The organism is Idiomarina sp. Sol25, assembly GCF_033052775.1.
In the GTDB taxonomy this organism is placed as follows: Bacteria; Pseudomonadota; Gammaproteobacteria; order Enterobacterales; family Alteromonadaceae; genus Idiomarina.
In genome coordinates this window covers 1-57671 of sequence record NZ_JAUPEW010000007.1, presented here as the reverse complement: position 1 = coordinate 57671, position 57671 = coordinate 1, and the positions used below count along the sequence as shown (strand labels likewise).

The 57671-nt window shown below is 47.4% G+C and carries 56 protein-coding genes (1 of these 56 running past the window's edge); 26 read left to right on the top strand and 30 right to left on the bottom strand.

The features are described 5' to 3' along the window. The 5 genes from Q5L94_RS10640 to Q5L94_RS10620 all read right to left on the bottom strand — a co-directional run. A protein-coding gene (locus Q5L94_RS10640; protein WP_317498383.1) for a ParB/RepB/Spo0J family partition protein crosses the window boundary here: on the bottom strand, positions 1 to 75 show its beginning. Its footprint begins 801 nt before the window's first position; 75 of the gene's 876 nt are visible here — the first part of the coding sequence; its start codon is at positions 73 to 75; the stop codon falls past the left edge of the window. Between the two features lie 19 nt (positions 76 to 94). Beyond that, on the bottom strand, positions 95 to 886 hold the full coding sequence (locus Q5L94_RS10635; RefSeq protein ID WP_317498382.1) for a ParA family protein: 792 nt from the start codon (positions 884 to 886) through the stop codon (positions 95 to 97). A 48-nt stretch (positions 887 to 934) separates the two neighbouring features. Beyond that, the gene (gene rsmG, locus Q5L94_RS10630; protein ID WP_317498381.1) at positions 935 to 1555 is read right to left on the bottom strand and encodes a 16S rRNA (guanine(527)-N(7))-methyltransferase RsmG; all 621 of its coding nucleotides are present in this window, start codon (positions 1553 to 1555) and stop codon (positions 935 to 937) included. A gap of 9 nt (positions 1556 to 1564) precedes the next feature. Beyond that, positions 1565 to 3460 (bottom strand): tRNA uridine-5-carboxymethylaminomethyl(34) synthesis enzyme MnmG, encoded by a 1896-nt coding sequence (gene mnmG, locus Q5L94_RS10625; protein ID WP_317498380.1) that lies wholly within the window; start codon positions 3458 to 3460, stop codon positions 1565 to 1567. Positions 3461 to 3853: 393 nt separating this feature from the next. Continuing rightward, positions 3854 to 4303: a flavodoxin domain-containing protein gene (locus tag Q5L94_RS10620; protein ID WP_317498379.1), complete on the bottom strand. Its 450-nt coding sequence runs from the start codon at positions 4301 to 4303 to the stop codon at positions 3854 to 3856. 58 nt (positions 4304 to 4361) lie between these two features. On the opposite strand from Q5L94_RS10620, the gene Q5L94_RS10615 reads away from it, so the two are divergent. Then, entirely contained in the window at positions 4362 to 4856 is a 495-nt protein-coding gene (locus Q5L94_RS10615; RefSeq protein ID WP_317498378.1) for a beta-lactamase hydrolase domain-containing protein, read from the top strand. 47 nt (positions 4857 to 4903) lie between these two features. On the opposite strand, the gene gloA is transcribed toward Q5L94_RS10615, so the two are convergent. Continuing rightward, complete coding sequence (gene gloA / locus Q5L94_RS10610; RefSeq protein ID WP_317498377.1) at positions 4904 to 5458, bottom strand: lactoylglutathione lyase; 555 nt, start codon at positions 5456 to 5458, stop codon at positions 4904 to 4906. A gap of 76 nt (positions 5459 to 5534) precedes the next feature. On the opposite strand from gloA, the gene Q5L94_RS10605 reads away from it, so the two are divergent. Beyond that, positions 5535 to 5780: a GIY-YIG nuclease family protein gene (locus tag Q5L94_RS10605; protein WP_317498376.1), complete on the top strand. Its 246-nt coding sequence runs from the start codon at positions 5535 to 5537 to the stop codon at positions 5778 to 5780. Here the strand turns inward: Q5L94_RS10605 and Q5L94_RS10600 are convergent. The 7 genes from Q5L94_RS10600 to rpmH all read right to left on the bottom strand — a co-directional run bounded on the left by Q5L94_RS10600 (position 5769) and on the right by rpmH (position 12359). Beyond that, on the bottom strand, positions 5769 to 7448 hold the full coding sequence (locus Q5L94_RS10600; RefSeq protein WP_317498375.1) for an FUSC family protein: 1680 nt from the start codon (positions 7446 to 7448) through the stop codon (positions 5769 to 5771). The two genes, Q5L94_RS10605 and Q5L94_RS10600, sit on opposite strands and share 12 nt — an antisense overlap. A gap of 361 nt (positions 7449 to 7809) precedes the next feature. Continuing rightward, positions 7810 to 8181, bottom strand: coding sequence for a hypothetical protein (locus Q5L94_RS10595; RefSeq protein ID WP_317498374.1), 372 nt, complete (start codon positions 8179 to 8181; stop codon positions 7810 to 7812). 320 nt (positions 8182 to 8501) lie between these two features. Beyond that, positions 8502 to 9878, bottom strand: a complete 1377-nt coding sequence (mnmE, locus tag Q5L94_RS10590) for a tRNA uridine-5-carboxymethylaminomethyl(34) synthesis GTPase MnmE (RefSeq protein WP_317498373.1) — start codon at positions 9876 to 9878, stop codon at positions 8502 to 8504. A 55-nt stretch (positions 9879 to 9933) separates the two neighbouring features. Continuing rightward, a complete protein-coding gene (yidC, locus tag Q5L94_RS10585) occupies positions 9934 to 11595 on the bottom strand; it encodes a membrane protein insertase YidC (protein ID WP_317498372.1) in 1662 nt (553 codons plus the stop codon). Then, positions 11592 to 11903 (bottom strand): membrane protein insertion efficiency factor YidD, encoded by a 312-nt coding sequence (yidD, locus tag Q5L94_RS10580; protein ID WP_011235861.1) that lies wholly within the window; start codon positions 11901 to 11903, stop codon positions 11592 to 11594. The genes yidC and yidD overlap by 4 nt, the downstream gene beginning before the upstream one ends. After that, positions 11855 to 12232 carry a ribonuclease P protein component gene (gene rnpA / locus Q5L94_RS10575; RefSeq protein WP_317498371.1) on the bottom strand — a complete coding sequence of 126 codons (378 nt, stop codon included), beginning with the start codon at positions 12230 to 12232 and terminating at the stop codon, positions 11855 to 11857. The genes yidD and rnpA overlap by 49 nt, the downstream gene beginning before the upstream one ends. Then, positions 12225 to 12359 carry a 50S ribosomal protein L34 gene (gene rpmH / locus Q5L94_RS10570; RefSeq protein WP_011235863.1) on the bottom strand — a complete coding sequence of 45 codons (135 nt, stop codon included), beginning with the start codon at positions 12357 to 12359 and terminating at the stop codon, positions 12225 to 12227. Before rpmH ends, rnpA begins: the two co-directional genes overlap by 8 nt. 405 nt (positions 12360 to 12764) lie before the next feature. Between rpmH and dnaA the strand changes: the two genes are divergently transcribed. The 4 genes from dnaA to gyrB are packed head-to-tail and all read left to right on the top strand — an operon-like array spanning position 12765 to position 18775. Beyond that, the gene (gene dnaA / locus Q5L94_RS10565; RefSeq protein WP_317498370.1) at positions 12765 to 14129 is read left to right on the top strand and encodes a chromosomal replication initiator protein DnaA; all 1365 of its coding nucleotides are present in this window, start codon (positions 12765 to 12767) and stop codon (positions 14127 to 14129) included. 31 nt (positions 14130 to 14160) lie between these two features. Further along, positions 14161 to 15264, top strand: coding sequence for a DNA polymerase III subunit beta (gene dnaN, locus Q5L94_RS10560; protein WP_317498369.1), 1104 nt, complete (start codon positions 14161 to 14163; stop codon positions 15262 to 15264). A 13-nt stretch (positions 15265 to 15277) separates the two neighbouring features. Further along, positions 15278 to 16342, top strand: coding sequence for a DNA replication/repair protein RecF (gene recF / locus Q5L94_RS10555; protein WP_317498368.1), 1065 nt, complete (start codon positions 15278 to 15280; stop codon positions 16340 to 16342). Between the two features lie 15 nt (positions 16343 to 16357). Continuing rightward, positions 16358 to 18775 (top strand): DNA topoisomerase (ATP-hydrolyzing) subunit B, encoded by a 2418-nt coding sequence (gene gyrB / locus Q5L94_RS10550; RefSeq protein WP_317498367.1) that lies wholly within the window; start codon positions 16358 to 16360, stop codon positions 18773 to 18775. Positions 18776 to 18864: 89 nt separating this feature from the next. Here gyrB and glyS read toward each other — a convergent pair whose 3' ends face one another. Together glyS and glyQ are read right to left on the bottom strand one after the other, a co-directional pair. Next, positions 18865 to 20931, bottom strand: a complete 2067-nt coding sequence (gene glyS, locus Q5L94_RS10545) for a glycine--tRNA ligase subunit beta (protein WP_317498366.1) — start codon at positions 20929 to 20931, stop codon at positions 18865 to 18867. Between the two features lie 12 nt (positions 20932 to 20943). Next, positions 20944 to 21864, bottom strand: a complete 921-nt coding sequence (glyQ, locus tag Q5L94_RS10540; protein WP_317498365.1) for a glycine--tRNA ligase subunit alpha — start codon at positions 21862 to 21864, stop codon at positions 20944 to 20946. Between the two features lie 93 nt (positions 21865 to 21957). Between glyQ and Q5L94_RS10535 the strand changes: the two genes are divergently transcribed. After that, on the top strand, positions 21958 to 22557 hold the full coding sequence (locus Q5L94_RS10535; protein ID WP_317498364.1) for a DNA-3-methyladenine glycosylase I: 600 nt from the start codon (positions 21958 to 21960) through the stop codon (positions 22555 to 22557). A 16-nt stretch (positions 22558 to 22573) separates the two neighbouring features. Further along, positions 22574 to 23065, top strand: a complete 492-nt coding sequence (locus tag Q5L94_RS10530) for a GNAT family N-acetyltransferase (RefSeq protein WP_317498448.1) — start codon at positions 22574 to 22576, stop codon at positions 23063 to 23065. 18 nt (positions 23066 to 23083) lie between these two features. Here the strand turns inward: Q5L94_RS10530 and tusA are convergent, their stop codons facing one another. From tusA to fadB, 3 genes are all read right to left on the bottom strand, one after another. After that, positions 23084 to 23323 (bottom strand): sulfurtransferase TusA, encoded by a 240-nt coding sequence (tusA, locus tag Q5L94_RS10525; RefSeq protein WP_317498363.1) that lies wholly within the window; start codon positions 23321 to 23323, stop codon positions 23084 to 23086. Between the two features lie 267 nt (positions 23324 to 23590). Next, positions 23591 to 24754: an acetyl-CoA C-acyltransferase FadA gene (gene fadA, locus Q5L94_RS10520; protein WP_317498362.1), complete on the bottom strand. Its 1164-nt coding sequence runs from the start codon at positions 24752 to 24754 to the stop codon at positions 23591 to 23593. 20 nt (positions 24755 to 24774) lie between these two features. After that, positions 24775 to 26931, bottom strand: a complete 2157-nt coding sequence (fadB, locus tag Q5L94_RS10515) for a fatty acid oxidation complex subunit alpha FadB (RefSeq protein WP_317498361.1) — start codon at positions 26929 to 26931, stop codon at positions 24775 to 24777. A gap of 135 nt (positions 26932 to 27066) precedes the next feature. Here fadB and Q5L94_RS10510 point away from each other — a divergent pair, with 135 nt between their 5' ends. The 3 genes from Q5L94_RS10510 to Q5L94_RS10500 are packed head-to-tail and all read left to right on the top strand — an operon-like array spanning position 27067 to position 30996. Continuing rightward, on the top strand, positions 27067 to 29016 hold the full coding sequence (locus Q5L94_RS10510; protein ID WP_317498360.1) for a transglycosylase SLT domain-containing protein: 1950 nt from the start codon (positions 27067 to 27069) through the stop codon (positions 29014 to 29016). 11 nt (positions 29017 to 29027) lie between these two features. Beyond that, positions 29028 to 30386 (top strand): Xaa-Pro dipeptidase, encoded by a 1359-nt coding sequence (gene pepQ, locus Q5L94_RS10505; protein ID WP_317498359.1) that lies wholly within the window; start codon positions 29028 to 29030, stop codon positions 30384 to 30386. Beyond that, complete coding sequence (locus Q5L94_RS10500; protein WP_317498358.1) at positions 30379 to 30996, top strand: YigZ family protein; 618 nt, start codon at positions 30379 to 30381, stop codon at positions 30994 to 30996. Before pepQ ends, Q5L94_RS10500 begins: the two co-directional genes overlap by 8 nt. Here Q5L94_RS10500 and trkA read toward each other — a convergent pair. The 4 genes from trkA to def are packed head-to-tail and all read right to left on the bottom strand — an operon-like array spanning position 30993 to position 35165. Then, on the bottom strand, positions 30993 to 32369 hold the full coding sequence (gene trkA, locus Q5L94_RS10495; RefSeq protein WP_011233279.1) for a Trk system potassium transporter TrkA: 1377 nt from the start codon (positions 32367 to 32369) through the stop codon (positions 30993 to 30995). The genes Q5L94_RS10500 and trkA overlap by 4 nt on opposite strands. Beyond that, positions 32366 to 33694 carry a 16S rRNA (cytosine(967)-C(5))-methyltransferase RsmB gene (rsmB, locus tag Q5L94_RS10490; RefSeq protein ID WP_317498357.1) on the bottom strand — a complete coding sequence of 443 codons (1329 nt, stop codon included), beginning with the start codon at positions 33692 to 33694 and terminating at the stop codon, positions 32366 to 32368. The genes trkA and rsmB overlap by 4 nt, the downstream gene beginning before the upstream one ends. Then, positions 33691 to 34641 (bottom strand): methionyl-tRNA formyltransferase, encoded by a 951-nt coding sequence (gene fmt, locus Q5L94_RS10485; RefSeq protein ID WP_317498356.1) that lies wholly within the window; start codon positions 34639 to 34641, stop codon positions 33691 to 33693. Before fmt ends, rsmB begins: the two co-directional genes overlap by 4 nt. Beyond that, complete coding sequence (def, locus tag Q5L94_RS10480; RefSeq protein ID WP_317498355.1) at positions 34641 to 35165, bottom strand: peptide deformylase; 525 nt, start codon at positions 35163 to 35165, stop codon at positions 34641 to 34643. The genes fmt and def overlap by 1 nt, the downstream gene beginning before the upstream one ends. A 62-nt stretch (positions 35166 to 35227) precedes the next feature. On the opposite strand from def, the gene dprA reads away from it, so the two are divergent. The 7 genes from dprA to polA all read left to right on the top strand — a co-directional run bounded on the left by dprA (position 35228) and on the right by polA (position 42750). Continuing rightward, entirely contained in the window at positions 35228 to 36265 is a 1038-nt protein-coding gene (dprA, locus tag Q5L94_RS10475; protein WP_317498354.1) for a DNA-processing protein DprA, read from the top strand. 3 nt (positions 36266 to 36268) lie between these two features. Then, positions 36269 to 36742 carry a DUF494 family protein gene (locus Q5L94_RS10470; RefSeq protein ID WP_011233284.1) on the top strand — a complete coding sequence of 158 codons (474 nt, stop codon included), beginning with the start codon at positions 36269 to 36271 and terminating at the stop codon, positions 36740 to 36742. Next, entirely contained in the window at positions 36742 to 37254 is a 513-nt protein-coding gene (locus Q5L94_RS10465) for a type I DNA topoisomerase (RefSeq protein ID WP_317498353.1), read from the top strand. The genes Q5L94_RS10470 and Q5L94_RS10465 overlap by 1 nt, the downstream gene beginning before the upstream one ends. 27 nt (positions 37255 to 37281) lie before the next feature. Beyond that, positions 37282 to 37842, top strand: coding sequence for an L-threonylcarbamoyladenylate synthase (locus Q5L94_RS10460; RefSeq protein ID WP_317498352.1), 561 nt, complete (start codon positions 37282 to 37284; stop codon positions 37840 to 37842). Further along, positions 37835 to 38749 (top strand): oxygen-dependent coproporphyrinogen oxidase, encoded by a 915-nt coding sequence (gene hemF, locus Q5L94_RS10455; RefSeq protein WP_317498351.1) that lies wholly within the window; start codon positions 37835 to 37837, stop codon positions 38747 to 38749. The genes Q5L94_RS10460 and hemF overlap by 8 nt, the downstream gene beginning before the upstream one ends. Continuing rightward, on the top strand, positions 38746 to 39585 hold the full coding sequence (gene aroE / locus Q5L94_RS10450) for a shikimate dehydrogenase (protein ID WP_317498350.1): 840 nt from the start codon (positions 38746 to 38748) through the stop codon (positions 39583 to 39585). Before hemF ends, aroE begins: the two co-directional genes overlap by 4 nt. A 399-nt stretch (positions 39586 to 39984) precedes the next feature. Then, positions 39985 to 42750, top strand: a complete 2766-nt coding sequence (gene polA, locus Q5L94_RS10445; RefSeq protein ID WP_317498349.1) for a DNA polymerase I — start codon at positions 39985 to 39987, stop codon at positions 42748 to 42750. A 127-nt stretch (positions 42751 to 42877) separates the two neighbouring features. On the opposite strand, the gene Q5L94_RS10440 is transcribed toward polA, so the two are convergent. After that, complete coding sequence (locus Q5L94_RS10440; RefSeq protein ID WP_317498348.1) at positions 42878 to 43789, bottom strand: DMT family transporter; 912 nt, start codon at positions 43787 to 43789, stop codon at positions 42878 to 42880. Then, the gene (gene yihA, locus Q5L94_RS10435) at positions 43776 to 44396 is read right to left on the bottom strand and encodes a ribosome biogenesis GTP-binding protein YihA/YsxC (RefSeq protein ID WP_011233291.1); all 621 of its coding nucleotides are present in this window, start codon (positions 44394 to 44396) and stop codon (positions 43776 to 43778) included. Before yihA ends, Q5L94_RS10440 begins: the two co-directional genes overlap by 14 nt. Before the next feature lie 195 nt (positions 44397 to 44591). On the opposite strand from yihA, the gene Q5L94_RS10430 reads away from it, so the two are divergent. From Q5L94_RS10430 to cysE, 4 genes are all read left to right on the top strand, one after another. Next, positions 44592 to 45218 (top strand): c-type cytochrome, encoded by a 627-nt coding sequence (locus Q5L94_RS10430; protein ID WP_317498347.1) that lies wholly within the window; start codon positions 44592 to 44594, stop codon positions 45216 to 45218. A gap of 608 nt (positions 45219 to 45826) precedes the next feature. Then, positions 45827 to 46240, top strand: a complete 414-nt coding sequence (locus tag Q5L94_RS10425; protein ID WP_317498346.1) for a GTPase-activating protein — start codon at positions 45827 to 45829, stop codon at positions 46238 to 46240. Further along, positions 46240 to 46698 (top strand): DUF2489 domain-containing protein, encoded by a 459-nt coding sequence (locus Q5L94_RS10420; RefSeq protein WP_317498345.1) that lies wholly within the window; start codon positions 46240 to 46242, stop codon positions 46696 to 46698. The genes Q5L94_RS10425 and Q5L94_RS10420 overlap by 1 nt, the downstream gene beginning before the upstream one ends. Positions 46699 to 46707: 9 nt before the next feature. Beyond that, positions 46708 to 47535: a serine O-acetyltransferase gene (cysE, locus tag Q5L94_RS10415; RefSeq protein WP_317498344.1), complete on the top strand. Its 828-nt coding sequence runs from the start codon at positions 46708 to 46710 to the stop codon at positions 47533 to 47535. Here the strand turns inward: cysE and Q5L94_RS10410 are convergent. From Q5L94_RS10410 to Q5L94_RS10400, 3 genes are all read right to left on the bottom strand, one after another. Beyond that, on the bottom strand, positions 47532 to 49103 hold the full coding sequence (locus Q5L94_RS10410) for a PAS domain-containing methyl-accepting chemotaxis protein (RefSeq protein ID WP_317498343.1): 1572 nt from the start codon (positions 49101 to 49103) through the stop codon (positions 47532 to 47534). The genes cysE and Q5L94_RS10410 overlap by 4 nt on opposite strands. Before the next feature lie 168 nt (positions 49104 to 49271). Then, the gene (locus Q5L94_RS10405) at positions 49272 to 49478 is read right to left on the bottom strand and encodes a cold-shock protein (RefSeq protein WP_011233297.1); all 207 of its coding nucleotides are present in this window, start codon (positions 49476 to 49478) and stop codon (positions 49272 to 49274) included. 183 nt (positions 49479 to 49661) lie between these two features. Further along, positions 49662 to 50207 carry a hydrolase gene (locus tag Q5L94_RS10400; RefSeq protein ID WP_317498342.1) on the bottom strand — a complete coding sequence of 182 codons (546 nt, stop codon included), beginning with the start codon at positions 50205 to 50207 and terminating at the stop codon, positions 49662 to 49664. Between the two features lie 199 nt (positions 50208 to 50406). On the opposite strand from Q5L94_RS10400, the gene purE reads away from it, so the two are divergent. Continuing rightward, complete coding sequence (gene purE / locus Q5L94_RS10395; protein ID WP_011233299.1) at positions 50407 to 50898, top strand: 5-(carboxyamino)imidazole ribonucleotide mutase; 492 nt, start codon at positions 50407 to 50409, stop codon at positions 50896 to 50898. Next, positions 50895 to 51983 (top strand): ATP-grasp domain-containing protein, encoded by a 1089-nt coding sequence (locus Q5L94_RS10390; protein ID WP_317498341.1) that lies wholly within the window; start codon positions 50895 to 50897, stop codon positions 51981 to 51983. The genes purE and Q5L94_RS10390 overlap by 4 nt, the downstream gene beginning before the upstream one ends. 36 nt (positions 51984 to 52019) lie before the next feature. Here Q5L94_RS10390 and Q5L94_RS10385 read toward each other — a convergent pair whose 3' ends face one another. Genes Q5L94_RS10385 through Q5L94_RS10375 form a run of 3 tightly spaced genes read right to left on the bottom strand, consistent with a single transcriptional unit; the run spans position 52020 to position 55527 of the window. Further along, on the bottom strand, positions 52020 to 52670 hold the full coding sequence (locus Q5L94_RS10385; RefSeq protein WP_317498340.1) for an alpha/beta hydrolase: 651 nt from the start codon (positions 52668 to 52670) through the stop codon (positions 52020 to 52022). Then, positions 52670 to 53491 (bottom strand): prephenate dehydratase, encoded by an 822-nt coding sequence (locus tag Q5L94_RS10380; RefSeq protein ID WP_317498339.1) that lies wholly within the window; start codon positions 53489 to 53491, stop codon positions 52670 to 52672. The genes Q5L94_RS10385 and Q5L94_RS10380 overlap by 1 nt, the downstream gene beginning before the upstream one ends. Beyond that, positions 53488 to 55527, bottom strand: a complete 2040-nt coding sequence (locus Q5L94_RS10375; RefSeq protein ID WP_317498338.1) for a S9 family peptidase — start codon at positions 55525 to 55527, stop codon at positions 53488 to 53490. Before Q5L94_RS10375 ends, Q5L94_RS10380 begins: the two co-directional genes overlap by 4 nt. Before the next feature lie 139 nt (positions 55528 to 55666). Between Q5L94_RS10375 and alr the strand changes: the two genes are divergently transcribed. Beyond that, entirely contained in the window at positions 55667 to 56758 is a 1092-nt protein-coding gene (gene alr / locus Q5L94_RS10370; protein WP_317498337.1) for an alanine racemase, read from the top strand. A gap of 131 nt (positions 56759 to 56889) precedes the next feature. Continuing rightward, a partial coding sequence (locus Q5L94_RS10365; RefSeq protein ID WP_317498336.1) for a cytochrome ubiquinol oxidase subunit I occupies positions 56890 to 57671 on the top strand: 782 nt, incomplete at its 3' end.

The window sequence follows — 57671 nt, the reverse complement described above, 5'->3', positions numbered from 1 at the left end:
ACGGTCAGAGTTCTGCTGATTACTGGTCAGTAAGGCATCCAGACCGCGACCTAAACCTCGTTTTTTTGCCGACATGATTCGCTTTATTCCCTTGTTATGATTCTTTTGCTACTTCTTTACGATTTTCAGAACGTCGGATAAGTTCACCCGCTAAAGCTAAATAGGCCTTTGACCCGGTGGATGACTTGTCGTAGTACATAGCCGGCGCACCAAATGAAGGCGCTTCGGCTAAACGGACGTTGCGTGGAATAACGGTCCGGTAAACTTTTTCACCAAAGTGGTTTTTAAGCTGTTCTGAAACATCGTTAGCCAGACGATTACGCGGATCGTACATAGTCCGCAAAATACCTTCAATTTCCAGCCCGGGGTTCACCACATCGGCCAGCTGACGAATGGTTTCCATTAATGCCGTAAGGCCTTCCAGTGCATAATACTCGCACTGCATAGGCACAAGAATAGAATCAGCGGCAGCCATGCCATTAACGGTCAGCATATTCAGCGATGGCGGACAATCAATAAAAATATAATCGTAGCTGTCCTGAACGGCTTTAAGCGCATTACGCAAACGCAGTTCGCGCGCAAAGACTTCCATTAATTTAATTTCAGCAGCCGTAGCATCAGCATTAGCTGCAATTAAATGGTATTTCCCGTTGGTATCTTTTACGGCAACGTCGCCGACTGGCTTTTCTTCAATCAGCAGTTCGTAAACGGTATTTTCAACATCGTACTTATCAACGCCACTACCCATAGTCGCGTTACCCTGTGGGTCCAGATCAATCAACAACACTTTGCGACGAGTAGCAGCCATGGACGCAGCTAAGTTAACTGCTGTGGTTGTTTTTCCTACTCCGCCTTTTTGATTCGCAATAGCAATGGTTCTAGCCACGGGTTTTATAACCTCTTGTTGTTGTCGGATAGTCGACTGTCGGTTGTTTTATGACCGTTTGCTTATAATGACGATATGCCGGCTCGCGTCAATGCCGGGAACATTAATTTGATCAATACTTTCAATTTTATATTGCTCGGGCAACTGCTCCAGTTCGTCTTGCGGATACAGCCCTTTCAACGCATAAAACCGACCGTTTTCAGCCGGTAAATGTTCACACCACGAAAGCATATCATTAAGCGAGGCAAAGGCTCTACTGATTACACCATCAAACTGCTTTTCATCCTGATAGTCTTCCACCCGCGCCTGCACAGCCGTGACATTGTTCAGTTTTAGCTCATGACAAACCTGACGAATAAAACGGATGCGCTTGCCTAAGCTATCCAACAAAACAAATTCTTTATCCGGTTCCGCTATGGCTAAGGGTAAACCCGGTAGCCCTGGTCCTGTACCGACATCGATGAAGCGCTGCCCGTGTAAATACTTACGAACAGCCAGGCTATCCATAATATGTCGGGTCAGCATATCCTTCGGGTTTCTCACGCTGGTCAGGTTATAGGCTTTATTCCACTTATCCAGTAAGCCTACTAACGCCAGTTGTTGCTCAATCTGTGCTTCTGACAGGTTTATTTGTGCCTGATCTAATAATCCCTTTAACTGCTCTTTCACATCATTTCCTTAAGCACTTTTACGCAATAAACCCTGTTTTTTCAGATGAACCAGAAGCATAGAAATAGCCGCAGGTGTGATACCAGAAATACGCGCTGCTTTACCCACTGTTTCTGGCTGATGGTCATTTAACTTTGCAATCACTTCGTTCGATAAGCCTTTAATTTTAGCGTAATCGAAAGGCGAGGGCAGCAAAGTATTTTCATGGCGCTGTTGTTTAGCTATTTCTTCCTGCTGACGCGTTATATAGCCCGCGTATTTAATTTGTATCTCAACCTGTTCTGCCGCTAAAGGATCGTCTAACCCCGGTGAAAAAAAGTCTGTTAAGGCTAAATCTTTGTAATGAATTTCCGGGCGACGTAATAGTTCTTCGCCACTGACTTCTTTGGTGACAGGGCTTTTTACCAGCGCGTTAATTTGCTCCACCGAGGCATGATCTTTATGCACCCAAGTGGTTTGTAAGCGTTGTTTTTCCTGCTCAACCGATTCAATTTTTTTATTAAATGCAGCCCAGCGTTCATCATCGACTAAACCAAGATTACGGCCAATTTCTGTTAATCGCATATCGGCGTTATCTTCACGCAGCAACAGGCGATATTCGGCGCGCGAAGTGAACATACGGTAGGGTTCCTGAGTACCCAGAGTCGATAAGTCATCGATCAACACGCCCATGTAGGCTTGATCGCGTCGTGGAGCCCAGGATTCTCTGTCCTGTGCCTGCAGCGCGGCATTTAAACCAGCAATAAGACCCTGCGCACCGGCTTCTTCATAGCCTGTTGTGCCGTTAATCTGGCCAGCAAAGAATAAGCCGTTAATCACTTTGGTTTCCAGAGATTGTTTCAGATCTCTTGGATCAAAGTAATCGTACTCGATCGCATAACCCGGGCGTGTGATATGCGCATTATCAAACCCTTTAATTGACTGAACCAGGCGCTGCTGAACATCAAAAGGCAAGCTGGTTGAGATGCCATTAGGATAGATTTCAAAGGTATCTAGGCCCTCTGGTTCAACAAAAATTTGATGCGAGCCTTTGTCAGCAAAACGGACAATTTTATCTTCAATTGATGGGCAGTAGCGTGGTCCAACGCCTTCAATCACACCAGAATACATGGGTGAACGATCAAGCCCTGAACGAATAATCTCGTGGGTATTTTCGTTGGTATGTGTGATGTAACACGGAATTTGTTTTGGGTGATCAGAACGAGAACCCATGTAAGAAAATACCGGAGTCGGATTATCACCCGGCTGTTCCTGCATAACGGAAAAGTCGACGCTGTGGCTGGCTATACGTGGTGGTGTACCGGTTTTTAAGCGTTCAACTCGTAATGGCAATGCACGTAAGCGTTTAGCTAACGCGTTTGATGGAGGATCGCCTGCGCGACCGCCCTGGTAGTTATCCATACCAATATGAATTTGTCCCCCGAGGAATGTTCCTACGGTTAGCACCACGGTTTTTGCCGTAAATTTAAGACCCATTTGGGTAACAACGCCAGTAACGCGATCGTTCTCGACGATCAGATCATCACAACCTTGTTGGAATATTGACAGATTCGGCTGAGTTTCCAGTGCGTAGCGGATCGCTTGTTTGTAGAGCTGTCGGTCAGCCTGAGCTCTGGTTGCGCGCACTGCAGGACCTTTGGATGAATTCAGTGTTCTGAATTGAATTCCGGCTTTGTCAGCAGCTTTGGCCATAACGCCGCCAAGTGCATCGATCTCTTTTACTAAATGACCTTTTCCTATTCCCCCAATGGCCGGGTTACAGGACATTTGCCCTAAAGTATCAATATTATGCGTAAGCAATAGGGTTTTAACACCTAAACGAGCGGCGGCTAACGCAGCTTCTGTTCCGGCGTGTCCTCCACCGACAACAATAACGTCAAAGTGTTGTTGGCTCTGTTGTGACATGCAAAGTGACCTTTGTTTGAAGAATAGGAAGTTAGCAGATTATTTTAACGCGATTTCACTTAAATCTAAATGGTTAAGTTTCGTTCAGTGCTGTTAAAGATCTTAAAGAAGATCAGTAAAGGATCTTATTTAGATCTTTTATTACTATTACTACTAGTGAGCGGATTTCTGTGAATAGATCGCTGAAGCCCTTTTTTTATGTATTCTAGAGCAAGATCACTCTTTGTAGATAAGTGGCCTTGAACTGGGATCATAGATCGTGGATAAGTAGGGTAGTTATACACAGATCAGTTTATCCCCAGTGTTATACCCACTTCACTGACAGTGCTTAAGTGATCTTATTCCAACCTTAGTCACAAGCTGAAATCCTTGTGCACAAGCCTGTGGGTATGATCACAGAGCCTTTACAGCATCAGCGATCGCGGGGAGCCAGTTTAATGTCTTCTCTTCTGGATCGTCTTCCAGCATGTCGATTTCTAAACGATCGGTCATTTGTGTCCCGCCTAATTCCTGTAAGCGTTTATCGCAATGTCGACCTGCTTCGCAGAAGGTGTCATAACAGGACTCACCAACAGCCACTACGGCATAGTTCAGTCCGGCTAAATCCGGGCTTTGGGGATCGTTTATTTCGTCGTAGAAATCCAGCATGGAGTCGGCATAATCGCCCGCACCATGGCTGGCAAGAAAAATTAACCAGGGTTGATCGCTGGGCAGTTTCTCGAACTCCGGTTCGTAATGCAGCTCGGTTTCAATGCCCTGCTGATTTAACTTTTCGCTGACAGTATCGGCTAAAAACTCGGTATTTCCGGAGGTTGTCCCCACTAAAAGATGTAAAACAGTCATAAAATTTTAAACTCATTTGCTACTATTAAAAACACTCGAATCATACAGGAGAACCCAAATGGTAAAAGCTCTGGTTAAGGTATTAGTCGCTTTTAGTGTAGCAATAGTTTCAACGAATGTTTTTGCTGGCATTGAGTCACCGAAACAGGTGTCAGATAAGTTATGGGTGATGGGCACGCCATCGAAAGAGCTATTGGCTGACTTTTCAGATGAAGGTGGTGAGGTCGTTATCAATCTGCTCTCACAAAAAGAAATGACCGACAGTGAGGAAGCCGCGGTGGTAACCCGTAATGGTATGGCGTATTACCATGTTCCGGTCAATGGAGCCGATGGAGTAACGCTTGCTAACGCACGCCTGGTCGATCGTATTTTACTAAAGAACAGCGATAAAACCGTGCTGATTCATTGTGCTTCCAGTAACCGGGTTGGTGCGTTAATGGCATTACGTGCCGGTTGGCTAGATGGTATGTCGGTAGAAAACGCGTTAGAGGTTGGACGGGAGCATGGAATGACATCTCTGGAAGATAAAGTGAAGTCGATGCTTTCAGAGTAGTAAAGAATAAGGCCAGCTCATGCGGATGAACTGGCCTTTTGCCGTCGTTATTTTAAATGCTCTTTCAGCAATTCCGGTTGGCGTTCTGGCGTGAATATTTCAATCCAGTAGCCATCCGGATCTTTGATAAAGGCAATGCCTTTCATTTTTCCGTCGCTCGGGCGTTTTTGAAATTCTACGCCCATTTTTTCGAAGCGCTCACAAGCGGCATCAATATCCGGTACGGCAAAGCCAATGTGACCAAAACCTTTGGGCTCTTCATTGCCACTGTGGTATGACACCGAGTCGTCGTTCTCGTCGCCCCAGTTGTGAGTCAGTTCCAGCATGGCCGGCCGACCAAAGGTTTGTTCGATACGTTTGTCGTTATCGGTTGACCAGTCTTTACGTTGTTCCGGCGACATGGCAGCCATGAAATACAGCGTAAACTCCATTTCCGGAAAGTCGAAACGCTTAACCAGCGTCATACCCAGAACGTCACTGTAAAATTTTAAGGTGCGTTCAGGGTCTTTAATGCGAAACATGGTCTGGTTGAACACAAAGTCGTGTGTTGCGGGGTCGTGTTGTTCAGACAGACCCTTGGCTTCATCAAAATGTCTGCTCATAATGTCATCCTTAGTCGGTTCATTGAGTAACTGTTGTTACACTATGTATTGGGTTTAGCAGGAGAGAGTTCAAGCCGTGAGCTGGTCGGTTTATCTAATTAAATGTGCAGACAATACGTTTTATACCGGTGTCACAACGGACATTGAACGGCGTGTGACCGAGCATAATACGGACGATAAAAAAGGCGCTAAGTACACACGATCTCGTCGTCCTGTGGTGCTTGTCTGGAGTGAAAAACATCCGAACAGAGCGAAAGCATGCCAGCGTGAATATGAAATAAAACGGTGGCCGCGCGCTAGAAAGGCAAAGTTAGCCGGTTGAATTTAGTCGCTTTTGGCCGGTTAAAAGATGCCCGAGAATGGCGTCTTTGTCTTTCATTCCCAGTTTGTCGCTAATTTGGGTGAGCTTGATTACGCGATGGTAGAAACGTGCTTTACGTCGGTTGTACTGGCTTTCGGTGAGTTTTGTTTTATTCAGCTGGTCAATTTCTTCGGTCAGAGTTTGCAGTAAGCTTTGATAACGTGCCTTTAAATTGGTTGGATAAATAAGCCGATAAGCAACTAACGAAAGCAAGGGAGCAGCAACCACGGCCAGAGCAATACTCGCTGAATGACCAAGGTGGAACGAATAACCGATAGAGGGCTGCATTAACAGTAAAAAGACCAGGTTGAAGTCCATACTGCCATTCGCCGTTTTTTGATGAGCCATAGGAAAACCCGCCAGCAAAATAACCGGCATTAGAGCAACCAGCATCCATAAGATGGAATCCTGATATTGCCAGACCGTTGCCTGTATAAGTACTGCTGTCAGCGCGCCGGCACACTGCCCGAAAAACACATATCTCATGGTTAATGCCGGATTGTCTGCCGTGGAGAATAGCGTCAACATAACTGAAGCACCCAGCATTAAATAAGCGAATTGAAATAATCCGGTATACCACCAGCTTGCGCCAATGAGCCCCATAATAACTAAAGTGCGTATGGCGGCCTGGCGTGCACCCAACCAGTCGCGATGCAAAATGGTTTTGCTGAGTAAGGTGGAAGTGGCTGTTTTGCCTGAATCACGAAAAGATAACCGGTCGTTGGTAGCTTCAACAAATTCATTAAAGCGTTTTTTCAATGCGGCGTTTTTAATGGATTCTAGAGCATTTTTTAGAGGTTCTACAATTTCGGAACGTTTAGCGGAAGCATTTAATTTATTTGATGCCTCCAGTAAGTAATCGCTTACTTTTTGGTTTTTTTCTGGCTCCTGAATATTCAGTTCAGCCAGAAAACCCAATTGGCTGTTAATAACCACGCGTAACGTTTTAGCCGATTCGTGAGCACTAACAGAGCCGGTACCGTGATCGAGTAACTGAGCTTCCAGTGCTGCCAGTTTTGATAACTTGTCGGCAAGGTTCAAATCGTTATCTTTGGGTTCGGCGAAGTAACGACTAATATCGTGCAAGTTAACCGCGGTTTGTCGACGCAGCTGGTTAATTAAGCTTTGTTCCGCCCGTTTATAAGTAAAAGCCCAGCCAATAACGAGTGATGTCATAATGCCGACAAAAACCGTGAGTAGACGGTCAATCCCGAGAGGCATGAGTGCGTCTGGGCTTTGTGTTAGCAACACCACCATGGATGCCGAATACCCGGCAAGTATGGTGCCGTAAGAAATGAGCCCGTGCAGTAAATTACCCGTGTAAACACAAAGCGATACCCACAGAGTTAAGCCGGCCACCAGCCAAATGATCTCGCCACCGGCAGTAACCACCAGCACCATACCGAACATAGTCCCTAAAAGAGTGCCTAACGCCCGGTATGCGGCTTTTTCTATAAGAAGACCACGAGTTGGCTGGGAAACAGCCCAAACCGTCATAGCAGACCATTGAGGATGCTCTAGGCCCATAGCCCAGGCAATAATAAGAGATAAGCAGGCAGCAACGCCGGTTCGAAAGCCAAACCGCAGGCGAACGTAGTCAAACCCCCATTGCGCTAACTTGTCTTTCACTGGTATCCCTTACCTTATGGAAACTTGGTTATTATTATATTGCCGTTGATTATAATGGATCGGATTCTGGATGGCTTGCCAGTAATATTTCGGAATTTGACGGTTGATGTTATTGCAAAAGTAGGCGAGCGTAAAATTACAATAGTAATGCCGCTAAGTGATTCATTGAAAAGGTGGTATTGAAGCACTGAAACGCCAGGAAATACTAAACATCAGGCGTAGAAATTGAAAGTGCAGAGGTGAAATATTCAATAGCGCATCCATAACTCAGGCCAGTAGAAAGTGACCCTAAAAGTGAATACTGAGTATGGACTGTTACTGTTTTATTGGTGAGTCTGCAGAACTGGATGCTCACATTAATTTAAGATTTTGTTGAAACGTATTCACCGGAGGGATCGTCCAGATAAGATTGAAGATCTCCAGAATGGCTATAACTCAAGCGGGTTTTATCTTTCTTAGTTTCCTCAAGCTCTTCAAGAGAAAGTGGCTGACCTAATTTCCCATCTTCTAATTTTAGGCTTTTTCCTAAACTATCCAATTGCTCCCTAGCTTTGGGGAGGTGGTGTTCTTTAATATCCTTAACTGCCTGAGCATATCGTTCTCTCATTTCAGGTGTTTGACCGTTCTGTGCGTAGTCAGCGAATTTCGTTATCGCCTTTTCCAATGACGACACATTACCCACCTCACGATTGTAGGCGAAAAATAAATCCATGGTTGAATGGCTAATGTTCATGCGCTTTGTACCCATAACTTTATCGATTCACATAGACTAAGAGTAATTGTAGATATCAAAGTAGCAAGTATATTTAATGTTAAATTTAAAAAATAGTTATACGAACCGCTAATTGCGAGTCAGGATGAGATAAGCTCAGGGTTTCTTATAGTTATGGACTATTTTTGCGTTACACCAGTTTGCGAACTCGCCTTTAGTTTCAAGTGCGGCAGACACAGACAGTACTTCCGGCTCGGTGCAAATGCGGAGAATCAGATGTAGGCAATTGATCTTTTGCGGCCTGCTCGTCGGTATTTTCAGACTCGTATTGAGGTACTGATCTATTTACCAATACAAAACGAACCAAAAATCTGGCCAAGGAGGTCATCAGAAGTGAATTCGCCGGTAATTTCATTGAGGTGCTGCTGAGTTAGGCGCAGTTCTTCGGCCAGTATTTCACCTGCCATATTGGCTTCTAACTGTTCCTGACCTTGCAGTAGATGTACTTTCGCTTTTGCCAGAGCCTCTAAATGGCGGCGTCTTGCCATGAAACTGCCTTCGGAGGTTGCACTGTAACCAACACAATGTTTTAGGTGTTCTCTAAGCAATTCAATGCCGTGTCCGGTTTTGGCGGAAAGATGAATAACCGGAATGTTGTTGTGTTCATCTATACCCGTGGGCTCTTCCGATAAATCGACTTTATTGCGAATAACGGTGTAGGGCATATCTTCTGGTAGCTGAGCGAAAAACTCTGGCCAAATATCGTCGGGATGAATGGCAGAGGTTTCCTGACTGTCGACCATAAACAGCACGCGGTCAGCCTGGCGTATTTCATCCCAGGCGCGTTCAATACCTATTTTCTCAACGTGGTCGGGGCTTTCGCGTAAACCTGCGGTATCGATAATATGCAGTGGCATGCCATCTATTTGAATGTGCTCACGTAGAACATCGCGGGTGGTTCCGGCTATTTCCGTCACAATAGCTGACTCACGACCCGCCAGCGCATTAAGCAAGCTGGACTTACCCGCGTTAGGGCGTCCGGCAATAACAATGCGCATGCCCTCGCGCATCAGCGTGCCTTGTTTGGCTTTCTGTTCTATGTGGAACAGCTGGTCGATAATTTCAGCTAAATCGCCAGAGACCTTACCATCGGAAAGAAAATCGATTTCTTCGTCAGGAAAGTCGATGGCCGCCTCAACGTATATTCTCAGGTGAATAACGGCGTCTACCAACTGATCAATTTTGTGAGAAAACTCACCTTTAAGGCTTTGTAGGGCGGCTTTTGCGGCTTGCTCTGAATTAGTATCAATTAAGTCGGCAATGGCCTCGGCCTGGGTGAGATCGAGCTTGTCGTTTAAGAATGCACGTTCGCTAAATTCACCGGGACGAGCAGGGCGAATGCCGGGAATTTCCAGAATGGCCTTAATGATCATATCGATAATAACCGGCCCGCCGTGGCCTTGCAGTTCTAAGACATCTTCGCCGGTAAAGGAGTTAGGGCCAGGGAAATAAAGCGCAATGCCTTCGTCCAACAGTTGTTCCTGTAAGTCGTAAAACGGCAGGTACTCTGCTTTACGAGGTTTGGGGCAGTGACCTAACAGCTTTTCCGCAACCTCTTTACAGGCTTTTCCGCTCACGCGAACAATACCAACACCACCGCGTCCGGGAGGCGTTGCCTGAGCTACTATGGTGTCGTCAAAATCTGTTTCAGTTTGCATTTTTTCTGCTCCCAAAAGGACTAAAGCCCGGCATTAGCCGGGCCTTAATGCTGGATTACTTCTTGTTTCGAACGTTAATCCCTTTCTTCTCTAAACCACGGTAAATGATCAGCATTTGCGCAATGGTAATCAAGTTACTGACCAGCCAGTACAGTACCAGACCCGATGGGAACCACAGGAAGAATACGGTAAAGATAACCGGCATATACTGGAACAGTTTCTGTTGCATCGGGTCAGCTGTCGGTGTCGGCTGCAGTCGTTGCATCAGGAACATACTAGCACCCATTAAAATAGGCAGGATGTAGTATGGGTCTTTGGTTGATAGATCCTGTATCCAGAACACAAAAGCAGAATGACGCAGTTCGACACTTTCCAGCAGAACCCAGTACAGAGCCAGGAAGATTGGAAGCTGTAACAGCATAGGCAGACAGCCGCCCAGAGGATTCACTTTCTCCTCTTTGTAGAGCTTCATCATGGCGCCTGACATCTTCTGTCGGTCGTCACCATAACGCTCACGCAGAGCCGTCATTTTTGGCTGTAACATGCGCATCTTAGCCATTGAAACGTATTGTGCCTTAGTTAGCGGGAACAATAGCGCTTTAACAATAACGGTGGTCAGAATAATAGCCAGACCCCAGTTAATAACAATGCTTTGTAAAAACTGCAGCAGTTTGAATATCGGTTGGGCTAACCACCAAAGAAAACCATAATCAACGGTTAAGTCCAGATACTCGACGACTTCAGCCATAGCGTCCTGGTCTTTCGGACCTAAATAAAGCTGTGACTCTATGGTTTCAGAACTGCCGGCCTGAACTTCTGTCATTGGGTAAATAACGCCAATAATAGCCTGGCTGTTATTCGCAACGCGGGAAAATAGACGATTCTGTTGACCTTGCTCCGGTACCCATGCTGAAACAAAGTAATGTTCAAGCATACTGACCCAACCGGTTTGTGAGGTGACATTCAGTTTTTTATCCTGCATGTCGTCAAAGTCGTACTTTTCGAATTTGTCGTCATCGTGGGAGTAAGCTGCACCGAAGTAGGTGGGCATCATCATATTGCCGCTTTCACCAGAACCTACGGAGCGTTTTAGCTGGCCGTAAAACTGGGTGTTCAACGTGTTGTCGGTGTTATTTTGCACTTCAAAACGGACGTCGACATTGTATTTGCCCGGAGTGAAAGTGAATATTTTACGATAAACAGCGCCGTTCTCAGCCGTATAGGTTAAAGGAACTTCAATAACCTCGCTTGTAGACTCGTAACTTTCTTGTTCGTAATTATAAGAAGGGCGACCTTCTTTGCCGTCGATTCCGTCTGGACCAATTAGACCTGACTGAGCGACGTAGACGTTGTTTGAACTGTTTTGCAGAAGTTGAAAGCGTTCTTCGGAGCCCTGAGTTTTGGCAAACTTCAGTAAGTGAGTCGAAACAACATCACCACCTCGGGTATCTATCTCAACATCTAGCACGTCGGTGCGGACACGAATTGTGGTTTCAGACCGCTGGTTTACAACCGGCTGATCACTTTCCGGAACGTCTGCCGAAACGGATGAATTGCCTGAGGGCACATCACTGTTTTCAGAATTATTGCTCGATTGTGTTGAGGTAACGTTTTCGGGTGCTTTTGTTCCGGGTGCGGTTTCCACCATCCAATTCTGGTATAGGAAGAAAGACACCACCAAAAAGGCAATAAATAATATCGTGCGTGGCGAATTCATAGTGATTTCGTCTCTGTTGGCTGATTTAGTAAAGATTCGGATTCGCTGTTATTTTCTGGTTTGGCGTCTTGCTTAGCGAGTGGAACCGGGTCGTAGCCGCCCTCATGAGCGGGGTGACATTTACTGATTCGTACCGCAGCAAGGCCAATGCCACGAATTGTACCGTGTTTTTGTATGGCCTCACAGGCATAATGTGAGCAAGATGGATAAAAACGACAACGCGGGCCCAGCAGTGGACTGATAAACCACTGATAAACCTTTATGAACGCGATTGGTATTGTTCGCAACGCTTTGCTAATTTTCGCCATAAATAATTCAACGTATCCCGTAATGCGGCGTTATCCTGCTCGACAATACCCTGCTTAGCAATAATTACAATGTCAAAAGCGGGAATTTTATGTTGCCTTAAACGGAAGGTTTCACGTATTTGTCGTTTTATGCGGTTTCGGTCAACTGCGCGCTTAGCTCGCTTTTTGCTGACAGTAACGCCAATACGTGGATGCCCTAACTCATTGGGAGTTGCCAACATAGTGACATGAGCAGTAACGGCTTTTACAGGAGGGTTTGAGAATACGGTCTGGAAATGAGAGGGAGTTAACAGACGTAACTCCCTTTCGTATGAGATACTTTTATGCACTCAGTACTTTACGACCACGTGCACGGCGACGAGCCAGTACTTTGCGGCCATTTTTTGTTGCCATGCGAGCACGGAAACCGTGTGAACGCTTGCGCTTTAATACGCTTGGTTGAAATGTTCTTTTCATAACTAATATTCCATCGGTCAGTTTGCTATGTCCCACGCTGGCCGAATAAGTTGAAACCAAACGTGAACGGAATTTTTTAGAGCGCGGATCTTACCGATCTTTTCTTGTTAAGTCAATGACCAGAGGCTTTTTTAGGCAATAAATCCTAAAATAATATCATCCACAATCTTTTAAGATAATAACATTAATAATGTGGATAAATTAACAGTTATTCACTATTTGATTTGTTTTCTGGTTTCAGGGGAATATGGACTTTTAAGCAATTTATGCGCCAGTTCCGGTATTGTCGACTATTTTTTAACTCCTTTATTGACGGCGTTTTCAGGCAGTTTATGCTAGCGAATATGAGCTGAGTGAAGTACAATCTCTGGTTATGTTTATAGAGAAACGATCCAGGAGAAGAGTGTGAATAATTCGCTTTGGCAACAATGTGCAGAGCGACTGCAATCGGAGTTACCGTTACAGCAGTTCAACACGTGGATCAGACCCCTACAGGCCAAGCTTAATGGCGAAACATTAACCTTGTTTGCTCCGAATATTTATTCGGTGGATTGGGTGCGTGATAAATACCTTAAAACCATTAATACCTATTTAGAAGCTTTGTGTGACGACAAAGTACCTAACGTGGTTTTAAAAGTTGGGGAAGCGTCACCAGCACAACGTGATAGCGGCTCACCGCAACGCGCGGCGGCAACCCGTAGAAAAACACCTAACTTCTCATCAGGTAACACCGATGTAGAAGTGCCTTTCGAAAGCAATATTCACCCGGAATATACCTTTGATAACTTTGTTGAGGGTAAGTCAAACCAGTTGGCGCGTGCGGCGGCTATTCAGGTCGCCGAGAATCCCGGTGGCGTTTATAACCCGCTGTTCGTTTATGGTGGTACGGGCCTGGGTAAAACTCACCTGTTGCATGCGGTTGGTAATGGCATTATGGCGCATAAAAAGGACGCCAAGGTGTTTTACATTCGGGCCGAACGCTTTGTGCAGGACATGGTGAACTCCATACGTAACAGTTCGACTAACGAGTTTAAGCGTTACTATCGTTCTGTCGATGCGTTATTGATTGATGACATTCACTTCTTTGCAAATAAAAAAGGTTCGCAGGAGGAGTTTTTCCATACCTTTAATGCTTTGTTGGAAGGTAATCAGCAAATTATTATGACCAGCGATCTCTACCCCAAGGAAATAGATGGAGTGGAAGATCGACTGAAGTCACGTTTTGGTTGGGGCCTTACAATTGCCATTGAGCCCCCGGAATTAGAAACCCGGGTGGCTATTTTAATGCGAAAGGCTGACGAACGTGGTTTGCATATGCCTCACGAAGTCGCTTTTTTCATAGCTAAACGGTTGCGTTCAAATGTCCGTGAGCTGGAAGGCGCATTGAACCGGGTTATCGCGAACGTTCAACTCACTGGCCGGCCTATAACTATCGATTTTGTACGCGAAGCTCTGCGTGACTTAATTGCTGCCCAGGAAAAATTAGTGACTATTGATAATATTCAGAAGACGGTAGCGGAATATTACAATATTAAGTTAGCCGATATTTTATCAAAACGTCGTAGCCGTTCTGTGGCGCGTCCACGGCAGTTAGCAATGGCGTTAGCGAAGGAATTAACCAATCATAGCTTACCGGAAATAGGCGACGCATTCGGCGGTCGTGATCACACGACTGTTTTGCATGCTTGTCGGAAGATACAAGAATTAAAAGATGCGCAGCACGACATTAAAGAAGATTATCGAAATTTAATTCGCACATTGTCGTCATAAACGTATGTCGTTATAAACAGGGGACTCAGTCATGAAATTTTCAATTAACCGCGATGCTTTTTTAAAGCCGCTGCAGGTTGTAAGTGGCGCTGTTGAACGGCGGCATACCTTACCTATTTTGTCGAATTTGTTGCTCCAGGTCGATAACGGCCAGCTTAAACTAACCGGAACAGACCTTGAGGTTGAGCTAGTTTCAGCTGTGCCGCTTGAGTCAGCCGATATGGATGCGGCTGTTACGGTTCCAGCTAAGAAGTTGTTGGATATTGTGCGAAGTTTGCCCGAGGGCTCGACCATCGAGTTTACCTCGCGGGAAGACAGTGCCACAGTCAAGTCTGGTCGCAGTAAATTTAAATTAAGCACCTTATCTTCAGATGACTTTCCAAATATCGACGACTGGAAAAGCGATATCCACCTGGTAACTGAGCAGGCGGTATTAAAAGATTTAATGTTGAAAACACATTTCTCTATGGCGAATCAGGACGTGCGTTATTATCTAAATGGCATGTTGTTCGAAACGGATAACGGCATGTTGCGTTCCGTCGCGACCGATGGCCACCGTCTAGCCATGAGCACTTGTGCTATAGATCAGCCTGGTTTGGCTCAACGACAGGTTATTGTTCCGCGTAAAGGTGTTGTCGAATTACTTCGATTGTTAGGTGACGATGATCAGGAAGTGTCAGTGTCGATAGGAAATAACCATATTCGGGTGGAAACACCAGAGCTTGTTTTTACAAGTAAACTGGTAGATGGTCGTTTCCCTGATTACCGTCGTGTCTTACCGAGTGGTGGAGACAAAGTTATTGTTGCCCATCGCGATGCGTTGCGTCAGTCTTTTGGACGTGCATCCATTCTTTCTAACGAGAAGTTTCGCGGTGTTCGCTTGAACTTGAGTAGTGGTGAACTTTGTATTACGGCAACGAACCCCGAGCAGGAACAAGCGGAAGAAGTGATAGAAGTGGATTATCAAGGTGATGATCTGGAAATTGGCTTCAACGTTAGCTATTTACTAGATGTCTTAAATAACATCGATGACGAACAAGTTTCTTTTACTTTGTCTGACTCAAACAGTAGTGCTTTAATTGAACCTCAGCACGACGAGTCTTGCTGTTACGTTATTATGCCCATGCGTTTGTAACCCTGCCTCATAAATGTTCATTGAGACGTTGAATTTAAGCCACTTCCGAAACTTTTCAGAAGTGGCTCTATCTCCCAGCCCCAAAATTAATGTGATAACCGGCGATAATGGTTCCGGCAAAACCAGCTTGCTCGAAGCTATTTATTTGCTTGGCTTTGGGCGTTCTTTTCGGCCGGGCGGTTTCCGTCAGTTGATCAAAGAAGGGAGCCAGGGCTTTACCGTATTTTGCCGTTCCCAAGATTACGCTATAGGTGTAAGACGCAGTACCAATGGGGAGCAGTCGCTTAGATTGAATGGCGTTAACGTTCAGCGAATGTCCGATGTTGCGCGTTTGGTACCGGTACAACTCTTAACGCCTGAGTCCGTCGATATTTTGTTGGAAGGTCCAGGACAGAGAAGGCAGTTTATAGATTGGGGCGTGTTCCACGTGGAACACTCATTTTATTCTGACTGGGTCGCGTACTCTCAACTCTTAAAACAAAGAAACAGTTTACTCAAGCAGCGCTCGCTTCCTGTGAGAGAAGATCGATATTGGAAAGAGCAGTTAGCCTTTTACGGTGAGCGCATTAGTAAAAGTCGCGAAAAATACCTAGAAGAACTGAATGATTATATACAAGAACTAGCGAAATCTTTTCTCTCCGATGTTACAATGGAGGTTCGATTAAAATCGGGCTGGGATACTAGCCAAAGCTTATTTGACGCCTTAGAAAGCCATACAGAGAAAGATAAGAAATACGGCTTCACCTCAGTTGGGGCACATAAGGCAGATATAAAAGTGATAGCGGATGGGGTAGAAGTAAAACATCGCCTGTCTCGCGGACAATTAAAAACCGCGATAACCGCTTTAAAGTTAGCGCAAGGGAAGCATTACCAAAAAATAAAAAGGCAACCCTGCATTTATTTAGTCGATGATTTAACGTCAGAGCTTGATTCAAGAAACCAAGCGTTACTCTGTCGTGAGTTAGAAAATCTAGACGCACAAGTGTTTATCACCGCAATTACTGGAAAGCAGTTGTCGGATAAATTTCAAAAATCACCCCGAATGTTCCACGTGGAACATGGGGTAATAAACGAATGATATCGAGATAATACTATGGAAGAAAATAATTACGGTTCATCGAGTATCAAGGTTCTTAAAGGGTTGGATGCGGTTCGTAAACGCCCGGGTATGTACATTGGTGACACGGATGATGGAACTGGTCTGCACCACATGGTTTTTGAAGTTGTCGATAACTCTATTGACGAGGCCTTAGCGGGTCACTGTTCAGAAATTATGGTTATCATTCACTCTGACGGTTCTGTCAGCGTGAAAGATGATGGTCGTGGAATTCCAGTTGATATACATGAAGAAGAGGGTGTTTCTGCTGCTCAGGTTATTATGACCGTACTGCACGCCGGCGGTAAGTTCGACGATAACTCCTATAAAGTCTCCGGTGGTTTGCACGGGGTTGGAATCTCTGTTGTAAATGCGCTATCTGAACAACTGCAGTTGACCATTCGCAGGCAGGGTAAAGTTTATGAGCAAACCTACCACATGGGCGAACCTGACAGCGATGTAACACCTGTTGGCGATACGGATACAACGGGTACTGAATTACGTTTTTGGCCGAGCCACGAAACTTTTACCAATACTGAATTCCACTACGATATTTTGGCTAAGCGCTTGCGCGAACTATCGTTTCTGAATTCAGGTGTTGGTATTCGTTTGCGCGATGAGCGTGACGACCGCGAAGATTTATTTAAATACGAAGGCGGTATTGCTGCCTTTGTTAATTATTTGAATAAGAATAAAACGCCAATTCACCAAAAAGCTTTCTACTTCACAATACAAAGAGAAGACGGTATTGGTGTTGAAGTCAGTATGCAGTGGAATGACTCATTCCAGGAAAACATCTATTGCTTTACCAATAACATTCCTCAGCGAGACGGTGGTACACACTTAGCCGGCTTCCGTGCCGCTTTGACGCGTACATTGAACACCTACATGGAAAAAGAGGGTTATAATAAAAAATCCAAAACCTCTGCAACAGGTGACGACGCGCGTGAAGGTCTAACTGCCATTATTTCTGTTAAAGTTCCTGATCCTAAGTTTTCGTCTCAAACAAAAGACAAACTGGTTTCTTCAGAAGTGAAATCGGCTGTTGAGCAGACAATGAACGAGCAGTTAGCGGATTATTTATTAGAAAACCCGGGTGAAGCGAAACTTATCATCAATAAAATTATTGATGCAGCAAGAGCTCGCGAAGCCGCTCGTAAAGCACGTGAAATGACACGCCGTAAAGGTGCTCTGGATATTGCGGGCTTACCTGGAAAATTAGCCGATTGTCAGGAAAAAGATCCGGCGTTGTCTGAACTTTACATAGTGGAGGGTGACTCTGCAGGCGGCTCCGCTAAACAGGGTCGTAACCGTAAAAACCAAGCCATTCTGCCACTTAAAGGTAAAATTCTTAACGTAGAAAAGGCGCGTTTTGACAAAATGCTGTCTTCCGTCGAGGTTGGTACATTAATTACTGCCATGGGCTGTGGTATTGGGCGTGATGAGTACAACCCGGATAAAACACGTTATCACCGTATTATTATTATGACGGATGCGGATGTTGATGGGTCACACATTCGTACCTTGTTGCTGACGTTCTTCTATCGTCAAATGCCTGAAATTATCGAACGCGGATATATCTATATTGCTCAGCCTCCTTTATATAAAGTGAAAAAAGGTAAGCAAGAAGTTTACATAAAAGATGACCCCGCATTGATCCGCTACCTTACCAGCTTGGCTCTGGATAAAGCATCGCTGCACGTTAATGAAACTGCACCAGGTATTTCTGGTGAGAAGCTCGAAACTTTGGTTAACGGGTATCAGATGGCTCAGGAAAATATTAAGCGGTTGAGTCGCCGTATGCCAGAACGCTTCTTACAGCGTTTGTTTTATGCGCCTCGTTTAACAGACGAGCGTCTGAAAGATAAAGATTACATGGAGAAGTGGGTTAAAACATTGAATGATGACCTAACCGCCCGTGAAATTAATTCGGCAACTTATACCGTTTCTCTTCACGAAGATACGGAACGTAAGATTTGGTTACCGTCTACGACGATTCGTCAACACGGTGTCGACACCGACTACCCGCTGAACTATGAATTTTTAATGTCTAAAGACTACGAACAAATAGTGACTATCGGCGAAGAGATTGACTCTCTGGTTGAAGCGGATGGGTACGTGCTTCGCGGTGAGAAGAAGCAGCCAGTTACGCACTTTGTTGAAGCTGTGGAATGGCTTATTGGTGAATCTAAGCGTGGTTTATACGTTCAGCGTTACAAAGGCCTGGGCGAAATGAACCCTGACCAACTGTGGGAAACTACGATGGATCCTGACTCTCGTCGTATGCTTCAGGTAACGATTGAAGACGCTATTGGCGCTGATCAACTGTTTACCACGTTAATGGGTGACGAAGTTGAACCGCGTAGAGCCTTTATTGAATCAAACGCTCTTAAGGTTGCCAATTTGGACGTCTAGGCTTAACAGCGACATTAGCAACAGGCAACAAAAAAGCCGGCTCATGAAAATGAAGCCGGCTTTTTTATTTATTAAAGTTAGAGTATTAATTACTGAAGCAAAGAAATATCCGCTATTTCCAGGAACAGTTGATGCAAGCGGAACAACAAGTTCAGGCGGTTAATACGGACTTTATCGTCATCGGCATTGACCATGACATGCTCAAAAAAAGCATCCACAGGCTCTTTAAGCTCAGATAAATGCGTGAGAGCGTTATTGTATTGACCATCAGCAATCAGTGGCTTAACAGCGCCTTCTGTCTGTTTAACCAAACGATAAAGTGTTGTTTCAGAATCTTCCTGTAGAAGAGTTTCATCCACGTTACCGGATATCTCTTCGTCTGATTTTGCCAGGATATTACCCACCCGCTTATTGGCTGCGGCAAGGCTAGCAGCGGAATCCATAGACTTAAATGACTGAACAGCCTTTACCCTTTGGTCAAAGTCGGTTGGTTTTGACGGCGACCGTGCCAGTACCGACTGAATAACATCGACGGAAATGCCCTGATCCTGGTACCAGGGACGAAAACGACCAAGTAAAAAGTCGAAGACGTCGTTAGTGGCAGTGTTATTCGATAGCTTGTCACCAAAACCTTCGACGGATGCCGCTAACAGTTCATGTAAATCTAGTGGCAACTGTCGCTCGACCAGAGTGCGCAACAAACCAAGAGCTGCACGGCGCAGAGCGAATGGGTCACGGTCACCTTTCGGTACCTGACCAATACCGAATATACCGACCAATGTATCCAGCTTGTCTGCTAAAGCGACGGCACAAGCCTCTCGTGTCAAAGGTAATTCGTCCCCAGAAAAACGAGGCCAGTAGTGCTGCTCTATTGCTTCGGCTACTACCGGGCTTTCGCCGTCGTTTAACGCATAGTGTTTACCCATAACACCCTGGGTTTCGGGAAACTCAGAAACCATATCGGAAACCAGGTCAGCTTTGCACAGCAGACCGGCTCGTTCTGAGGCTTTTACGTCGGCAGTTAACTGGTTTGCAATTTTCCCTGCTAACACCGATATACGACGAGCTTTGTCGCCAATACTACCCAGTTGTTTTTGGAACAGAACAGAGTCCAGTGCAGCAACTCGCGATTCTAAAGTCGTTTTCTTATCAGACTCAAAGAAAAACTGGGCATCCGCCAGGCGAGGGCGAACAACCTTTTCGTTACCTTTGATGATTTGTTGAGGGTCGCGACTTTCAATATTGGTGATGAAAATAAATTGCGACAGTAAGTTACCTTTGCCATCTTCGACTGGAAAGTAACGTTGGTCGTCTTTCATGGTAACGATAAGCGGCTCTTTTGGTACCGCGAGGAAACCTTGATCGAAACTTGCCGTTAAAGCAACGGGCCATTCCACTAGGGCAGCAACTTCTTCCACTAATTCGTTATCCTGAATAACCTGGCCGCCGAGTTCTGAGGCAAGACGTGATACTTCCGACTGAATGGTTTCAATACGCTCTTCGAAGTTAGCGATCACTTTCGCTTCACGAAGTTTAGGTAAGTAGTTGTCGACATGGTCGAGCTCAAAACCTTGAGACGAATGGAAGCGGTGACCCTGTATAAAACGGGCACTCTGCGTTTCCAGTATTTCAGCTTTAATAAGTTCGCTGCCCAGCATGACAGTGAGTGTGTGCACAGGGCGAATAAATTGCGCGGTGCTGTCCCCCCAGCGCATCGGCTTAGGAATAGGTAGTGTTTTAATGGCTGCTTCCAACATACCCTGAACTAAGTCAGCGAGAGCCTGGCCTTTTACAGTAGCCTTGTGCAATAACCATTCGCCTTTGTCCGTTTTAAGGCGGTCAGCCTGTTCTACCGTAATGCCGTTGGAGCGAGCCCAACCTTCAGCTGCCTTAGTCGGTTTACCAGAGTCGTCAAAAGCCACAGTTACTGCTGGCCCGCGCTTCTCGACTTCTTTGTCCTGCTGCTCAGTTTCAACTTGTTTCACCAGAACAGCCAGTCGGCGAGGGGTTGCATAAGCCTCAATACTATCAAAATTCAATTCTGCGCTCTTTAAGCCTGACTCAATACCCGACTTTAAGCTGTCACGCAGCGATTTTAAGGCTTTTGGAGGAAGCTCTTCAGTACCTAACTCAATTAATAAGTTTTCTTTTTGCACGGCTCGCTCTCCTTAGTTCGCTGCTGGTTTGTTTTTATTGTCGGCTAAAGGGAAGCCAAGAGCTTCGCGCGCCTGATAATAGACTTCGGCAACGGCCTTCGCCATGGTTCTGACTCGAAGTATGTAGCGCTGTCTTTCGGTCACAGAAATAGCGTGTCGGGCATCCAGTAAGTTAAAGGCGTGAGATGCGCGCATAACCTGCTCGTACGCGGGTAAAGCCAGAGACTTTTCTATTAACAGTTCACATTCCTTTTCGCAGTCGTCAAAGCGGCGGAAAAGCACGTCAACGTCGGCGTATTCAAAGTTGTACGTCGATTGCTCAACTTCGTTCTGATGGAAAACATCCCGATACAAGATTTTACCGCGCGGGCCGTCTGTCCAGACCAGGTCATAAATGCTGTCCACGCCCTGAATGTACATAGCTAAACGCTCAAGGCCGTAGGTGATTTCTCCGGCCACAGGACGGCACTCTAAACCGCCTACCTGTTGGAAGTAAGTAAACTGAGTGACTTCCATACCGTTAAGCCAGACTTCCCAGCCTAAGCCCCAGGCGCCCAGAGTAGGAGATTCCCAGTTGTCTTCTACAAAGCGTATGTCATGAGTCAGTGTGTCAAAGCCCAGCATTTCTAAAGAACCCAGATACAGCTCCTGAATGTCTTTAGGCGAAGGTTTCATAATGACCTGAAACTGATAATAGTGCTGCAGGCGGTTTGGGTTTTCGCCATAACGGCCGTCGGTAGGACGGCGGCAAGGTTGCACATAGGCAAAACTCGCTGGCTCCGGGCCCAATGAACGCAGAAAGGTCATTGGATGGAAGGTACCGGCACCAACCTCCATATCGAGTGGCTGAACCACGGCACAGCCCTGCTGAGCCCAGTAATCCTGAAGAGCAAGAATAAGCCCCTGAAAGGTTTTCACATCGTACGTCGACATACGCATTCTCTGCTTTGTTATTTGTGGTTGACCGAAGGTCGAAAAATATGCGTAGATTATACCCTCTGAATCGCCTTGGTTATAGGGGAAGGCATGACAAATAATCAGCCAGAACGGTGTTCCTGGTGTGAATCTGCTGACGACTACCGTGCTTATCATGACAATGTGTGGGGGCGTCCGGTAAGCGATCCGATAGAACTCTTCGCGAAACTCTGTCTGGACGGGCAGCAGGCGGGACTTAGCTGGTTAACTATTCTGCGTAAACAGAGCGGCTATGAGAAAGCTTTTTTAGGTTTTGACCCACAAGCTATTGTGGCTATGAATGACGCTGATCGTGAATTACTTTACAGCAACCGTGATATTATCCGTAGCAAAGCCAAAATTGATGCCATTTTTACTAACGCTGAAGCGTACTTAAGAATGGAAGAAAAGGGCATTAAGTTTGAGCACTGGCTGTGGGCGTTTGTGGGCGGCTCACCGATTATTAATGCGTACCCGACGCAAAGTGAGATCCCAACAGAAACAGAAGCTTCCCAAAGCATGGCAAAAGCGTTAAAAAAGGAAGGCTTTAAGTTTGTCGGACCGACCATTTGCTATGCTTTTATGGAAGCAGTTGGTATGGTGAACGACCATGTTACTAGCTGTCATTGCTATCAGCCTGTTGCTGAACAAATGAAACAGTTTACGTTGTAAAATGAGCGAAGGAAGAATGATAGAAATTACTCTTGCGGACTACAGCAACCCTAAACACCGTAATGCGGTTATTGCTATGTTAGATGCTTATGCTAAAGACCCTATGGGTGGTGGCGAAGGCATATCTGATGACGTCAAAGAAAGCCTAATAGACGAAATGGCAAAACGAGACCATGTCTTTTCTTTGCTGGCCTACGATGGTGATACTCCGGTTGGCGTTGCAAACTGCGTCGAAGGCTTCTCAACCTTCGCAGCAAAACCGTTAATGAATATTCATGACATAGCCGTTATCCCGGATTATCGTGGTCAGGGCGTTGCTAAAAAGCTATTAGAAGAAGTGAAAACGCTGGCGGAATTTCGTGGCTGCGTAAAATTGACACTGGAAGTGCTTGAGAACAATGATCGGGCGAAAAAAGCCTATGAGAACTTCGGCTTTGCACCTTATGAATTAGGTGACGTAGGTAAAGCGGAATTTTGGGAGTTGTATCTGAATAAAGAAAACGCCTGACGCACCCGCGTCAGGTTATTAATGTGACTTTCTCACCCAATAGCTATAGGGCACTTTCTCAGTTTCAGACCCCACCAACTCATGCTCCATAAACTCGCAAAATCCCGGAATATCCCGGGTTGTTGCGGGATCATCTGCAATAATCAGTAAAGTCTCTCCTACCGACATCTTGCGGATAGCCGCACGTACCAGCATTACCGGCTCCGGGCATTTAAGGCCTAAGGTGTCCAGTTCTTTGTCGCAGTTAATTTGAGCCATTATTTTTTTAAAGACGTTAAGTGTAATTACTGGGTAGTTTAACACTTTGCTTGCGTAAGAGTCAGGCGAGTGGGGAGGATTGACCCGCTGTTTTTTGGCGGGAAAGACTCATAAACTGTCTGCAGCCATGGATTGCTGCAGACAAGCCCCCAGGGATGGGTTTACGGCGTGTTTCTGCGTCTTTCCTGACAATAAAAAGGGGCGAGCCTTCCCGCGCCCCCTGTCTCATAGGGCAAAAGAGTAAACTACCCAGTTGCCCCAGTCTTTCTAGACGCGCTCGAACACAGTCGCAATACCCTGACCTAAGCCGATACACATAGTGGCTAGGCCAAGCTTCGCATCTTTCTCTTCCATTAAGTTGATCAGCGTAGTTGAGATACGTGCGCCAGAACAACCTAATGGGTGACCTAAAGCGATAGCACCGCCGTTCAGGTTCACTTTTTCTTCCATCTTGTCGAACAGTTTCAGGCCTTTAAGAACAGGCAAAGACTGCGCGGCAAAGGCTTCGTTCAGTTCAACAACATCGATGTCATCAATAGAGACGCCAGCACGCTTGAGTGCTTTTTCCGTTGCAGGAACCGGTCCGTAACCCATAATGGACGGATCGCAGCCTGCAACGGCCATTGAGCGGATTTTAACGCGTGGCGTCAGACCCAGCTCTTTGGCTTTGTCAGCAGACATTACTAACATGGCAGCGGCGCCATCAGACAAGGCTGATGAGGTACCTGCGGTTACCGTACCGTTGGCGGGGTCAAACACTGGGCGAAGCTGTGACAGGCCTTCAGCAGTGGTTTCCGGACGAATTACTTCGTCTTCAGTAACGCGCACCAGTTCGCCGTCGGCATTGTGGCCGTTAATTGGGTAAATTTCTTTAGCAAAGCGGCCTTCAACGGTCGCTTCGTGCGCTTTGCGATGAGAGCGAGCGCCGAATTCGTCTTGCTGTTCACGGGTAATACCGAACTTACGAGACAACAGTTCAGCGGTCATGCCCATGCTGCCTGAGGCTTTCGCTACAGACTTGTTCATGCCCGGATGAAAGTCGATTCCGTGAGTCATTGGTACGTGACCCATGTGCTCAACACCACCGGCCATAAAAATATCACCGTCGCCGTTCATAATTGCGCGTGTTGCGTCGTGCAGTGCCTGCATTGAAGAGCCACACAAACGGTTAACCGTCACACCGGCTACTTTATGTGGAATACCCGCAATGAGTGCCGAGTTACGCGCAATGTTAAAGCCTTGCTCTAAGGTTTGTTGTACACAACCCCAGTAAATGTCTTCCAGTTCTTCCGGGTTTACTTCCGGGTTACGCTCAAGTAAGCCCTTCATCAGCGCAGCTGAGAGGTCTTCGGCACGAGTATGGCGGAAAACACCATTTTTTGAACGCCCCATTGGCGTACGAATACAATCTACTATGACGATGTCTTTCATTTTAATAACCTCCTCAAGCCTTACTTCGCGCTGGTTGTGTCAAAGTAAGATTTACCGGCTTTAGCCATTTCACGCATGCCGTCGGTAACCTGATAAATTTCACCCAGGTGCGCGTACTTGTCTGCCAGTTGAATAAAGTTGTCCATGCCAAGCGTTTCCAGATAACGGAAAGGACCGCCTCGGAATGGAGGAAAGCCTAAGCCATAAAGCAGCGCCATGTCTGCTTCGGCAGCAGAGCCAACAATGTCTTCTTCCAGGCAGCGAACGACTTCGTTCACCATAGGGATCATGCAACGCGCAATGACTTCGTCAGCATCCAGTTTTTTGCCTTGCTCACAACCTAACAGCTCGTAAGTGGCTGGATCTGCCTCTTTGGTTGGCTTACCTTTTTTGTCGGTGCCGTAAACGTAGAAGCCTTTGCCGTTTTTCTGACCGTAACGCTCAGCAGCCGCCAGTTTAGCAATGGCGCTTGACTCGTCGCGCTTCATGCGGGTCGGGAAGCCTGCTTCCATCACAACGGTACAATGATCAGCTGTGTCGATACCGACCACATCGCTCAAATAAGCAGGACCCATAGGCCAGCCGAACTGCTTCTCCATAACCTTGTCGATGCCGACGAAATCAACGCCTTCATCCACCATGCCGGCAAAGCCTGCCAGGTACGGGAACAATACACGGTTGACTAAAAAGCCCGGGCAGTCGTTAACAACGATAGGGGTTTTGCCAAGTTTAAGCGCATAGGCGACTACCGCATTAACGGTGTCATCTGAGGTTTTCTCGCCACGGATAATTTCAACCAAAGGCATTTTGTGTACCGGGTTGAAAAAGTGCATACCGCAGAATTTTTCAGGGCGCTTCAGGTTCTTAGCGAGTTCAGTAATAGAAATGGTCGAAGTATTTGACGTCAAAATGGCGTCATCGCCAATTACGCCTTCAATTTCTGCCAGTACCGAGCCTTTAACTTTCGGGTTTTCAACAACGGCTTCTACGACAATATCGACGTCTTTGACTGCGTCATTCAGCAGCGTAGGCGTAATAGAAGACAAGATTTTAATCATCTTCTCGCTGTTAACTTTGCCGCGCTCGACACCTTTCTTCAGGATCTTGCCGGCTTCTTTCATACCTAAGTCTAAAGCGTCTTGCTTAATGTCTTTCATAACCGCCGGTACGCCTTTAAGCGCTGACTGGTAAGCGATACCGCCGCCCATAATGCCGGCACCCAAAACACCTGCTGTCTTAATTTCTTTGGTTGCTGCTTTCGCGTACTTCTTAGACTTACTTTTAACCGCCTGGTCCGCCAGGAAGATACCAACCTGTGCCTGACACGCGTCGGTTTGGGTCAGGTCGAAAAACGCGTTGTTTTCTGCTTTTAATGCGCCTTCGCGATGTTCGCGCGCGCCGTTTTCTATCGCTTCTAACGCTTTGTGCGGTGCCGGGTAGTGTTTACCTGCTTTGGCTGCAATTAAGCCTTTAGCTGTCACCAGGGTCATCATCAACTCGGTGTCGTTAGCTTTCAGCGGCTCTAACTTAGGCTGACGCTTGGCTTTCCAGTCCTGTTGACCGGCTGCAGCTTCCTTCGCCAAATTAAGAGCTGCTTTGGTCAGGTTTTCTGGTTCAACAACCGCATCGACAGCGCCGACTTTTAGTGCATCATGAGCTTTGTTGTTTTTACCTGTGGTTATCCACTCAAGTGCGTTGTCCGGACCAATTACGCGAGGTAAACGCATGGTGCCGCCAAAGCCAGGAATAAGGCCCAGTTTAACTTCCGGCAGGCCGAGAGTTGCTGTGGTGTCCGCTACACGGTAGTCACAGGCTAACAAGGCTTCACAACCGCCGCCTAATGCGAAACCTTTTACCGCACCAACTGTTGGTACTGGCAGGTCTTCCAACTGGTCAAATACGCGAGAAGCTTTTGCCACCCAGCTGCGGGTTTTTTCCTGATCAGAAAACAGTGTCAGGAACTCGGTAATGTCAGCGCCGACAATAAAGGTCGACTTGCTACTGGTGACAATGACGCCGCGCAGGTCGTTAGTGTTTTGTAATTTTGTCAGTGCTTCACTGAATTCTTCTAATGTCGCCTGGTCGAATTTATTAACCGAGCCTTTCGCATCAAATTGTAGTTCTGCGAAACCTGGTTCGATAAAATCGACCCGAATGCTTTCACCTTGATAGATCATCTTGGGTCTCCCACGACTTCCATTAATTTGTTGCTATAAAGAAACTGATTCTGATATAGCTTTGGGTTAAGGTAGATAGAGTTTGGCGCGAATACGCCAATTTTTCAACGGTTATTTAAACATGCGTTTGAATTAATGAAAAAGCAGTCGTTTATCATACGTTACAGTGCGCCATTGTTTCTCGCTTTGTTCTTGCTGAGCGCTGGTGCGGTTCAGTCTGAGCCTGTTGATACAAAGCAACGGGAGCAGCAGCGTGAGCTATTCAAAAAAGCAGAGTACGCGGCTAAACGTGGTCGTCTGAACGAGTATCGGTTATTACTGAAAAAGCTGAAAGGTTATCCATTGCTGCCGTATCTGGAACTGGCTCGACTTGAGCAAATTGGATACCTGGCCAATGAAGACCGCGTTTTGGCCTTTCTTGAAAAGTACGAAAAGACCCCTCTGGACTGGCAATTAAGGCAACCCTGGCTTACCTATTTGGCAGGGCAGGAGGAATATTCACGCTTTATCCGGGACTTCCGGCATCCGGGAACCCTAACTCATCGCTGTCAGTTTATAGAGTCACAACGTAAAACGGGTCTGGAAGATGGGCCTTTTCTACGCCAAGTGGACGCTATCTGGAAGCATGGGTTTTCGCTTCCTTCGGCTTGTGACCCTGTCCTGGACGAGTGGGCGGAACTGGGTGAGCGCACTGAAGAAAAGGTTTGGGAGCGACTGGAATTAGCGGCCGAACACGGTAACCCGACTCTACTTCCGTATTTAACCGGTTTATTGCCTGAGTTACAGCAGTATCTGGGTGAGTTTTATCATAAGGTTAGGTATTCACCCGCCGCTATAGAGGACGACTCCTGGTACAAGGGCCGCTATCCTGGAAAAGAGGCACAAATAGTCACCTATGCTTTAACTAAGCTGGTTTGGCGTAACGAAAACATTGCTCTGCGAAGCTATAAAAAGCTGAGTTCACAACTACCCTTTACCGAACAACAAAAAGGGCGTATTGCGGAAGAATTTGCTGTTGCATTAAGCTTAAACTCTCACCCTGAAGCTCGTGTCTGGCATGACCGCGTTCCGGTCAACGCGTTAAATGAACGAGTTTTACAGTGGCGTTTGGCTATTTATCTTAAGGACAAAGATTACGAAGGCCTGAGAGATGCGATCCAAAGTTTGCCGGTTGCCATTCGGCAGGGCAATCAATGGCGTTACTGGCTGGCTCGTTCACAAGAGATAACCGGTAACGCTTTGGCCGCACAAGAACTGTACGAAGATTTATCAGACGAACGGCATTACTACGGCTTTCTGGCGGCCGCACGATTACAAAAGCCGGTGAGCCTTGAACAAGAGAAACTTGAAGTCAGTGTTGTTCAACTCGAGCAAATTCGTAATCATCCTAGCGTGCAACGTGCGTATGAACTGATTCAACTGGAGCGCTGGGTCGACGCCCGGCGCGAATGGAACCATTTATTGACGCAGCTTGATGGCGAGGAGCAAAAGGTCGCGGCCTATCTCGCCAGCGAGTGGGGATGGCACGATCAGGCGATATGGACATTAGCGCAAATAGGGCATTTTGACGCTGTGGGCATTCGTTTCCCATTAGCTTACAAAGACATATTAGGGCGGGCGTCACAAGCCGCCGGAATAGATGAAAGCTGGGCTTTAGCTGTTACGCGTCGGGAAAGTAATTTTCGGCACGATGCCTATTCAAGTGCCGGCGCAAGGGGGCTAATGCAGATTCTGCCTGGTACCGCAAAGCAACTGGACACTAAAAATAATAGTTGGCGGCGGTTGAACGACCCCGCTGTTAATGTGCGCCTGGGCACTGACTATCTAAGTCGACTGAAACACCGCTTTGAGAATAATTGGTTATTAGCTACAGCAAGTTATAATGCAGGTTATTATCGAGTTAAAGACTGGTTACCCGACGAGCCTGTTGCTGCCGACGAGTGGGTCGAAACCATTCCGTACCATGAAACGAGAGATTACGTAAAAGCGGTATTGAGTTATCAGCAAATTTATAGGATGTTGGGTGGTAACGAGGATAATTTGTTTGAGCAAGTTGTTGATATGACAATTGTTGATACTGAATAAGGCGATCCAATATGACTGCAATAGCAGATTTGTGGCCGTTGTTTCCTGACCATATAAAACAGCTTCAGACTCGTGCTGAGCGACTTTTTAAACGAGAAAATTTAGATTTACTTGCTATTCATTCTGGCCAACAAAAGCGCTGGTTTTTGGATGATATGAATTATCCCTTTCGTGCTAATCCTCATTTTAAAGCCTGGTGCCCGGAAACCCAGTTGCCTAATGCCTGGGTTATCTTGAAGCCGAACACTCGACCGACACTAGTTTTATTAAGTTCTCCGGACTTTTGGCATACGACGGCAAGCCTCGAGGGTGCTCCTTGGTTAGAAGAGTTCCACGTGGAACACATCAGTTCGCCAGAGGCCATTGAAAAACTGCTTCCTTACGGAAAGAAAAACGCGGCTTACCTTGGTGAACATATTGAGGTTGCCAAGGCTCTGGGTTTTGAGAATATAAACCCAGATCCTGTGCTTCACTTTTTTCATTATCATCGCTTGTTTAAAACCGACTACGAAATTGCCTGTTTAACCCAGGCAAACCACCTTGCGGCTGAAGGCCATGTTGCGGCCGCTGACGCGTTTTTTAACGGTGAGTCGGAGTTTGATTGTCTGCTGAAATACATGGCGGCTACTCGGCAAGGGCAGAACGAAGTGCCTTATAATCACATTATTGGACAAAATGAAAATGCCAGTGTTTTGCATCACTGGATGCCCGACAAGAAAGTTTCAGGCTCGCTCAAGTCGATGCTGGTTGATGCGGGCGCTGAGGTTTGCGGTTATGCTGCCGATGTTAGCCGTACCTGGTCTAAACAACACAATGAATACGAAGAGCTGATAGCTGCACTTGATCAAATTACATTGGCTTTAATTGATAAAATGAAGCCGGGCGTTGAATTCCCTGCGCTGCACCAGTTGGCTCATGAACAAATTGCTAATGTACTGTTTGCTTTTGGTTTTGTCAGTTGCAGTCCAGAACAAATGATTGAAGACGGTATAACCACGGTATTTCTTCCGCATGGCTTAGGACACCCCTTGGGCCTGCAGGTACACGACGTTGGTGCCGCGCAGGCTGATGAAAGGGGCACTCCAATAGCACCACCTAGAGGTCACCTTACGTTAAAAACCACTCGTACCGTAGAGCTTCGACAGGTTTATACCATTGAACCTGGAATCTATTTTATTGAACCTTTGCTGCAGAAGCTGGCAAATTCGCGCAATAAGCATTTAATTAACTGGCGCCGAGTGGATGAATTTAAACCCTTTGGTGGCGTGCGGGTTGAGGATAATATTGTGGTTTACCGGGAGCGAAATGATAACCTTACACGCCAAACTGCTTTAGATGATTACGTGAAAAAGGTTACCCGTCTTGCATGATCAGGATTACGACATTCCGGCTTCGGAAACGGAAGTCGAAATAGAAGTTAAAGGCAGCCGCTTTATTGCGTGCCTGGCACATACAGCAAACGCCGATAGCGCCGCTGAGTTTCTGGCGGTCGTAAGAAAGCGCTGGCCCAAAGCTTCTCACTACTGTTCTGCGTCGCTTTTTTCCGCGCCTAATAACAGTCAAAGTATGGCTTACAGCGACGACGGCGAACCTTCCGGAACGGCAGGGCGACCTATGCTTATGGCGCTACAAAATAGTGGTGTAGGTGAGGTTACCGCTATAGTTGTGAGATATTTCGGTGGAGTGAAGCTGGGAACGGGCGGACTTCAGCGGGCCTATACCGACGCGACAGTTGCTGCACTGAATGAGCTTGAAAGAGAGCAGCGGGTTTTTAAACAACGCTTTCAGTTAAACTTTGCTTATACCGATCAGGGCGATGTTGAACCACTTTTGCTTGAGGCCAATGCTGAAATGGAATCTTCGGAGTATGAAGAGAGTGTGCGGCTTAAGGTGTTGCTACGCCCCGTGAATGTTGGGGCGTTGCAGAAGAAGCTACAAGCTGCCACCCGTGGCCGGGTGCAGTTGAAAGAACTGGACTAAAAGAACATCGCACTTGGCTGGAAGACTTTTTCAACCTGATCAATGTACTTTTTATCCAGCAAGAAAAGAATAACGTGGTCGTCGGAGTGAATAATGGTTTCACTGTGCGCCATAAGCACTTCTTGTCCGCGGACAACCGCACCAATGGTGGTTCCCGGCGGAAGCTTGATATCTTTAATGGCTTTACCCACCACTCGGGAGGTGTCTTCATCACCATGTGCAATTGCCTCAATAGCTTCGGCCGCACCTTTTCGCAGTGAGTAAACGTTAACAATATCGCCACGGCGTACGTGAGTTAGTAGAGCTGACACTGTGGCGCGTTGCGGTGAAATGGCAATATCAATTTCGCCTCCCTGCACCAAGTCAACGTAGGCGCTACGCTGAATGAGCACCATGGTTTTACGGGCGCCCATGCGTTTAGCCAGCATGGCTGACATAATATTCGCTTCGTCGTCGTTGGTAACCGCAATAAATACGTCGATGTCTTCAACGTGCTCTTCTTCCAGCAATTTTTGATCGGACGCGTCACCGCGGAAAATTAAGGTATGCTCAAGGCTTTGAGAAAGTTCTTCCGCGCGGGTTTCTGAGCGCTCTATCAGCTTAACCCGGTGATCAACTTCCAGTTGTTTCGCCAGACCGGCACCAATGTTCCCGCCACCAACAATCATTATTCTGCGGTACTTATCTTCCAGCTTTTGCAGTTCCTGCATTACGGTGCTGATGTGGCGAGTATCTGCAATGAAGAAGACTTCATCATCGGCTTCGATGATTGTGGTTCCGGTAGGGCGTATAGGCTTACCCTGACGATAAATAGCCGCAACCCGGGTGTCGATATTGGGAATATGCTCCCGCAGTGTTGAGATAGCATGACCAACCAGCTTTCCGCCGTAGTAGGCCTTTACCGCCACCAGACTGGCTCGTCCGTTGGCAAACTCCATAACTTGCAGAGCGCCGGGGTAGTCAATCAGCCGGCGAATATAGCTGGTTACCAGTTGTTCCGGTGAAATGATGTGGTCAACCGGCGCATCCTGATTATGAAAAAGCTGATCTTTATAGCGGATATATTCTTCAGAGCGAATTCTGGCTATTTTCTTTGGTGTATTAAATATCGAGTAAGCAACCTGACAGGCAATCATATTGGTTTCGTCGCTGCTGGTTACTGCAATAAGTAAGTCGGCATCGTCGGCACCCGCGCGACGTAAAACATCAGGATGGGCTCCGTTACCAACGACGACCCGCAGATCATACTTATCCTGCAAATCGTCCAGTAAATCGTTATTGGTATCAACTATGGTGATATCGTTGCGTTCGCCAACCAGGTTTTCTGCTAATGTGCCACCGACCTGGCCAACACCGAGTATGATAATTTTCATTCGACTTTTTTCAATCTCGCGTAAAAGAAACCATCCCCGTTATGTTCACACGGGAGCAGTTGCAGAGTTTTCTGCTTTTCATCAATAGGTATCAGACTAGCACTCGATTGCTGTTTTAGAAAAGACTCAATTTGAGTTTGGTTTTCCTGGTTTAGAATAGAGCAGGTTGCGTAAAGGAGTTCTCCGCCGTTTTTAAGTAAAGGCCAAAGCGAATTGAGTATCTGTTTTTGCAATTGCGCGAGCTCATTAATGTCCTCAGCGCGACGCAGCCATTTAATGTCAGGATGGCGGCGTATCACGCCTGTAGCAGAGCAGGGTGCGTCCAGCAGTATGCGGTCAAACTGCTCGCCGTCCCACCAGTCGTCGGTTGCAGAAACATCGGCGCAATGAACTACGGCACTTAAACCGGCGCGCTCCAGGTTTTCGTCCACTCGCTCAAGACGTTTAGCATCGATATCAATGGCCTGAACCGGTTGTTCAAAGTCGTTTCGCTCAAGCAGGTGCAATAGCTTGCCTCCTGGAGCAGCGCAACAATCGAGTACGCGGTGGGAAGCTTCTGCATTCAGGTAGTCGGCAGCCAGCTGTGCCGAACGGTCCTGCACCGATGCGTGTCCGCGGTCAAAGCCCGGAAGCCTTTCAACCGGAACAGGTGAATGCAGCCGAATAGCATCGCTGGCGAGGGTGTCGCCTTCGGCAGCAATACCACTGTCTTCCAGTTGTCTCAAATAGTCATCGCGATTGAAAAAACGACGGTTCACGCGTAACCACATGGGCGGGTGAGCGTTGTTTTCTAAAAGAATGTCGCTGGCTTTTTGCGGGTGGTCTGCCTGAATTGCGTCAAACAACCAGCGCGGATGATTTTCCATCGCGTCAACAGGCAGCTCGCGCTGCTGTGACTCATCTGCAGTTGGCGCTTCGCGAAGCAATTGACGGAGTATACCGTTTACCAGGCCTTTGTGATTACGTTTGCCCAGAATACGCGCCGCTTCTACTGTGGCGCTGACGGCAGCGTGATCTTTAATGCGCAGACAATAAAGCTGATAGGCACCTACCAGTAGTAAGTAGTGCAATACTTTAAGCTTACCTTTAAGTGGCTTATCCAGTTTAGCCCCAACCAGCTTGTTAAGGTTGGGCAGAACCCTTAAAACACCGTAGCTAATTGCACTGGCAAGACGTTTGTCTGCGTCAGAGAGGTTACCGGTGGCGTGGGGTAAAGCTGCGGAAAGCGACTCACCTTTCTCTAATACATGAAAGAGGGCGGTTGCAGCGGCGGCCCGGCTAGTTGCTCCCTGACCGCCGTTTTCTGGCTTTTTCTGCTGGCTCATTGTAATTCCAGTCCCGGGCTAAAGACATTACTATAACCGTTTACTAAGGTACTGGCTGGCTGAACCTTTTTGCCTGGCATCTGCGCTTGAGTGATACGTAAGATACCGTCCCCGGTCACCACGTCGATGCCTTCGTGTGTGCTGTTAATAATCGTTCCCGTACCTTTATTGCTGGCACCCTGAATAAGTTCAGCTGCGTGAATTTTTAGTGTGTTCTGTCCGGCTTTTAAATTTTCTGACTGGCACCAGCTCATTGGCCAGGGGTTAAACGCTCGTACGCAGCGTTCGATAAAGGCCGCCGGTTGTGTCCAGTCTATTTTACCTTCCTGCTTGGTCAGCTTTTTCGCATAAGTGGCATTGGCGTCACTTTGCGGCTTAGCTTGGCTCTGATAGCCGTCGAGATCTTTTAATACTTTAATTAACGCCTTAGGCCCCAGGCTTTCAAGCTTGTGATAAAGCGAAGCCGAGGTTTCCTCGGGACTGATAGCGCAGCGCTCTTCGTGCAGCACCGGACCGGTATCAAGGCCGGATTCCATTTGCATAATGCAGACACCGGATTCTAAATCGCCAGCCCATATCGCGCGTTGAATTGGAGCGGCACCTCGCCAGCGGGGCAACAAAGAACCGTGCACGTTCAGGCAGCCTTTCGTGGGAATATCCAATACTGCTTGTGGAAGCAGTAAGCCATAAGCTACCACAACCATGACGTCAGGTTTTAGCTCGACTAAAGCAGCCTGGTCCTCATCTGATTTTAAGGACTCGGGCTGATAAACAGGAAGATGGTGTTCGAGCGCAAGCTCCTTAACCGCGCTAGGCTGCGGCTTTTTGCCACGTCCTGCAGGCCTGTCGGGCTGTGTATAAACGCCCACTACCTGATGAGATTCATCAAGCAGTTGCTGTAAGTGTTGTGTCGCGAAGTCCGGAGTACCGGCAAAGACAATTCGCATTATTGTGTTTCCGCCGCATACTTTTCAGCAAGGCGCTGCTCTTTCTCTAATTTCTTACGAATGCGCTCGCGTTTTAGTGGCGACAAATAGTCGACGAAGAGTTTACCGTCTAAGTGATCCATTTCATGCTGAATACAAATAGCCAGCAGCCCTTCCGCGGAACGGCTGAAGCGTTCGCCGTTTTTATCCAATGCAGTTACTGTGATTTTCTCGCCACGTTCAACTTTCGCGTAAACGCCGGGGAACGACAGACAGCCTTCATCGTTTTTAAAGTGGCCTTCTGCTTCGGTAATTTCCGGGTTAATGAACACCAGCGGTTCGTTTTGATCTTCGCTGCAATCCGCGACAAATAGGCGTTTGTGTACGTCAACCTGGGTTGCCGCCAGGCCTACGCCTTGTTCTTCATACATGGTTTCAAACATATCGTCGATAACCGAGCGTATACTGTCATCTACCTTTTCAATCTTTTGTGCGACTTTACGCAAACGTTCGTCTGGATATTGCAGAACCGTCATTTTTGCCATTAGAACCTCCAATTCTTCATCTACCCTTAGTTTACCTTAAATTGGTAGGTCAAGGACAGTCTGTGAACACACAGGAATTATGTGTATTAATGGGGATAACACGTGCAGCAAACAAGGTACAGACAGCTGCTCGGGAATGTGAGGGCTGGGAAGCTATTTTTGATCGATGGGGACAATCGCTAAAACCGGTAGAGCCGCGTTGGTTAAACGCTGCTGAAAACTGGTGCCGTAGTGACTATCAGGGCGTTATTTCTTACTTTAGTGAAGATTACCCAGCTGCGTTAAAAGCTATAGCTAATCCGCCCTGGTTACTTTATTACCGGGGGCGTAAAGAGCTGTTGCAGGGTGTAAGTGTGGCTATTGTAGGCAGCCGCAAAGCCACTCACAGTGGGTTACAAATTGCTGACTGGTTTAGCGAGCGCTTAGTGGCGGCGGGTGTTGTGGTGGTTAGCGGTCTGGCTATGGGCATTGACGCTCAGGCACATAAAACCGCAGCCGATAAAGGAAAAACCATAGCGGTTTTAGGTACCGGTATCGATCAGTATTACCCTAGAAGAAATAAAGCCTTACAGGATTTTATTGCGCATCAGGGGCTGCTAATTTCTGAATTTCCGCCGGGGCAAACCGCGCGAGTCGATCATTTCCCCCGCCGTAACCGTATTATTAGTGGTATCAGTCAGGCTGTGGTAGTGGTTGAAGCAGCACGCAAAAGTGGTTCGCTTTCAACGGCAATACACGCGTTGAACGAAGGGCGTGAAGTTGGAGCGGTGCCGGGGTCTGTGTTGTTGCCGGAGCATCAGGGCTGCCACTGGTTAATTCAACAGGGCGCTAAGTTAATTAATACGCCGCAGGACATTCTCGACTGGTTCTCGGTTGACGATACTGAGGTTGCCATAGAAGGTGATACAGAATGTCGCGATGAAAGCTTGGCAAACAATCGATTGTTCGCTAGTCTGAGTTCAGAGCCACGAACAATTGATGACATGGTACAATTGTCCGGACTCGAGGTTGCTGAAGTCATGGAGAAAGTAGTGTTACTCGAATTAGAAGGGCTAGTGGCAGCCGTACCAGGCGGTTATATAAAAGTGGGGAGGCGCTAAAGTATGTTTGATATCCTCATGTACTTGTTTGAAAACTACATTCATTCGGAAATGGAAGTTGTAGTTGATCACGATGAGTTAACCAATGAACTTACCCGGGCTGGTTTCCGTCACCAGGAAATCCAGAAGGCTTTGGCGTGGCTAGAACGCCTAGCCGATTTACAGCAAATGGAAACCAAATCTTATCTGGATGTTGCTCCCCAGCAGTCAACCCGTATTTATACTGCGGCAGAGATGACTCGTTTGGACAGCCAGAGTCGGGGTTTTCTGATGTACCTGGAAAATCTGGGTGTGCTTGATTTTGCTACGCGCGAAGTGGTCATTGACCGTGTGATGGAACTGGAAACGCCGAACTTTACTCTGGATGACCTGAAATGGGTTGTACTTATGGTGTTGTTTAATGTTCCGGGCCAGGAAGCCGCGTACGACCAAATGGAAGGTTTGCTGTTTGAGGAAGCTGAAGGACCCCTGCATTAATGTCATCAGATGAGCGCTGTCCCCGTTGTGAGCGACCACTGGTTATTAAACATGTTGGGCATAGCAGCTTTTTAGGCTGTACTGGTTACCCTGACTGCGATTATAAGCGAGGTCTTCGGGAGCAATCTGAAATTGAGCCCGAAGATCTTGGCGTCCCCTGTCCTGAGTGTGGCAAAGAACTGCAGTTAAAGAGCGGTCGTTATGGCTTATTTGTTGGCTGCAGCGATTTTCCTGAATGTGAGTTCGTTACTGAACCGAACGTTGAGGAAGAAGAGACAATTCGCTGCCCTGAATGCGGCAAAGGCCAACTACACCAAAAAACATCGCGGCGCGGTACCGTATTCTATGCTTGCGACCAGTACCCGAAATGTCAGTTTACCGTGAATCAGCCTCCGGTTGATGAAGCCTGTCCGAAATGCCAGTACCGGCTGCTGGTGAAAAAGAAAACCGCCGCTGGAATTCGCAAAGTCTGCCCGCAAAAGCAATGCGACTATAAGTCGGACGCGTTATAATTCGACTCATTGAGTTGAGGAGTAATTATGGCAGACACATGGGAAGCAGCGCACCGCGCTATAAAAACGGGCATTATTGCCTATCCGACAGAGGCGGTATTCGGACTGGGATGCGATCCTCGCAATGAGGTTGCTGTGCAGAGGCTATTAAGCCTGAAACAGCGGCCCGTTGAGAAAGGTCTTATATTAATTGCCGCCGATTACAGTCAGTTACTTCCCTATATTGAGGACTCCGCTATTGCGCAGGACAAACGTTTCAGCGTTTTGTCACATTGGCCTGGGCCAGTTACATTAATTCTGCCGGTAAGAAAGGGCGTATCAACCTTATTGACGGGCGGTCGCGATACCATCGCTGTGCGAGTAACTGCGCATGAACCTGCCAGAGCGCTGTGCCGCGAACTGGGCCACGCTTTAGTCTCTACCAGTGCCAATTTAACCGGGCAGGAACCCGCCCGAACCGCGGCAGAGGTTCGTCAGCAATTTGGTGACAGCGTGGACTGGATAATGGATGAAAACACCGGTGGAGCCGCAAACCCTACTCGTATTATAAACCCACTAAATAATCAGGTTCTCAGAGACGATGCATAATGATTACTTGAAGCAGGTAAAAAGTTACCTCATGTCGTTGCAGGATGCTATTTGCCAACAGTTGGCGCAGGCGGATGGTGAGCAGAGCTTTCAGGAAGACAGCTGGGACCGGCCGGGAGGCGGCGGTGGTCGCTCGAGGATCATAAAAAACGGTTCGGTTTTTGAACAGGGCGGTGTGGGCTTTTCGCACGTTTACGGTGAGAAAATGCCTGCCTCGGCAACGGCACATCGACCGGAGCTGGAAGGGCGCGACTTTAATGCTTGTGGCGTTTCTCTGGTAATGCACCCGGAAAACCCTATGGTGCCGACGGTTCATATGAATGTGCGTTTTTTTATTGCGCAAAAAGAAGGTGAAGAACCGGTCTGGTGGTTTGGTGGCGGCTTCGATTTAACGCCGTTTTACCCTTTTGACGAAGACATTATTGAGTGGCATCAACAGGCGAAAAACGCGCTCGATAGCGTCGATGAAAAGCTTTACCCGGAGTACAAAGCCTGGTGCGATGATTACTTTTTCCTTAAGCATCGCGATGAAGCGCGTGGTGTGGGTGGTATATTTTTTGACGACCTTAATGACCGTTCATTTGACGAGTGCTTTTCGGTTATAAAAGCGGTGGGGGATGCTTTCACTAGAGCTTATCTGCCTATTGTCGAGCGCCGCAAAAACTTAGCTTATACTCAGCAACAAAGAGACTTCCAGCTATATCGCCGCGGGCGATACGTGGAGTTTAACCTGGTCTGGGATAGGGGAACTTTGTTTGGTCTGCAAACCGGTGGCAGAACGGAGTCTATTTTAATGTCGATGCCACCGCTGGCGCGTTGGGAATACGACTGGCAAGCTCAGCCGGGTTCTGCGGAAGAGCAGCTTACCGAGTATTATCTAAAACCCAGAGACTGGCTGTCAGTATGAAACTAGTGACCAGCCTGGGCGTATTCGGGAACCCTATCGCGCATAGCCTGTCCCCGCGTATTCATGCGTTATTTGCGCAGACTCGGCAGGACTCAATTAACTATCAACGCTATTTATCCACGCCTGCGCATTTTCCCCGCCGGGTTGCTGAATTTTTCCGCCGTGGCGGGCAGGGTGCTAATGTCACCTTGCCATTTAAACAGCAGGCTGCATCGTTGGTTACTAAATTGTCCGATCGTGCGCGGTTAGCGGGCGCAGTAAACACCTTAATTCCCTACGGCAATGGCCAGCTTTTAGGTGATAATACTGACGGCGAAGGTTTAATTATCGACCTTAAGAACAAAGGGTTTAAAGTAAGTGGGCGCTCACTTGTTGTTTTTGGCGCCGGAGGCTCAGCGCGCGGAATACTACCTCTTCTTCTGGAGCAAAAGCCGCGGTGTCTGTATTTGGTTAATCGAACAGCAGAGAAAGCTGAAACGCTTAAATCTCAGCTAGAGGCATTAGGGTTGGTTGCAGCGAACCGAATTCAGGTACGCCCGTCTGCGTCTGAAATTGACGAGCCCATAGATCTGCTGATTAATGCAACCAGCAGCAGCTTGAATGGACAGCGTTTAACGCTCCCCTCGGTATTATCCGAAAATGGCTCTGGCTATGACTTAATGTATGCAGACCAACCAACGGTCTTTATGGAGCAGCTGACGCAGGCCGGCTGTAAAAATGTCAGCGATGGGTTTGGCATGTTGATTGAGCAGGCCGCATCATCTTACCAACTTTGGATGGAAGGCGAACGTCCCGATACTGCATTTGTTATGGCTGAAATGCGAGCCCCTAGTTGATTGATTGAAAAGGGGTTTTCTTTGCTTTTTATAAGTAAAGAAAAATGAGGAACAAAAGGTTATAAAAAAACTGAATTTGTCAGTAGATCATTGCTGATTTTATGGTAATCTGTTTGGCCTGTTTTTGAAGCATTTCCTTCCATTTCAGGACAAGAGCAGAATAGTTTCCACAGTGAAACGTAACAATAAAAAGTACTAGGTATTTCGGGAAACCTGCCGTTTTAAATCCCATACTATCAATGAGTTAAGTAAATTCTGGACACGGGGAAATTGAAACTTCCGGCTGTGGCATGAACCGTTGTTAACAGAGTTATTAACAGGTTATGCACACTCTGTTCAGTGGTCTGAATTGTCGTTCTGTGGCATCCTATAGGTAACGCTTAATTTAGGTTCTTAACTATGGCCACATCTGTTCCAGAAAATCCTTTTATCCTTGTCGATGGTTCTTCATATTTGTTCCGCGCTTTTCATGCGCCGCCGCATTTAACCAACTCTAAAGGTGAACCGACCGGCGCTATTTACGGCGTCGTTAATATGCTGCGAAGCCTGCTAAAGCGCTATAAACCGAGCCATATGGCCGTAGTTTTTGATGCCAAAGGAAAAACATTTCGTAGCGACATTTATCAGGACTACAAAGCAAATCGCCCGCCAATGCCGGACGATCTGCGAAGTCAGATTAAACCTTTGCATGACATTGTCCGGGCTATGGGTTTGCCGTTGCTTTGCATTGACGATGTTGAAGCCGATGATGTGATTGGCACGCTGGCGCGACAGGCTGGTGAGAAAGGTCGCTTTACGCTGATTAGTACCGGCGATAAAGATATGGCTCAGCTGGTCAATGAACATGTCATGCTCATTAACACCATGACCGATACTTTAATGGACCCTGAAGGGGTTGAGAAAAAGTTCGGGGTTAAGCCAGACCAAATTATTGATTACTTAGCGCTTATGGGTGACAGCTCAGACAATATTCCTGGGCTGCCCAAAGTGGGCGAGAAAACAGCACAGGCACTGCTGCAAAGTATTTCCAGCATTGACGCTATTTACGAAAATGTGGATGCAGTAACTGAGCTCTCTTTTCGTGGTGCGAAGTCTATGCCGGCTAAGCTTAATGAATATAAAGAACAGCTGCTGATGTCGCGTGAGCTAGCGACCATTAAGCTCGATGTGGCAATGGACTTACAACCGGAAGAGTTGAAAATACAGACGGCAGACAGCGAAAAACTGCAGGAGCTCTACAGTCGTTGTGAATTCCGCCGGTGGCTTGGCGAATTAATGGAAACTGGGGCGGCAACGGATCAGGCCCTGGGGGAAACCGATGGTGAAAAGCCAACCAGCGATATCAACAGAGATGCGTACCGCGTATTGATGACTGAAAAAGAGGTCAGCGATTACATAACGCAACTGAAGAAATGTGATTTCTTTGCTTTTGACACCGAGACAACCAGCCTTAATTATATGGAAGCTGAACTGGTTGGTGTGTCGTTAGCCATGGCACCTGGCGAAGCTGTTTATATACCTGTCGGGCATGATTATATGGAAGCGCCGGATCAGGTTGGGCGGGACTGGTTACTGGAGCAGTTAAAGCCTTTACTTGAAGCTGAAAAGCCGCAAAAAGTGGGGCAAAACCTGAAATACGACTCGCATATTCTGCGTCGCTATAAAGTCCGCCTGGCGGGAATTTTAAATGACACCATGCTCGCTTCCTACGTGTTTAACAGTGTTGGTTCGCGGCACGACATGGATACCTTAAGCCTTCATTACCTGAACCACAAAACCATTAGCTTTGAAGACATTGCAGGTAAAGGCGCGAAGCAATTAACGTTTAATCAGATTGCTTTAGAGCAGGCTGGGCCCTATGCGGCTGAAGATGCGGACATTACCTACCGGCTGCATGATGTGCTCTGGAATAAAGTAAAAGAAACCGGCAGCGAGCTGCAAAGTGTTCTTACCGACATCGAAGTGCCCTTAGTGCCTGTCTTGTGCGATATGGAGCAATACGGTGTGCGTATTGACGCAAACTTGCTGGGTAAGCAAAGCCAGGAAATTGCGGAAAAGCTCGATGCTTTAGAGAAAAAGGCTTTTGAAATTGCCGGCGAGGAGTTCAACCTGGGCTCACCGAAACAACTGCAACGCATATTCTTTGAAAAGCTTGAGTTGCCAATTGTGAAGAAAACGCCAAAAGGCGCGCCGTCAACGGCTGAGGAAGTTTTGCACGAGCTGGCACATGACTACCCCTTGCCGGATGTGATCCTGCAGCACCGTGGCCTGTCGAAGCTTAAATCAACCTATACCGACAAGTTGCCGAAGATGATTAACCCAGATACGGGACGAGTACACACCTCGTATCAGCAGGCGGTAACCGCAACCGGACGTTTGTCCTCAACAGACCCAAACCTGCAAAATATTCCAATCCGAACCGCTGAAGGGCGCAGAGTGCGTCAGGCCTTTATTCCTGAGCAAGGTTACAAGATTGTCGCTATCGACTACAGCCAGATTGAACTGCGTATTATGGCGCACTTGTCGCAAGACGCATCTTTGCTTAAAGCCTTTGCCGAAGGTTTGGATATTCACCGTGCGACAGCTGGCGAAGTTTTTGGCTGTAAGTCCGATGAAGTTACTAATGACCAGCGGCGTCAGGCAAAAGCGGTGAACTTCGGGCTAATTTACGGCATGTCAGCCTTTGGGCTCGCGCGGCAATTGGGTATTGCCCGTCATGAAGCTCAGCACTATATGGACAAGTATTTTGAACGCTTCCCTGGAGTTTTGCGTTACATGGAAGACACGCGCAAGCAGGCAAAAGAACAAGGCTACGTTAGGACCTTGTTTGGACGTCGTTTACCCTTGCCGGATATAAAAGCCAGTAATGGTGCCCGTAGAAAAGGGGCAGAACGTGCTGCTATCAATGCACCAATGCAAGGCACTGCAGCCGACATCATTAAGAAAGCTATGCTGCAGGTTGCCGACTGGATCGACCGTAATAACTGTCAGGATGATGTGCGTATGCTAATGCAAGTTCACGATGAACTGGTGTTTGAAATAAAAGAGTCGAAATTAACGGACTATATTGAACAATTAACTGAAGTAATGGAAAAGGCTGCAAGCCTTGATGTGCCTTTAATAGCGGAAGCCGGTAAAGGTAATAACTGGGATGAAGCTCATTAATTTTGAGAATTGTCTGAACTTTTTATAAAGGGTCTAGTCACAACAAGTGAGGGCATTAATCCTCCCTCAAAAAATTGTTCTCCCTGGATTACTTTTCGCCCGGCTTTTTAGCCGGGCTTTTTTCTGCCTATTTTTGCGGTATGCCAGCCAGACCGGAGCGGCCTCTGCGGTTAGCGAACCAAACTCCAACTAAAATGGCAAGCATTCCAAACCCTTGCTGCAACCAAAAGTCTTCGCCATCAAGTATCCCCAATATAAGAGCGACAATGGGAATGAGGTAGGTGACTGAACTGGTAAAAACGGTATTGGTGAGCTGCACAACATGGTTAAAAATAACCAAAGCGCCGGCGGTTCCTGCAATACCCAGAGCCAGAACAGAAAACAGCGACAACATTGCGTCCGGCTGCTGAACCTGAGTCATAAAATCTGTTCCTGCAAACAAGTAGATGGTTGCCGGAACGGCAGCCATAAGCAAAGATATGCCGGTAATGGTTAATGGCGATAAGTCACTGATTTTGTGCTTAATGAGGTTCAGATTAAGGCCATAACAAATTGTTGCGGCCAGGACTAACAAGGCGTACAGATTAACGTCCCAGCTTCCATTCGCCGATGCGGTAACCAGGAGCAAGGTACCAAACAAGCCAATGGCTACGCCAATAACCTGTGCTAAGCGCGCTTTCTGATGGAAGAACAATGCACCAATAACCAGTGTTGCGATAGGGGTTAACGCATTAAGAACTCCGGTAACGCCGCTTGCCAGCTGTGTTTGTGCAATGGCAAACATAAAAGCCGGAATAAGACTGCCTACCAGCCCGACACTGGCAAGCTTTAACCAATGCTTGCGGGTGATTTTATTCAGTCGACGGGCAATGAAAGGCGCAAGCACAAGTCCTGCTGAGCTGATGCGTAGTGCGCCAACCTCCATTGGGCCAAAGGCCAATAAGCCTTTTTTTATCAGTAAAAAAGAGCTCCCCCAAATCAATGCGAGTAGCCCTAATAATAACCAAGCACTAAGCGGTGGTGTGTTATTCGTCGTCATACTCTTTGCTATACCACTGGTTGAGTTTCTCTTCGACTTGCTCCACACCTATACGTTTTAATGAGGAAAAGGCTTCAACCTGAACGTCGCCGTTGAAGGCTATCGCTGCTTGCTTAGCTTTTAAAACAGTTGATTTTCGCGCGCCTTGTTTGAGTTTGTCTGCCTTGGTTAATAAAGCGAGTACCGGCAGGTCACAGTCGACAGCCCAGTAAATGAGTTCCTGATCAGTTTCGCGGAAAGGGTGACGAATATCCATTAATACCACGATGCCTTTTAAACTGTCCCGTTGCTGAAGATACTCGCTTAACGAACGTTGCCATTTCTCTTTGACTGCCAATGGAACCTTAGCGAATCCGTAGCCGGGTAAATCTATCAGTCGCTGACCTGTAGTAAGCTCAAAAACGTTAATTAACTGAGTTCGTCCAGGCGTTTTACTGGTACGGGCCAGCGCTTTTTGACGAGTCAGAGTGTTTAACGCGCTGGATTTTCCTGCGTTAGAACGGCCGGCGAAAGCAACTTCAATGCCCGAGTCCGGCGGCAGTTTGCTGATATCGGGTGCACTGGTCACAAATTTTGCCGATGCGTAATCTAATTGCTGATCTGCCACTATTAAGGTCACTTTTATTAAAAAAACGGAACATCTACGCACATTATGAAGTATCCGGACAGTATCTCCAATGATCATTTAGCAATTGATTCGGTTTTAATCATTTAATCCACACAAGTTTTGTGTAAAATAGCAATCTGCTTAAGGTGATTTATTGGGGCGCGTGGCGCCATCCAGAACAGAAGAGAAGCAAACATGAAAAAATTCGCAATCTTTTTGGGACTTTTCTTCGGTACCGCCGGTATCGCAGTAGCACAAAGCGGAGACGCTGAAGCCGGAAAAGAGAAATCGCAAGTTTGTGCGGCTTGCCATGGACCCAATGGTGAATCTCCGACCGATATGTATCCGCATTTGGCCGGTCAGCACGAAAAATATTTATTCAAGCAGCTGAAAAACTTTAAATTGGCTTCAGAAACCGGTGGCGAAGAAGGTCGTAACAACGCCATTATGATGGGGCAAGTCGCTTCGTTGTCAGAACAAGATATGGCCGATCTTGCTGCGTTTTATGCAGCAAAAGACGAACCGAAAGGTGAGACACCTGAGGACATCGTTGCTAAAGGCGAAGACTTGTTCCGCCGCGGAAACCCAGAAACCAATATGCCTTCATGCGCTGGCTGTCACGGTCCTCGGGGAAACGGTATGGGGTTAGCTGCTTTTCCTGACATTTCAGGCCAGCATGCCGCATACACCAAGTCTCAGCTAGAAATGTTCCGTAGTGGTGAGCGTGCAAACGACCCGAATGGAATGATGCGAGGCGTTACAGAGAAAATGACAGACGAGGAAATTGAGTTGCTGTCTAAGTTCTTGAGTGGCTTGTATTAAATTCGTATTTGCGAATAGAAAAGCGGCCTCGGCCGCTTTTTTTATGAGCATAAGAAATTTTATGAGCGACGTGCTTTTTTTCTTGTTAACAAAAAGTAATAAAAAAGTTGTTTCTTAGATCAATAAAATCATTGAATTAATATTTGGTTCAAGTAGTCTTAACAACGCTCGGGGAGCTTCCATGCAGAAAAAAACAAAAAAAAGATGTTAAAAGTCCTTGAGAAAATAATAAAAAGACTGTAAAAATACAGCTGACTCGACACAAAAAAATAACAAGAGGTCGAGAGGTTATCGAAAAGTCAGATATTATCTTATTTCTCGATAATCCAGGGAGTAAAGCCAATAGGCTCGCGGTTGCTCCACTTAATAATAACAATAATAAAAAGCAGACAGGTTACGGAAAACCGCAATAAAAACTCGGAAACAGTGACAACCATTCTCATAGTTGCAGTGCGCTGCCAATGTTATGAGCGAATCAGGCGATGTGAGAGCATCGCCTTTTTTCTTGCCTAAAATCCATTACAAACTTGTAATTCGGTGCTTCCCACTGACGTAATTCATGTTATTGCGTTACAATAGACCATATTAGTTGTTATCCAGGAGCGACCATGACTCGCCGCAAAAAAACACGCAAGGCCGGACCACTGGCACAGCCTAAAACTCCCCGAGATGCACGCGCAACAGATGCGGCATCCAAGGGCAAGAAAAAAGGAAAGGGACAGGCTCCCGGTCAGCGACATTCATCGGCTAAAGTTCTGCAACAAAGCAAAACAAAAGGGGATGAGAAAGATCCCCGGCACGGAAGTCGCCGTAAAATAGCTTTGGTGATGACACCTGAGCAGGAGCTGAAGCAGTTACAGGAAGATACCAAACTGCAGCTACTGGCTGAACGCTTTGAAAACGATGAGTCTCTGACAACAGAAGAGCAAAGCTATCTTGACGAGAAATCTGAGCGTTACGAGCAGCTGATAGCGAAACTGGGTTATGAACTCGATGAAGAATGGGACGACGAGGAGAGCTAATGTCCAGCGAATTCTATTGGATTATCGCCATTGTAGGCGTATTGATTATTGTAGCTCTGGGTTGGTACGCTTCGACTTTACTGTTGCGCTTGCGTACTCAGACTCAAGTTCGCGAAGCTGCGGTGCAAAAGCGCGTTGACCGTATTGATGAGAGCATTATTACCATAGCCAAAGCAATGCAGCAGGAGCAATGTCCGCTGTCTGAAGGATGTCTGAGGATCGTGGTCCTGCTTGATCATCGACCTGAAGCGGTTGATTACGATTACTCAAATGACTACCCTGCGATGCACGATATGTATGAGAAAATAAAGCATATGCCGACGCATGAGTCGCGTAAGAAATTCCCGAAGAAGAAAGTGAAGGAAATGGACGACCAGCGCGAGGGCTATGAAAAGTCGATGCGCGATATTATTCTTGCTGACGTTGATAAGCTATTAAAGCAATTTCCAGCGGCCTGAGGAGGCGGCATGGCGTTTTTTAAAGGTATAAAGGAAGATATAGCCAGCGTTTTTTCAAGAGACCCAGCTGCGCGTAACACCATGGAAGTGTTATTTCACTATCCAGGACTTCATGCCACCTGGTTTCACCGCATAAGCCATAAGCTTTGGGGCTGGAAACTGTATTGGCTTGCCCGCTTTGTGTCTAATATTTCACGCTGGTTTACTGGTATCGAGATCCATCCCGGGGCTAAAATTGGCCGTCGCTTCTTTATCGACCACGGTATGGGGGTGGTTATTGGTGAAACTGCGGAGATTGGCGACGATGTCACTCTTTATCATGGTGTCACTCTGGGTGGTACAAGCTGGAATAAAGGTAAACGACACCCGACGTTAAAAGACGGAGTGGTTATCGGTGCCGGCGCTAAAGTGCTGGGTCCGATTACGGTCGAAAAGTCCGCCCGCATTGGTTCTAACGCTGTCGTTGTCCGTGACGTACCCGAGTTAACAACGGTAGTAGGTATTCCGGCTCGTGTAGCTCAGTCTGGTGTTGATAAAGAAACGACTGAGCGGCGCAAGAAAATGGCTCAGGAATACGGTTTTGATGCTTACGCTATCTCGGCAGATAATCCTGACCCAGTGGCAACGGCAATAGGCCGAATGCTTGATCATGTGCAGGTGCTGGATAACAAAGTGTCAGACCTGTGCCAGGCGGTTAATAAGCTTGGTGGTGATGTCTGCGGAGAGATCCCTGAAGTTGATATGGATGACGTCGAGTTTCTGGAAGAAAGCGAACGCGCCGCTAAACGACGCGCTCACAAAGATGATGCTTCTGTATCAGACGATCAGAACCATTAACTTTTTAAGTTAAAGCGCTCGATCAATGAATACAACTCTTTGCTGGTATTTTGCAGTTCGTTGCTTGAGTGCTGAGTTTGGTCTGCCGTTTTTTGAGTCTCGCTGGCAGTATCGGCAATCTGAGTAATTTGTTCACTGATATGGTCGGCAACACCACTTTGTTCTTCGACAGCAGACGCCATTTGCGCTGACATGTCAGAGATATCCCGAATTGCCACTGAAATCTCACCAAGCGCGCTGTCTGCTAAACGAACTTTTTCCACCCCCTCCGACGCTGCCTGCTCGCCTTGTTTCGATACTTCTACGGCATTACGGGCACGGTCGCGCAGTTGCTGAATAACTTTGTGAATACCTTCGGTAGACTGAGTCGTTCTGGACGCCAGAGAGCGAACCTCGTCAGCGACCACGGAAAACCCGCGGCCATGTTCACCGGCACGAGCGGCCTCAATTGCGGCGTTCAATGCCAGTAAGTTGGTCTGATCAGCAATAGATGAGATTAAATCCGCAGCCTCGCCGATAGCCCCGGTAGATTGATCAAGCTCTTCCACCGTTTTGGCGATTTCTTTTACTGCGTCATGCAACCTGATAATAACTTCACTGGCTTCTCTTGCCAGCTCGACACTTTCGTTAATGTTGGTTTTGGCTGATTCGGCTTGCTCCGCATTACGTTCTATTGTGTCGGCTACTTCCTGAATGGCGGTGGCCATTTGGTTCATCGCGGTTGCCGTCTGCTGTGTCGCTGCGGTTTGTTTATCGACATGCTGACTGCTCAGCTGCGCCTGATTGTATGTATCTTCGGTCACTTTAAGAAGACCGCCAACCGCATCTTTCATTCGGCTTAAGGCGGTTCGGTTACGCGCGCCTTCGCTAATAAGCTGCATCGCAAGCCTGGCTTCCCGGCCCTGCTTGTTGAAATAAGTCCTACCGACCAGCTCAGAGTCGAAAGCGTCAGGGCGTAAAGTTAACAACCCTTGCAACATACGACCAACATAGGCCCCATAAGCAAGTGTTGATACCGCTGTACCTGCTAACGTGATAAGTGCCGCTAAGGGGTTGCCGAGTGAGGCTATAATGGCACTGGCTATGGCACCGGGAACTATCACGGGTATTAAATCTTTACAGCCCAACCATACACGCTTGCCAAATGGAATGGCATGTTTACCGGCGTTCAGTCTGTCGTAGATACCTTGTGCGCGTCTTTTAAGTTCATCTGAGGTGGCAACCCGCACCGATTCGAAACCCACGGGCTTATCGTTTTCCATTATTGGTGTGACATACGCACTGACCCAATAATGGTCGCCACTTTTACAGCGGTTTTTAACTAAGCCCATCCAGGGTTTACCGCGTTTAATGGTTTTCCACATATGCTCGAAAACGCTGGCCGGCATATCGGGGTGACGCAAAAGGTTGTGCGGTGAACCAATTAGTTCGTTGCGTGTATAGCCACTAATATTAACGAAGTCTTCGTTACAGTGTCTGATGACCCCTTTTAGATCGGTTGATGATATCAACCGATAGTGGTCTGGAAAGCGGTTTTCCTTTCCTGTTACCGGACCATTATTTTTCATAAGCGCCTTAAAGTTGTTTGATTAATATCAATATTAGTAAGGTTATCGTGATTTTCTAGAAAAAGTTTAGCGAAGTAGGCATTTAGCCATAAAAAAACGCCGCTAAAAGCGACGTTTTTGAAATTCTTTGTGTAAACGTCCGATACCCCTGGGGGCAGCGAAGGTTCCTTACATAGGAACTACGTTTTCAGCTTGTGGGCCTTTAGGGCCTTGAGCTACGGTGAAAGAAACCTGCTGGCCTTCTGCCAGAGTTTTAAAACCGTCAGACTGAATAGCGCTGAAATGTACGAAAACGTCTGCGCCGTTTTCTTGTTCGATGAAACCGAAGCCTTTAGCTTCGTTAAAGAATTTTACTTTACCAGTAGTAGTAGACATGCTGATATTCCTCGTAGTGCATGTTGAAATCAATGTATTGCTCAAAAAACTTAGGTATTACTTGGACTTACAAAACGAGGTACAGCAAAAAGGACTTCGTAAAAAATCTCAAATCAATAGCCGAAATTTTCTCAGCGGCTTTGAGTATACGCTTAATATAACCCGAGTCAACAATACCTTGCGTTATTTTAACCAGTTACGGCTGATATTGCGGAAAGTATCCGTTCCTGATTTCTCTAACCATTCAAATGCCGCCATTTCAGACGTAATAATTTTAACGCCGGCGTTTCGCATGCGCTCAATGGCGCTGTCCTTATCTGTAGGACGGCGCGAGCCTACAGTGTCAGCTGGTAAGAAGACCTGATAACCTGAAGCCTGAAGCTCTATTGCTGTTTGCAAGACACAGACGTGCGTTTCCATGCCCATAATAACCACATGCTTTTTATTGTATTCAGAAAGCACGTCGCGAAAGGTGTCGTCACGCACCGCACTAAAATGTGTTTTTTCCACCACACGCGCTGCTTCAATAATATCTTGCAGGCTATCAACGGTGTAGCCCAAGCCTTTCGGGTACTGTTCGGTAATAAGAATAGGTAAATCCAGCTGCATGGCAATTTCACCTAGCCAGCGCATACGCGAAGTAACCACATCGCGTTGGTGGATGGCAGGCAGTAACTTCTCCTGAGCATCAACAATCAGTAGTAAAGAGTCTTTCGCAGAAAGTAGCATGATGTATTCCTGTTAGTACTAAGTGATAACAGATACTAACTCTAGCTGATTAACACTACCATCAGCAAAAAGTCTAAACTGAGTTAATAAATTTGGTTAATAATTATGCGTGAAATTTGCAGTTAAGGCGGTCAATGGCTACAATCCCCGCCTTTCCAAATGCAGATGCACATCCAAACAGTAAACAAAAGGTGACACCATGGCTCCGGTATTGATTCTAATGGGTTCCCAGTCCGATTGGCCGGTAATGCAAAAAGCGGCAGAAATGCTCGAGTCTCTGGGCATTAAATGGCAGGCGAAAGTGGTCTCTGCACATCGTACGCCGGACTTGCTTAAATCCACCATGGAACAAGCGGAACAAGATGGTGTGCCTGTGGTTATCGCCGGTGCCGGTGGTGCTGCTCATTTACCGGGTATGCTGGCGGCTTATACGGCCATTCCGGTGTTTGGTGTTCCGGTTCCTAGCAAGCAGTTAAAAGGTTTAGACAGTTTATTGTCCATTGTGCAAATGCCTAAGGGTGTGGCTGTTGGGACTTTGGCTATTGGCGATGCCGGAGCGGCAAACGCAGGCTTACTGGCCGCACAGGTTATTGGCAGCTTCGACAGTGATGTGCGCAAACGTGTACACGAATTCCGCACAGCGCAAAAAGAAAAAGTGATGGCTAACTCAGATCTGGAGTTACCAAAATGAAAATCCTGATCCTTGGCAACGGCCAGTTAGGACAAATGCTAGGTAAAGCGGTTATCCAGCAGGGGCATGAATGCGTTTTATACAGCGACAGACAAGATCAAGTCATGGCTTTGGGCAGCCAGCAGGCGTTATCGATGACGTTAGCGGAAGCGAATGAATGGGCTGACGTCACTACCTGGGAGCACGAGCATTTAGGTGAAGAGCTGGTGGCTAAAGCTGCCGACAAGTTTCTGTTGCAACCTGAGCGCTTTAATCAGCTGGTTGACCGGCGTTCTCAAAAAGCCCTGTGCGATGAGCTGGATATACCGACATCGGCCTGGGAGGCATACGAAAACGTTGCCGAGTTAAGCGCAATTTTAAACACTTGTGACCATGCCGTTGTGATTAAATCTGCCAAAGGTGGGTACGACGGCAAAGGCCAGTGGCGCTGGCGTCCGGGTGACGACATTGCTGCGGTTGCAGAAGATGCCGGACAACGCCCAGGTATTGTCGAAGATATGATCGACTTTACTGATGAGGTGTCGGTTGTCGGTGCGCGTTCACATAAAGGTGAACAGCGTTGTTTCCCGCTGACGTTGAACGTACATACTCAGGGCGTTTTGTCGTATAGCCTGGCGGGTGCAGGGCATTTTTCAAAAGAACTGGAAACCTTAGCCAAAGAACATCATCAGAAACTGACCAATGCGCTGGACTACGTCGGTGTATTAGCCATTGAGTTCTTTGTAGTCGGTGAAGGTGACAACCAACACTTGCTGGTTAACGAAGTGGCGCCGCGGGTTCATAATTCCGGTCACTGGACCATGAGCGGTGCCAACTGCGATCAGTTTAATTTGCATATACGTGCTATTACCGGCTTGCCATTGCCTGACTTACTGATAGCCCCAACGTTAATGGTTAATGTCATTGGTGTTGCCGGTATTCCGGAAGCCTTGTGGGAAGCCGCCGCTGCCGAGTGTCACTGGTACGGAAAAGAAGCACGTCCTGGCCGTAAGGTGGGTCACGTTAATATCATGATCGACTCGTTTGAGCGCGGCGAGAACCTGGCCAGCAGTTGGGCTGAAAAGCTGCAACTGCTGGCTGGCTAAACTTTTTAAAGCTGTAACGTTTCTGTGAATGAGCGCCTAAAACCGCTCATTCAGCCATTTCTGCATATCCTGAACCTGCTCCATACACAGTGAATGTGGCATGGGGTAAGTCTGATACGTTACTGAAAAACCTTTTTCTTTTAATACCGCACAGGCTTTTTGACCCAGAACTTCCGGCACTACCGGATCCTGCGTACCGTGTTGAACCAAAATCGGCAGTTGCGCATTGGCTTCATTTACCTCAATGTCACCGGCGGTAGCAAAGTAAGTGGAATGTGCCATTAAACCGGCCAGTGGTTTAGGGTAGGTTAACGCCGCTTCATAGCCGACCGCGCCGCCCTGTGAAAATCCGGCAATAATAATGCGCTTGCTGTCTATGCCCTGAGCAACTTGTTCGTCGATCATGGCGTGCACTTTGGCTGCAGACTCACGCAGCTGCTGGCTGTCAATTTGGCGGTCAATGCTCATGTCGGTAATGTCGTACCAGGCTGGCATGACCATGCCCTGGTTTATGGTGACCGGCATTTGCGGGGCATGCGGAAATAAAAAGCGAACCTGAGCATTATTAATTTTTATGTGCTCTGTCATGGGTACAAAGTCGTTACCCGACGCACCTAAACCGTGAAGCCAAATAATGACTGCATCGGCGTTACCCGCCGGCTCATGTTTAATAACTTCCAGAGACATTACTGATTCCCTATAGCTGCGGCCGGGTACGAACCCAGCCAGTGAATGTTGTTCATTTTAGCCAACTCCTGCAAAGCGGCTGCTACACCTGGTTCGCTGAGGTGCCCGTCAAAATCAATAAAGAAATGATAGTCACCAAACTGACTGCCCGCCGGTCTTGAAACAATGGAGGTTAAGTTAATTTGCTGTTTTGCAAAAACCTGTAAGCTGTCGACCAATAAGCCCGGGTGATCGTTGTCATCAATGAGCAGCAAACTGCTTTTCCAATGCGTACTTTTATCAAATTCCGGCGTTTCAGATGTTGCGGATAATACCACGAAGCGCGTTTCGTTACGTGGGTTGTCAGCAATGTTGCTGTTCAGAATCTGTAATGAAGCGGGGCAGTTTACGTGCTTGGGAACCACCGCCGCAGATGGCTTTTCAGTGGCCAGCAAAGCATCCAGCGACAATGCATTACTTGCGGTATGGATAACCGGAAGCCCCAATCCATTCAGGTATTGATTGCATTGACCGGCGGCGACGAACTGTGCCCATATTTGCTGCGGCTGAGCATTATTGGCCAGGCACTGAAAACCAACCGGAATGCGAATTTCCGCCTGAATATGCAACGGACGCTGAACCAGGTAGTCCACAACAGGAGAGACAAAGCCCTCGGTTAAGTTCTCAATAGGCACAACCGCAGCGTCGCAGTCATTACCAATAGCATCCAGACAACTTACCAGGCTGTCCAGTAACTGAATTTGGTGTTGTTCTTCGGTTTGATAAAGCCCCGCCGCAACCTCTGAAAAGGTGCCGGCAGGGCCCAGTGTCGCTATTCTCATTTCTTATACTGCTCAAACCAGGCCAGTGCATGCTCAATTTTGGCTATCATATTAGAAGGGCGCGCCGTAACACCGTGAAAAGCACTTGGTACGCGCACCATTGCGGTATCGACTTTTTGCAGCTTTAACGCCTGGTAAAACTGCTCGGTTTCCGATATCGGCGTACGGCGGTCATTCTCTCCTGTAAACAGCAGTACAGGTGTTTCAACGTCACCCACCATAGACAGTGGGGAGCGTTGCCAGTAATGCTCCAGTTCTTCCCATGGCATACCCGGGAACTGGTTGGTAATTTGACCAATTGAGCTGTCAGCCGTCAGCACTTTACTCACCCAGTTAATCACAGGGTTAGTGGCCGCCGCCGCGTTGAAACGATTGGTTAGTCCTACCGCATAGGCTGTAGCTATACCGCCTGCAGAACCGCCGGCAATGAAGAGGTTGTTGGAGTCAGCAATACCCTTATCAATGAGCAAGTCGATGCCAGTCATGTGGTCAGCAAAGTCATAGGGTGACGAATAGTTGCCGTCCAAAAGCATGGCAAAGTCTTTACCGTAAGAGGTGCTGCCGCGATGGTTTACATAAAGCACCACATAGCCTTCGGCAGCGTAACGCTGGTGTTCTGCGGCAAAATGCGGACCGTAAGACAGGTGAGGACCACCGTGTATTTCCAACAGCAATGGATATTCTTTGTTTTTATCGTAATTCGGCGGCGTAATATACCAGCCATGAATCTCTTGACCGTCATAGCGTGACTCATAGCGAATTTCATGAACCTTACCTAGCTTACGGTGGCCAAGCAGGTCTTCATTTAGCTGAGTAAACTGAACCGCTTCACCGCCTTTAGGCTGATAACCGACATCTGCCGGACGGTATTCAGAGCCTTTGGTGTAGGCAATAGCGCCAGTTTGTGAGGCAGTAAATGAGCCCATGGTATAAGGACGGCTGACATAAACGCCGGAAACATCGTCCACCCGATTTGTCAGCTCATTGCTCAAGGTGACATCAGCAACCACGGTTTTCCCCTGGTCGGCGTAAGAAACCGCCAGTGAGTCATTGCCAGTCCACTGTGGCGAGCTGAAAGAACGGTCGAAGTCAGCCTGGAGTTCAGTCTCTGAGCGTTCGCTCCAGTCCATGATCCATAGTTGTGACTTATGGTAAGGCACCGGCTCGTTCGAGCTGTGTAAGTAAGCCAGATGCTCGCCGTCAGGAGAAAATTGCGGCGATGACTCGCGACCGGGTTTGTCGGTCACCTGGGTTACTTCTTTTGAATCTAAGCTAACGCTATACAAGTCACTTTCATTGACCTGATAGGCCCAGTCTTCAGCGCGGTTGCCAGAAAAAACAATATGCTTGTTATCGGCCGTCCAGGCTAAAGGACCACCGTGCCGATAAGGTCCGTCGGTTAGCTGACGAGCGCTGCCACCCTCTGCAGGTACCACAAAAATTTGAGTGTGCGCCGGCTCTAATACGCCACGACCATCACGCTGATAATAGGCTTCCTGAACAATAATGGGAGAGTCAGACCAGTTAGCGCCCTCAGGTTTGGTTGGCTTTTTCACACTTTTAGCAAAAGGCGTAGCTTCGGCTTTAACCGACAGAGTAAAAGCCAGTTGGGTGTCGTCGTTAGACCAGCTAATACTGCCCGGGCTTTCGCTTACGTGAGTGACTTTGGCGGTGCGTTGTTCTTTAATCCAGTGCACATGAATCTGGTTCTTTTCAGAACGGTTAGAGGCAAAGGCAAGGCGAGTACCGTCATTCGACCAGGCGAGGCTGCCGTAGTTAAACTTATCGTCAAAAATTGGTAAATGTTGACCGGTTTCGGTATCAATTAGCCATAATGAGCGCCGGGTATTGTCTTTCATGTCGTCAAAACTGTTGCGGATGTACGCAATGTATTTGCCGTCGGGTGAAATACTGACCTGGTTGGCGTACTCAAGCTGGAAAATGTCGTCCGCCTGAAAGGTTTCTTGTGATAAGGCTGGAACGGAAGTAAAAAGTAACGCTAAGCTACCGACAATGACAGATTGCTTTAACCACATTGTTATTCTCCTTTTGGGTTATGGCTTTACGTTACTCAAGCTTGTGGAGCGATGCAAAGAGTTCCGTTCAAGTTGTTGGAAAATACGGTAAACTGAAGGCCTTTTCGAAAAGCCGGACGAAAATTAAAAAGGAACCCCCATGCACTACCGCCAAACTCGCGCTGAAATTTCTTCCTCCGCTATACAGCACAACGCGAAGTGGGTACGCCGTAAAATGGCAGGTGGAAAACTTCTGGGCGTAGTGAAAGCTGACGGTTACGGACACGGCGTAGCTCCCGCGGTTAAAGCCTTGGCAGAGCTGGTTGATGGCATGGCTGCGGGTTTTATGGAAGAAGCGTTAGCGGTTCGTGAAACCGGTTACAAAGGGCCCTTGGTAATACTAGAAGGGTGCTTCTCAGCGGCTGAACTGGCACTGTGTTGTGAACATCAGTTGAGTCCGGTGGTGCATTGTGAACAGCAACTTGAGTACATTGAGCAGGCAAAGTTGACTAGCCCTTTGTGGGTCTGGTTAAAAGTGGACACCGGTATGCATCGGCTAGGCTGGTCTGAAGAGCAGGCACCGCAAGCATTAAAGCGCCTGCGAGCCAGCAAGAATGTCGCCGGTGTAACCTTAATGTCGCACTTAGCCAACGCCGATGCAGAGCATCGTTTAAACACCCATCAAAAACAGCAACTCTGTCAGTTGTCGGAAACCCTTAACGACTATCAGGCGCGGAGCTTTCACAACTCAGCCGGACTTTTAAACCCGGATACTCAGTGGTCACTTCAGCACAATGACTGGGCCAGAGCCGGTTTACTGCTTTATGGTGTGAATCCGTCTACGGTGACTGAAGTGCAGGCAGAACTGAAGCCTGCAATGCGCTTAGTTGCTCCGGTTATTGCATTGCACCAGTTGGAAAAAGGCGAGTCGGTAGGTTACGGCAGTGGCTGGAGTGCCGAGAAACCCAGTGTTATAGCGACGGTGGCTATGGGCTACGCTGACGGTTACCCGAGGCAGGGGAAGAATGGCACACCGGCAATGGTTCGCGGAAAACGTGTGGGTTTGGCCGGACGAGTCTCTATGGACATGCTGACGATTGATGTTACCGGTATTGAAAATCTGCAGTTAGGTGATGACGTCGAGCTTTGGGGACCTAATATTGACGTGCGAGAAGTCGCCGCCTGTGCTGATACTATTTCCTGGCACTTGCTGACCGGCGTTAGCGGCCGGGTTCCCAGAGTACTTGTATAGGCTTTTCGTTTATTAGCCATACAAAAAGTATGGCATTTATTAGTATTTATCCTACAAGCTTTACATCGACACCCCTGATCTTTGTCAACAAAAGCGTATACTTGAGACAAACCTTAATTAGGGTGCTTGCTATGTTCGAAAGTTTCGACGCACTGTTTTTGGCGCGCTTTCAGTTCGCGTTCACCATCGCGTTTCACATTATTTTTCCTGCTTTTACCATCGGGGTTGCCAGTTACCTGGCGGTTTTGGAGGGGTTGTACTTAAAAACCCGTAACCCGGTGTACCAGCAATTGTTCCGTTACTGGGTGAAGATCTTCGCTGTAGCCTTTGGTATGGGTGTGGTCTCCGGTATCGTTATGAGCTACCAGTTCGGCACCAACTGGTCGGTATTTTCCGATAAAGCCGGTCCGGTTATCGGCCCGCTAATGGGTTACGAAGTACTCACGGCGTTCTTCCTTGAAGCCGGCTTCCTTGGCGTCATGCTGTTTGGCATGAATAAGGTAGGCGAGAAGTTGCACTTCTTCGCCACCCTGATGGTGGCAGTGGGCACGGCTATTTCAGCCTTCTGGATTTTATCGGTAAACAGCTGGATGCAGACGCCCGCCGGTTACGCCATGAATGACGTAGGGCAATTCGTGGTCACCGACTGGTTTGAGGTGGTGTTTAACCCGTCCTTCCCTTATCGGCTGGCGCACATGCTGCTGGCAGCCTACCTGACAGTAGCCTTTGTGGTCGGTGCGGTGGGTGCCTGGCATTTGCTGAAAGACAAAACCAACGCGGCAGCCCGTAAAATGTTCTCCATGGCCATGTGGATGGCACTCATTGTGGCTCCGCTGCAGGTTCTTGTCGGAGACTTCCACGGACTGAATACGCAGGAGCATCAACCGGCGAAAGTCGCGGCAATGGAAGGGCA

Bases quoted from the DNA above. Each gene is read 5' to 3' on its own strand.
- mnmG (WP_317498380.1), bottom strand. From the start codon at position 3,460: ATGTCACAACAGAGCCAACAACACTTTGACGTTATTGTTGTCGGTGGA.
- Q5L94_RS10620 (WP_317498379.1), bottom strand. From the start codon at position 4,303: ATGACTGTTTTACATCTTTTAGTGGGGACAACCTCCGGAAATACCGAG.
- Q5L94_RS10615 (WP_317498378.1), top strand. From the start codon at position 4,362: ATGGTAAAAGCTCTGGTTAAGGTATTAGTCGCTTTTAGTGTAGCAATA.
- gloA (WP_317498377.1), bottom strand. From the start codon at position 5,458: ATGAGCAGACATTTTGATGAAGCCAAGGGTCTGTCTGAACAACACGAC.
- Q5L94_RS10595 (WP_317498374.1), bottom strand. From the start codon at position 8,181: ATGAACATTAGCCATTCAACCATGGATTTATTTTTCGCCTACAATCGT.
- mnmE (WP_317498373.1), bottom strand. From the start codon at position 9,878: ATGCAAACTGAAACAGATTTTGACGACACCATAGTAGCTCAGGCAACG.
- yidC (WP_317498372.1), bottom strand. From the start codon at position 11,595: ATGAATTCGCCACGCACGATATTATTTATTGCCTTTTTGGTGGTGTCT.
- yidD (WP_011235861.1), bottom strand. From the start codon at position 11,903: ATGGCGAAAATTAGCAAAGCGTTGCGAACAATACCAATCGCGTTCATA.
- rpmH (WP_011235863.1), bottom strand. From the start codon at position 12,359: ATGAAAAGAACATTTCAACCAAGCGTATTAAAGCGCAAGCGTTCACAC.
- dnaN (WP_317498369.1), top strand. From the start codon at position 14,161: ATGAAATTTTCAATTAACCGCGATGCTTTTTTAAAGCCGCTGCAGGTT.
- recF (WP_317498368.1), top strand. From the start codon at position 15,278: ATGTTCATTGAGACGTTGAATTTAAGCCACTTCCGAAACTTTTCAGAA.
- gyrB (WP_317498367.1), top strand. From the start codon at position 16,358: ATGGAAGAAAATAATTACGGTTCATCGAGTATCAAGGTTCTTAAAGGG.
- glyQ (WP_317498365.1), bottom strand. From the start codon at position 21,864: ATGTCGACGTACGATGTGAAAACCTTTCAGGGGCTTATTCTTGCTCTT.
- Q5L94_RS10535 (WP_317498364.1), top strand. From the start codon at position 21,958: ATGACAAATAATCAGCCAGAACGGTGTTCCTGGTGTGAATCTGCTGAC.
- Q5L94_RS10530 (WP_317498448.1), top strand. From the start codon at position 22,574: ATGATAGAAATTACTCTTGCGGACTACAGCAACCCTAAACACCGTAAT.
- tusA (WP_317498363.1), bottom strand. From the start codon at position 23,323: ATGGCTCAAATTAACTGCGACAAAGAACTGGACACCTTAGGCCTTAAA.
- fadA (WP_317498362.1), bottom strand. From the start codon at position 24,754: ATGAAAGACATCGTCATAGTAGATTGTATTCGTACGCCAATGGGGCGT.
- fadB (WP_317498361.1), bottom strand. From the start codon at position 26,931: ATGATCTATCAAGGTGAAAGCATTCGGGTCGATTTTATCGAACCAGGT.
- Q5L94_RS10510 (WP_317498360.1), top strand. From the start codon at position 27,067: ATGAAAAAGCAGTCGTTTATCATACGTTACAGTGCGCCATTGTTTCTC.
- pepQ (WP_317498359.1), top strand. From the start codon at position 29,028: ATGACTGCAATAGCAGATTTGTGGCCGTTGTTTCCTGACCATATAAAA.
- trkA (WP_011233279.1), bottom strand. From the start codon at position 32,369: ATGAAAATTATCATACTCGGTGTTGGCCAGGTCGGTGGCACATTAGCA.
- rsmB (WP_317498357.1), bottom strand. From the start codon at position 33,694: ATGAGCCAGCAGAAAAAGCCAGAAAACGGCGGTCAGGGAGCAACTAGC.
- fmt (WP_317498356.1), bottom strand. From the start codon at position 34,641: ATGCGAATTGTCTTTGCCGGTACTCCGGACTTCGCGACACAACACTTA.
- def (WP_317498355.1), bottom strand. From the start codon at position 35,165: ATGGCAAAAATGACGGTTCTGCAATATCCAGACGAACGTTTGCGTAAA.
- Q5L94_RS10470 (WP_011233284.1), top strand. From the start codon at position 36,269: ATGTTTGATATCCTCATGTACTTGTTTGAAAACTACATTCATTCGGAA.
- Q5L94_RS10465 (WP_317498353.1), top strand. From the start codon at position 36,742: ATGTCATCAGATGAGCGCTGTCCCCGTTGTGAGCGACCACTGGTTATT.
- Q5L94_RS10460 (WP_317498352.1), top strand. From the start codon at position 37,282: ATGGCAGACACATGGGAAGCAGCGCACCGCGCTATAAAAACGGGCATT.
- hemF (WP_317498351.1), top strand. From the start codon at position 37,835: ATGCATAATGATTACTTGAAGCAGGTAAAAAGTTACCTCATGTCGTTG.
- aroE (WP_317498350.1), top strand. From the start codon at position 38,746: ATGAAACTAGTGACCAGCCTGGGCGTATTCGGGAACCCTATCGCGCAT.
- polA (WP_317498349.1), top strand. From the start codon at position 39,985: ATGGCCACATCTGTTCCAGAAAATCCTTTTATCCTTGTCGATGGTTCT.
- Q5L94_RS10440 (WP_317498348.1), bottom strand. From the start codon at position 43,789: ATGACGACGAATAACACACCACCGCTTAGTGCTTGGTTATTATTAGGG.
- Q5L94_RS10430 (WP_317498347.1), top strand. From the start codon at position 44,592: ATGAAAAAATTCGCAATCTTTTTGGGACTTTTCTTCGGTACCGCCGGT.
- Q5L94_RS10425 (WP_317498346.1), top strand. From the start codon at position 45,827: ATGACTCGCCGCAAAAAAACACGCAAGGCCGGACCACTGGCACAGCCT.
- Q5L94_RS10420 (WP_317498345.1), top strand. From the start codon at position 46,240: ATGTCCAGCGAATTCTATTGGATTATCGCCATTGTAGGCGTATTGATT.
- cysE (WP_317498344.1), top strand. From the start codon at position 46,708: ATGGCGTTTTTTAAAGGTATAAAGGAAGATATAGCCAGCGTTTTTTCA.
- Q5L94_RS10410 (WP_317498343.1), bottom strand. From the start codon at position 49,103: ATGAAAAATAATGGTCCGGTAACAGGAAAGGAAAACCGCTTTCCAGAC.
- Q5L94_RS10405 (WP_011233297.1), bottom strand. From the start codon at position 49,478: ATGTCTACTACTACTGGTAAAGTAAAATTCTTTAACGAAGCTAAAGGC.
- Q5L94_RS10400 (WP_317498342.1), bottom strand. From the start codon at position 50,207: ATGCTACTTTCTGCGAAAGACTCTTTACTACTGATTGTTGATGCTCAG.
- purE (WP_011233299.1), top strand. From the start codon at position 50,407: ATGGCTCCGGTATTGATTCTAATGGGTTCCCAGTCCGATTGGCCGGTA.
- Q5L94_RS10390 (WP_317498341.1), top strand. From the start codon at position 50,895: ATGAAAATCCTGATCCTTGGCAACGGCCAGTTAGGACAAATGCTAGGT.
- Q5L94_RS10385 (WP_317498340.1), bottom strand. From the start codon at position 52,670: ATGTCTCTGGAAGTTATTAAACATGAGCCGGCGGGTAACGCCGATGCA.
- Q5L94_RS10380 (WP_317498339.1), bottom strand. From the start codon at position 53,491: ATGAGAATAGCGACACTGGGCCCTGCCGGCACCTTTTCAGAGGTTGCG.
- Q5L94_RS10375 (WP_317498338.1), bottom strand. From the start codon at position 55,527: ATGTGGTTAAAGCAATCTGTCATTGTCGGTAGCTTAGCGTTACTTTTT.
- alr (WP_317498337.1), top strand. From the start codon at position 55,667: ATGCACTACCGCCAAACTCGCGCTGAAATTTCTTCCTCCGCTATACAG.